We start from the raw sequence: 40,689 nt of genomic DNA on the forward strand, positions 1-40,689 counted from the left end.
AATGTTTTTTGGGTAGGATTGTTCGCTGGAGTTGGCGTATTATTAATAGGACTTTGTGCGGACGAAACCACGCCTGAATCTCGTGCTTGTATAGCTTCCGCATTATTTATTCTTTTTCTTATTTCTCTTAATTTAGTTGTTGGCATTCCCGTTAAAAGAAAATTTTCATTATCTCTAGCCGTTATTAATACATAAAACTTATTTCCCTTTTCAGTTTGAAAAACTTTTATAAAATCTTTTGTCGGCTGTCCTTCTTTATTGATTGTATATGGCTAAATCCATTTAAAAACTCATCTGTGCTTGTTTTATGGTTGGCTTTTTCTTGTTTGTTTATGTCATCCAGCACATCTTTAATAGATTGCTGAAATAGAGTCTAATTCCTGCGTTGTCTCTTTGGTACTTTTAGCGGATTGTGAGAAACTCAAGTCTCATAGATTCTGTGATTATAACAGCATTATCCCTGTGTTACAAAGCTTGGTTCTTGTGTTTGCATATTAAATGGATTAGCTTGTTGTGGCATAGGGGTGTTACCTATATTGCCTATGTTATCCATATTTGCACCCATGCTATTATTCATTATATTATTATTCATAGGGCTATTTCCCATTAAGTTTTCATTTTGAAAATTTGCATTTTGTTGTGGTATCGCGTTAAATGGATTATTCACACTATCTGCTTGCATTTCATTTACCATGTTAAACGGGTTAGCTTGTTGTGGCATGTTTGGAATCTGCTTATTTTGTGCTGTTTGCTGCAGCATTGATGCGAGTGGATTATTCTCATTTATTGCATTTGTATTCATCGCATTTGCGTTATTTGTCGCATTTGGTGTTGCTTCTTTTGCCGCAGATTCTGTGCCTTTGGATTCTGGTTTTACAGAAAGTTTATCTAGCTCTTCTTTATCAAGCTGTCTGCCTTTATCTGCTGCATCAAGCATTTTTTCATATTTTTTCATCTCTTTTGCTTTTGCGATTCGTTTTGCTTCTTCTGCTTCAGCTTGCAAGGTCTCTTCATCTTTGTTTGCCTCTATTTCAGCGGCAAGTTTTGCTTCTCTGTCATTAATGATTTTTTCATATTTTTGACTTAGAGATTCTGTGTTTAGATCATCTTCATACGCCTTTCTTGCTTTATTTGCATCTGCTTTGATAGATTCTATTGTTTTATGTGTCGCACTATCGCCTTTTGGATAAAACTCTAGGGCATTTTGCACAGGCACAATATTATCACCTAATCGCATAAGTGGTGTGCCTTTATCATAAATAATACTTTGGACCTCGCCCCTGCCTATACGCGTTTCATCATACTGCTTTGTTTCTGGGTTTAGATTATAGTGTGCTTTGACTTGATAGCTTCCGGGCTCTACAAGATTCCCTTTAGAATCTTTTCCGTCCCAATTAAAGTCAATATAGCCCTGCTGTCCGTCTTTATTGGCTAAAGAAATCGTGCGGACAACTTCATTGTTTGGATTTAGAATCTCAATCACCGGACTACCTTGAGACGCATTAATCTTATTGTCAAAATATAAGCTAAAATGATTCTCACCACCGCCTAAAACATTTAATCCCATAATGTCTGTTTCTGCGATTTTACCGATCATAGAAACTGCATTAAGCGTATTTGCCTTTGCACCTTGTGTTGTGGCATGAGTGTTTTCCTCCATACCCATATTAAGCATTTCAAGCGATTTTTTCATATCTTTTTGAAACTCTTGTAAAGCCTTATTCGTTTCTTGTGAAGCCTTCATGGCTTGAGCGACTTCTTTCATAGTCTTTTTATTTTCTTCTTGCATTTCCACTTGTGTAAGTTGTGCGGTTTGCGTGATGATTTTATCAGTTTCCATAGGAGAAGTTGGGTCTTGATTCTTTAATTGCTCCAAAAAGAGTTTCATAAACGCATCTTTGTCTAGTCCATTTGCAATTTGTGCGCTTTCTTTTTTCTTTTCTCTTGCGGCTGTTGAGCCTGTTACTTCACCTAAATCGATTGCCATATTCTATCCTTTGTTATGCAATATCCTTAAATACGCAATGATTCAGCAATTTTTATTCCACTATATATCAATCACTATGTAGCAAGTTGTTTTAATATTGTCTTGCAAGTTTTTCATATAGAATCTAAATTTAAGAGTTTGTTTTATCCCTTTTGTTTAATGCTTGTAAAAAGTCTTCATACGCTTTTCCTAGCTCTTTTTCCTTTGTGCTTAACTCTTCGCTTCTCTTGCGTAAAAAGTCCTTGCACTTTGTGTTATCATCTGGCATGTTTGTGAGAATATCTTCTAGAATCTTAATCCTGCATAGCATGTATTCAAACATGCTTTGGTCTATATCTGGCAGTTTTGTCCTTGTTGACTTCTCATTCTTCTCACTTTTTTCTTCCTTATTAATCACTCTAGCAGGAATGCCAACGGCAGTGCTTTTATCTGGCACATCTTTGATTACAACAGAGTTTGAGCCAATCTTTGCATGTTCGCCAATCACAATATCACCTAGCACTTTTGCTCCTGCTCCAATGATAGCATTATGCAAGATTGTAGGGTGTCGCTTCGTCCTTTCTAAACTTACACCGCCTAAACTCACGCCTTGATAGATCGTTACATCATTGCCAATCTGTGCGGTTTCGCCAATCACTACGCCAATGCCATGGTCAATAAACACTCTTCTGCCAATGTAGGCTGCAGGGTGAATGTCAATATTTGTTAGAAACTGCGTCCAGCCCATGATGAGACGGGCTATTAGCTTGAATCCTTTTTTATGGAATCTATGTGCGATTCTGTAATGCACGATTGCAATTAGTCCGGGGTAATTCAAAAAAAGCTCTAAAAAATGATTAAAGGCTGGGTCTTTTTTCTGCGGTGTGTGAAAGTCTTCTTTAATCTGCTCCCATAAGGGCGGAAACTCTTTATATATAATGTTGTTATTTGAATCAACTAAATTTTGTGTCGTGTTAGCCATTAAGTTTATCCTTATTATAAAGCCATTATTGTAGCATATATAAACATATTAGTATGAGTTTTGCTGCTGTTGCAAAAGCGTTTCTGCATAGCTTAGGGCGTGTTTATCTAGCTTTGAGCCACTTATCATGCGTGCTACTTCTTTTATACGCTCTTTTTTGTTTAAAAGCTTTATTGTGCTTGTGCTTTCACTCTCTTTACTCACAAGATAATGCCTATCACATAATAAAGGCATAAAGGGCTGATGGGAGATAGCAAAGACTTGATAATGCTTTGATAAAAATTGCAAGAGTTTTGCCACGCCCTCGCTTTCTTCCCCGCTTAGATTTGCATCAATCTCATCAAGGATTAATATCCCCTCGCTATATGTATTGTAGCTTGCCGCTACACAAAGCATAGCAAGTCGCATACGATTATATTCCCCTGATGATAGGACACTTTTTTGTTTTGAAGCTAGATAGATTTGCAGGGAATCTAGTCCATACTGATAGCATTCAATCCTATTTTGGTCTATGCTTACAGATTCTAATCGCAACTCTTTTGCATAGTAATTTAGCTTTTCTACAAATATAGGCAAACAATCTTTTCGCTTTTCATGCAGGGTATTTGCAAGATTCTCCAATCTTTTTGTAAGGCTTAAAAACTTTTCTTCAATCTTTGTTTTATCAAACTCAATGCTTTCATATTCTTGTAATTTTTGCTGCTGCATGGCAAGGTGTTTCAGCGCGTCTTCTTCACTGCCATATCTGCGGATAATATCTGCTAATAGGCTTATTCTCTCAAGCAAAGATTCTATATCTATATCAAGGCTATTAAACTCATCTAAGCCATTTTCTATATGCCCCCTTGCCTCCATTATATGAGAGAGAAAACTCGCATTATCAATATTTAGCAATTCAAAAGCTTTATATATAGAATCTAGGCTATCAAGCTCAACTAAAGCCTTATTGCAAGTCTCCATAACCTTTTCTTTTTTGCTTAATAGCTTTTTATCACTCATAAGCTTTTCATACTCGCCAATTTGGGGCTGTGCCTTTGTGATTTTATCAATCTCAAATTGCGCGAAATCTTTTAAGTTCTCAATATTTTTTTGCATTTCTTCTAATTCTTGCAATTTTATCTTGCATTGCTTATGCTCGATAAAGGTTTGATTATATTCTTGCAAAATCTCATTAAATGTAGAATCTTTTTGCATGGTGATAGAATCTAGTATATGTAGCATGTAGTCATTTTCTAACTCATTGCCGTCTTTAATGCTTATATACTTTATAAAATGGTGTGCTATCTCGCTTAATTTCTTTTTTGAAATCGCTTGATTATTGATAAAATATCTTGTATTTTGCTTTTTTAGGACGGAGATAACGAGATTATTGCTGGGGGTTTTTTGCTTGGTAGAATCTTTGTTTGCTTGTGTTGTTGAAGCTTGTTGCTTGTTAGAATCTATTTGCATGTGAATGTCTGTTTGTAGTATAGAATCTTGTTGTGTTGCGGATTCTTTGCTTATCTTAGAATTGTTGCTTATTTTAGAATCTTTTTGTTTGTTAGGGTTTTTATTTGTTTTAGATTCTGTTTGTATGGCAGAATCTGTTTGTATATCATTGTCTGCCTGTATTGCCGAAACTCTTTGCTGATTGGAATCTGCTTGTAATGATAAATCTTTATTTGCAGTAGCATCTCGTTGTGTTTTAGATTCTGTCTGTGCTACTAAGTCTTTCACATTAGAATCTATTTGCACATTAATATCTGTTTGCAATGCAGAGTCTTCATTTGTGCTAGAGACTTGTTGCATTTTAGAATCTTTATTTGTTTTAGATTCTATTTGCTTATTAGAGTCTGCCTGTATTACAGAATCTTTAACATTAGAATCTTTTATATCAAAATCATCTGTGTCAAGATCTCCTGCTATACCAAAGTCTTCTAAGCAAATGCCAAGCTCTTTCAATCGCAATGTAAGATTTATCTCAACCAATGCTGCATGAGATTCTTTCAACCCAAAGGCACTAAGCATTGCATGTAAAAATACAGACTTCCCGCTACCACTTACCCCGCTTATAACATTAAAGCCTTTATGCAAATCTAGCTGTATATGTGAAAATGCAGGTGATTTATCGATCAAAATACGCGTTATCATGTAGAATCCATTTTTATTTTTATTATAGCATGTCTATGAGAGTGTGTATATAATGCGTTCTATTTCCTTGTGTGATTTGGATATATAGCAACTAAAATTACACGCTCACATAAAGTATATGCAACGACTTAAATAATTTCAACATAAAAGGCGATGCAAGAGAATTATCATTTATGGAATATAATGTGGCTAGATCATTGCTTAAAGGTGGAGATGGATTTAGCAAAAAACAACACAAAAGGGAAAAAAGAAAGAATTAAAGCCATGAAAAGATTCTAAACGGCACAAAAGATATTTTTACAAGAGATGGCAAAAAGCAAAGCTATACCATACTTAAAACTACATCGTAATACTAACGAATCTAAAAGAAACCTATAAGATTTTGGCATGTAAGATCTAGCCCCTTGATATTGGCAACCTATTTTATTATGCAATAATACTCTGATGTCAGATCCTAAAATATAATATTATCCGCTTCTTTTAGACGCTCTTGTTGTTCTATTTGCTCATAATTAATGCGTGAAGTATCTGTATAGTAGATGATTTCATCGCCAATTCTTTGTTGATACACGCCACTTGGTGTTCTAAAACTTCTTTGCATACCCGGATTAATCTCTAAGGCTTTTTGCATAAAGTCAGCAAAAACTGGTGCAGAAATATTTCCCCCATACGCACCACCGCCAATTGGCATATTATCATCTCTACCATACCACACTATTGCTTGCAAATCGGGCGTATAGCCGCAAAACCATACATCTCTAGATTGATTTGAAGTTCCAGTTTTTCCTGCAATTTGTAAGCCATTCACTTTAGCACGATAACCTGTGCCTTTTTGCACGGTGTTTCGCAAAATCGATGTAATTAGAAATGCTTGCTGTGGTGTAGTAACACTCTGCTGGGTGGTTTGAAACAAAATCTCTTTTCCTTGCGGATCTATAATCTTTGCGACTACATAAGGCTTTACAATCGTGCCTCCATTTGAAAAAAGACTATATTGCATAGCAGCTTTCATGGGTGATAAAGAAAGGCTTCCAAGCACAACGGTTAAATCCTTTGGAAAGTTTTCAAAACCAAAAGATTCTAATCCTGCATATAACGCATTTTCGGTAATCTTTAACGCGGTATCAATAGCAGGGATATTTAATGACTTTTCAAGTGCAGTCTGCATAGTAACAGGTCCTAAAAATTTACGCGTGTCATTATTTGGTTGCCATAGCTTAGAGCCACCGCCAAACCTTTTTGGAGAATCGATGACAATCTCAGCAGGTGAATAACCTTTATCAAATGCAAGTTGATATACAAAAGGCTTCATGGTGCTACCAAACTGCCTATTTGTTTGGGTGGCACGATTGAATGAACTTTTATTATGATTTATGCCGCCAACCATTGCTAAAACTTCACCTGTGTGTGGGTTTGTAACAACAATTGCTCCATTTAGCGTTGTGGCACTTTGTTCCTTTAGCTCATCTATGTCAGAATCTGTTAGTTGTGGTTTTTTTTGCCAACTTCTTACATTCTGCTCTCGCTCTATGATTCTGTATTGAATGTTTTCATATCCTTTAAGCAGGGCTTCTCGTGCAGCCTCTTGATAGTCAAGATCGATGGTTAGATAGATCTTGTATCCACCCGATTTTAAATCCTTAATATCAGCTAATTCACGCAACGCTTCATCAACTACATAGGGGGCTTGATTCTGCGTTAGCGTTTGATTATATACCTTTGGGACTTCTTTTACTGCTTGATGAAATTCAGCTTGTGAGATCCAACCAAGCTCATATATACGCTTGAGTATGGCATTTGCACGATTGAGTGAGTTTTTTAAATGCTTTGTCGGATCATATTTTACTGGAGATTTTGGTAAGCCAACAAGCATCGCAATCTCTTTTAGCGTTAGCTCATTAAGACTCTTTTTAAAATAGCCAAGTGCCGCAGTCTTTATACCATAGTATCCATGCCCTAAAAAGATATAATTAAGATACCTTTCTAGTATCTCTTCCTTAGTTAATACCTGCTCAGCACGAATAGATAGCAAAAACTCTTTTAGCTTTCTATCCAGCGTTCTATCGCTTGTTAAAAGCATATTTTTCACAAGCTGCTGAGTGAGTGTGCTGCCCCCCTCCATGTAGCGCATATTTACCACATTTTTAAAAACAGCACGCATAATCGCATCAAAATTCACACCATCATGCTCAAAAAACATAGTATCTTCAACCGCTAGTAACGCTTCTATAACGCGACCGGGTATCTCATCATATTTCACATAGAATCTATACTCTTCATCAAAGAGATTAGCGACTAAACGACCTTTAGAATCAAATACTTGCGTAACTTCATTTGGATGATAGTCAATCATCGCATGTACTTGTGGCGATAACTCTTTGTAAAGCTGGTATCCATAATAGCCTACTACACACATTGTAACCGCAGATAATGCGAGAAAAACATAAAAAAATATGCTAAAAACTCTAAAAACACCCTTAGTTTTTTTCGGCGTTTCATATATGTCATCAAGCTGTGCTGCTGCCATTATCCCTAATCCCAAATATTTTTAGATTCTAAAATACCATTCCGACAGCAAAAAATATAATGAAAATATTTTTACATTACTTGCTATCATGTAAAAAATCCTAGCATATTCTTACACTCTAAGCATGCTATTTAGAATCATCGCCATAGCTAAAAAGGTCCAATATACACTAAAGACAATATGCTGTCTGTCTTTATCTTAGAATCTAAATAAACTTTCTCTACAAACTCCATTTATTGCCAAACAGAAGTCAAATTAAAAGCTAACTGCCTGGAATCTAAAGCAATATAAAGAGATTCTTAAACATACTCATAAACTCTTGTTGCATGTCTAAAAATTGCTTACAATGTAAAAACCTAACAATAGAAATTATTTACTCTTTTTCTTTAAAGTTCGCAATGTTGAAGCTGCAACTTTAATGCGGATAGAAGTGCCATCTTCAAGCTTCAAACGCATACTTCTAAGGTTTGGGAGACTTCTTTTTTTAGTCTTATTATTCGCATGGCTCACATTGCAACCAACCATAACGCCTTTTCCAGTAATATCACATCTTCGTGCCATAAAATATCCTTGTTATTAAAAATAAAGTTTTGATTGTATCTTATAAAGACTTATATACGGCTTAAATTATGCACTTTTCTTACTCTTTTTTAACTCTTTTTCAAATTTCTTTCGTTTTAGTAAAGGTAATTTATCTACAAATAAGATTCCATTTAAATGATCCATTTCATGCTGCAAGGCAACTGCCATGAAGTCATTAAATATATTCTCATGCGTAACGCCAAATCTATCTTGATATTTGACTTTTATTTGACTAAAACGACTGATTTCTTCATAGAATCCGGGCACAGATAAACAGCCCTCATTCCATAGAATCTCACCTTCAGCATGTAAAATAACAGGATTAATAATCTCAAGCAAATCCTCTTTATACTGCGTATTATCCTCTTCTCTTGGTATATTAATAATTAGCACCCGCAGGGGCTTTGCTACTTGTATCGCGGCTAATCCCACACCATTATGCTCCATCATAGTCTCATACATAGAATCTAAAAACTCATGCAATGCGTTATCAAAAACTTGAACTTCTTTTGAAATCGTGCGTAATATTTTATTTGGATAATGAATGACTTCTAAAACCATAAAAATACTCCAAATGCAAACTAAAAACAACATTTTATCCAAAAATAGCTTACAAGTAAACGTAAAAATAGATTCAATATGTAACTTTTGGTAGCTATAATATCGCTTTATTTTTACAACTGGAGTGATTATGATTGATACACATATTCATCTTGATTCTAAAGATTTTAGTAATGATTTAGCCCAAGTGCTAGAGAGAGCGAAGAGTAATAATGTAGAATCTTTTATAATACCTGCCGCTTCCTTTCATACGCTAAAGGACGCACAAAGCATTGCAAATACGCATGATAATATCTATTATGCAGTGGGAATCCACCCCTGCCATGCAGATGAAATGTATTTAGACACCACAAGCAAAACCTTAAATAATCATGTGCTAGAATCCCTGCAAGATTCCATCAATTCGCCAAAATGCAAAGCCATTGGGGAATGCGGACTCGACTTTTATCACATTGAAAAAAATGATACAAACGCGATAGATATGCAAATACAAGTTTTTCATACACAAATAGAATGGGCGATAAAATATAATTTGCCCTTAATCTTGCATGTAAGAGATTCTAAAGATAGTTATGAAGCAAGCAGGGAAGTCGCTAAGATTCTAACGCATTATATACAAAGGGGCGACAAGATTCGCGGTGTGTTTCATTGTTACAACGCATGTGAAGAGTTGCTTAATTTTAGAGAATCTTTTTACTATGGGATAGGGGGCATTATCACTTTTAAGAATGCACATGACCTGCTTTCTGTAACGCCAAAGATTCCATTATCAAAAATCCTGTTAGAAACTGATGCCCCATATCTTGCCCCCACACCACACAGAGGAAAAAGAAATGAGTCAAGCTTTCTCATACATATAGCAGAAAAGCTTAGTGAAATCCTAAATACCACCACCAATGAGATTATAAGACAAACTACAAGTAATGCGAAAATGCTGTTTGGAATCTAGCCATACAGAAAACACCTTTAATCTAGCATTAATCAAAAGCAAATTCCAGAATCCAAACTCAATGCTACACAGCATTTCATTCCACATATTTATCAAATTTATCTATCGTGTTTTCTAAGTATTGTATAAAATCTTTTTCTTTTGGCATGTCTTTATGGGCTTTTATTGTGGATAGCTTGATACATAAAGCAGCACTTGTATCTTTTGCTTGTGTTATTTTTGTTATAAGAACATTACTTTTTTCTAGGATTTCTTTCTGGGCTTGTGGTTGTAATCCTGTGAAAAGATTCAAAAAAGGTTGCACGAAGTTAGATAATGCCTGCATACTTGTCTGCGTGTGTGAATCTAGCGTTTCAATCATATTTAGTGTCATGCTATATGATCTCTCGCCTTTAGTAAAACACTCATTTGTAAGCCTTATGCAATCTTCAATTAACTTTTTAGTTTCATTATGCGTTACTTCTGCTTCTGCTAGCATTTTTTCTAAAACATTAGCATTTGGCTTATTTTTATCTAAAAAGCTATTTTGATAAGTATTGCTAGTGTTAATATTTATTGTCCTATTTTCCCGCCTTTTATACAGCTTTTTACGCTCTTCTCTATCATTATTAATACGCATTTCACCATTAAAAAAAGTAATGCCATGCTGCTTTAACAATGACAAAGCATGATTTGCTATGGGAATGTTATTTAAATGATTATAGTATGCGCTACGGATTACATCTTTTTCATAAAAGTTTATAGCAAGTGCATCGATTTTTGCGATATTTTGTTTAAATTGCTCATGCATTTCACGCCCTTTTTTATGGCTAAGTTTTAATCAAGCGGCTTTAGATAAGATTCTAAAAGCTCATTTAAATTTGCATACAATCTATCATAGCCTAATGTTTGCAACTTTTCTAAATCTTTTTGCAATAAATCGCCATGTTCTTTCAAGGCGTTTTTTGCCCCATTTAGCCCCATAAGATTCACATAGCTATTCTTATTGGTATCATTATTTGCGGTTTTGCCTGATATGCTTTCATCTTGTATAGAATCTATAATGTCATCTCGTATTTGAAAATAAAGTCCCAAAACTAGCCCAAAATCATAGAGAAATTTTTGCATATCAAGCGATAAATTCGCAATAATTGCCCCCATCTTTAGACTTGCAGCGATGAGTTTAGCAGTCTTATGTGTATGTATGAATTGCAATTTATCAAGCGGCAGGGTCGTATGCTCGAAATAACAATCAAGGGCTTGACCTAGCACCATACCGCCAATACCGCCATTTTCAGCCAAGCACGAGACAAGCTCTGCAACAACGCTTGGGGCAAAATGTGCGTTTGCAAGCAAATAAAAGCTATAAGTATTAAGCCCATCGCCTATAAGGATAGCACTCACCTCATCGTATTTGCAATGAAGCGTGGGATGATTTCGCCGTAACGCCGCATTATCCATAGCAGGCAGGTCATCATGTATGAGTGAGTAGGTATGCAAACACTCAATGCTAAGGCACACATCAAACGCATTTTTTGCTTGTTCTTTTGCCTCCGCGCACACAACACTAAGTAATAAATTAGGACGAAATCTTTTGCCTCCATTTAGGACCATCTCCCAAAATGCCTTTTCAAAATGCGGATGAAAGCCTGATATTTCTGGTTGATTATCATGCAGATAAGATTCAAACTCATTGCAAGTTTGTTTAAAAAATGACATATTAATACCTTTAATTTTTTTGTAATTTTAGCATGAAAGCGTGGGTTTTGGATATGGATTCTGTTAAGCCATGTGAATGAGGTGTTTGAATTATTTTTTGCATATTAGAAAATAAAACATGCAAACCCATATTAAATCCATTTTAGTATCGCCTAGATAAAAAACTTAGCTTCGAGTTTAAACCCTCTAGCCTAAAACGCGTGCGTTTCTTATCCCACTAGAATCTATGATTTCAATAATATCATTCTCTTGCAGTTCGCTTACTTGTATTAGTTTGTCGTCTTTTAAAATTTGTGCAAATCCATATTGTGCTTTTTTGCTAGGGTCTAGGGCGTGTAGTATGTCAGTTAGATTATTTAGCATAAGTCTTTTTTGTCGCAGGGCATTCTGCATAGAATCATCAAGGTTAAAGTTTAGCATTGCCCTTTTTCTTGTCATCATTTGAAGCATGGCATTTTTTAGCTCAAGCTCTATTTGCTTTGTTTGATTTATTTTCTGCTCTATAATATATGAAAACTCACTATCAAGTTTTTTAGCTAGAGATTCTACATTCGTTTTCATTGTAAGCAGTTTTTGCGTTGGCTTTGCAAGTTCTAGTTTCTCTTGCTGTTGTAATAAGGTATGCTTTTTTTGTGTGTAAAACCATTGTATAGAATCTTGCAGGTTTTGTGTGAGTGTTTGCAGTAGCAGTTTATGTTGTGCTATCTTTTGTAATGGATTTAGAATCTCAAGGCTTTGTGCTAAGTGATTTAATATTGATTTCTTTTGCGTGATATGTGTTTGCATTGTATGTGTAAGTATAGATTCCATATCGCATAACTGCGTGATGAGATTATTCTTATCACATAGAATCATCTCCATAGCAGCACTTGGTGTCGGGGCTCTCATATCAGCAACATAATCGCTTAAAAGATAGTCTATCTCATGCCCGATTGCAGATACCACTGGGGTTTTACACGCAAAGATTGCCTCTAGCACCTCCATTTCATTAAAGCTCCATAAATCTTCGATACTCCCGCCACCCCTTGCAAGCACTAAAATATCCGCACCAAGCCTATCAGCATAGGCAAGATTCTTAGTAATAGAGTGCTTTGCCTCACGCCCTTGCGTCAAAGTATCAATAAGGATAAATTCACATAGACAATAACGCTTGCTTGCTACTTTTATCATATCTTGCAGGGCGGCACTTGTTTGACTTGTAAGCAGGATTATTCTTTTGGGAAATCGTGGTAATGGTTTATTTTTACAAAAATAATTTCGCTCTTCTAATCTTTTCTTTAGGGCTTCATATTGTGCTTTTAAATCGCCTATACCACTATGCACACATTTTACAATGTTGAGATTATAAGTCCCACGCGGTGGGAATACGCTGATATTGCCTTTAGCGATAATTTTATCGCCATTTTGCAATTTAATGGGATTATTTCGTGCGTTATGGCGGAAAAAAGTGCAAGCGATTGTCGCATTTTCATCTTTTAGATTAAAATAGATATGTCCGCTATTATGATGTGTGAATCCACTCACCTCACCTTCAACCTCAACATAGCTAAAATCACTCTCAAGCAACGACTTTATTTGCATAGTTAGCTGACTGACTTGTAAAACTAGGGGAATGTGTGGTTGTGCCTGCATATTATATCCTTATAGAATCTATTTACCTAAATCTACTTTTGTTGATAATGCCAACACTAAGCCAATGCCAATACATAAGGCAAGCAAACTACTCCCCCCATAGCTTAGAAATGGCACTGCCATGCCCTTAATAGGTATAATACCTGTTTCACCAAACGCATTAATAAGAAAGCTAATGCCAATAAGGGCTGCTATACCAACACAAAAGAGTGAATAAAAGCTTTTTTGCAAACGAAATGCGATTTTAAAGATTCTAAAAACAATCATAAATACAAGTAAAACGCATACTAAAAGCCCAAATAGCCCAAGCTCTTCGCTAATCCCAGCTAGAATCATATCCGTATGCACTTCACCCAAAAAGCCAAGCTTTACAATACTCTCACCAATACCCACGCCAAAATGCCCACCATTATAAAAGGCATAAGTCGCATTCTGCACCTGCCCACCAGCATCAACACCATCGCTAAGTAGTGAAAAGTTTGGGGCATACGAGCGGATAAGCGTTTCGATATTTATCCACCATTCACGCACTCTTTTTATCCTATGCGGACTTGTTACAATAAGGATTGTCCCCATGACAGACACAACGCCAAGCGCTAGTGTAAAAAGTGAGAATCTCCCACCAGCACAAATCAGCATAACAATAAACACAAGGGATAATAAGATAATTTGCCCCAAATCATTTTGCAATGTAGAAATGAGAGCCGCAACACACATAAACAGGAATAAGTGAGGTATCAAGATCCCAAGTTGCTCCAAAAATGGCAACGATCTTGGATTATTAAACTTGCGACTAAAACTCCACGCAACAAATATAATATAGCCAATTTTGAAAAACTCTAAAGGTGCAAGTGAAATATTTGGCAAACGCAACCAACGCTTCGCCCCACCCGCACTTGTCGCATAGCTATCAGGTAAAAATGGTAATACAATAATGACTATAAACGATGAAATGAGTAGCACCAACCCAAAGCCAAGCAAATGTTTTTCTGCATTAAAATAGGATAAGACCCACATAAGCATAACGCCAAGACAACTTGCAAAAAGCTCACGATAAAGAAAATGAAACTGCCCATAGCCATAATATAGCACCGCATAAGATGAGAGAGAATAGCTCATACATATAGCTATCCCAAGCAATGCAGTAACAAGAAAAAAGAGACGAGTATCTGCCAAACCAAAAACCTTGCAAAAGTGATTCTAAAAAATAAAGTGGTTATTATATCAAAAACTAATAAATTTTTAAGTTTATGAGACAGGTTGCTATAAAATAAAAGTAACATGAAATAGAAGATTGAAAGTTTATCTGCCAAATTAAATGTGAAGTGAAAATATCTCTTTGAAATCATATCCCAAGTGTCCAACTTTGTTTAATTATGGGGATTATCATAAACCAAATTCTACTGACTTAGATATGCCTAACCATTTGAAATCTAACCTATCCATAATGAACCGACTAAAATTCTGCAACCAAACGAGAAAGTAAAATTCAATTATCAAACACAACAACAAACTTTGATAACTTAAAGCCTTGCTCGTCTCTTAGGAATACGCATGAAGTTACCAAATGGTGTAGTCTCTTTAAAGTTGCTGAAGCTAAAACGAAAAGTTGTAGCATTTTCAAACATAGCAATGAGTATCACAAAGGTAATAAAGCTACTTCCACCATAGCTAAATAGTGGCAGTGGTATCCCAACGACTGGGGCTAACTCAATAGTCATAGCAATATTTACAGAAGTATAGACAAAAAATAGCATAGCAAGACAGCTTGCAATAACCTTTAAAAAATAATCTTGTGAATCTAAAAAACAAAAAGAAAGTAAATGTAACACTATAAATAAATACAAAGCAATCAAGGCACATGATCCAAGAAAGCCAAAACGCTCTGCAAAATGTGCGAATATAAAATCACTTGTAGCAACGGGTAAAAATTTCAAATTTGCCTGTGTTGCATCTTCATAATTTCTTCCGGTTAAACCACCACTACCAACAGCAATAAGGCTTTGCTGCACTTGAGAGCTTGTATTACCACTTACAAGTTTCATGATTCTATCTACTTGATAGGGCTTTAATACAAACTTAAATGCGATAGGCGAGAAAAGCAAACCAGCAATAATGCAAGTAAGCCATACTTTCTTATGCACTCCAATAATAAAAAGCATACCATAGCCCATAACAAGCACAATGATAGCACTCCCTAAATCTGGCTCAATTAATATAAGAAAGAAAGGGATAAGGATAAATACGCTAATTTTTAAAAACTCAATCCAGCCATATCCATCTTGTGGTGGTGGGTTTTTCTGCACATAATGTGCTAAAAATAGCACAACAGCAATCTTTACAGGCTCACTTGGTTGCAGTGAGAATCCACCGATATTTATCCACCTTTGTGCTCCAAGCTTTGTAGTCCCTATGACTTCCACAGCAAGTAAAAGCAAGATACAAATAATATAAAATACCACGACACCTTTATAGAGATAGCGAAAAGGGATAAAAAAGATAAATAAAAATATAAAGATTCCCAAAAACGCATAGCTTGATTGTCGTATGAGAAGTGTTTGTGAAGTCTCACTTAAGAGATACAAACTTGTAAAAACAAGTGGCAAAATTAAAAGAATTAAGACATAATCAAAATGAGTTGTAATGCGTGAGCCAAATAGCAAGTTTTTTCCTTGAACTGAATCTTTTTCGTATTATAATAAAAAATATTTGAAATATATGCTAGAATTGCAAGTTATTTTCACAACCAAGATAAAGGCAAGTGTATTTATGGCTACCGCTAAAGCAAAGAAAACGACTACAAAAGAAAATACAAAAACAAGCAATAAAAAAGCAACTAGCAAAAAAGCAACTAGTAAAAAATCAAGTGGCACTAAAAATCTAATCATAGTAGAATCTCCCGCAAAAGCAAGAACAATTAAGACTTTCTTAGGTAAAGATTATGAAGTGATTGCTTCAAAAGGGCATATTAGAGATTTACCGCAACACCGCTTTGGAATCACAATTAAAGATAAACATTTTATACCAACTTATGATATTTCAAAGGATCATGCGTTGTTGGTAAAAGAAATGCAAGACCTACACAAGAATGCAGAAGTTACCTATATTGCAACCGATGAGGATAGAGAGGGTGAGGCTATTGGCTATCATATTGTAGAGGCATTAAATGGCGATATATCACAATTCCCACGCATTGTGTTTCACGAGATTACAAAATCAGCCATTACGCATTCTTTAGAGAATCCTCGACTAATCGATATGGATAGAGTGAATGCGCAACAGGCAAGAAGGCTTTTAGATAGGATTGTAGGTTTTAAGCTCAGTGGCTTATTATCACAAAAGATTGGCAGGGGTTTGAGTGCCGGGAGAGTGCAGTCTAGCGCATTGAAAATTCTAGTAGATAGGGAAAAAGAGATAAGAGCTTTTAATCCACAGGATTATTTTCTTATTGAAGCCTACTTTTTAGCAGATTCTAAAGCAAAAGAAGAAGAAAGGCTAGTCTTTGATTTAGTCCGCTTTAAAGATAAAAAGATTGAAAAGCTAGTATTGCAAGATAAAAAAGAAGTAGAAGAGATACTAGCAATACTGCAAAAAGAAAAATTTCGCGTAGAATCTATCCAGCAAAAAGAAAGAGTTACAAAAGCCCCACCACCTTTTATGACTTCAACCCTGCAGCAAACAAGCTCAAATCTACTTGGATTCTCACCGACAAAAACGATGAGTATCGCACAGAAATTATATGAGGGTGTAAAGACAAAAGATGGATTAGCAGGGGTTATAACCTATATGCGAACAGATAGCTTAAATATCGCAAAAGAAGCCCTAGATAATGCTAGAGAGTTTATTCTCACAAGCATAGGAAAAGAGTATCTACCAAGTAAGGCAAAAATCTATACCGCGACACAAAAAGGCGCACAAGAAGCACATGAAGCGATACGCCCTACAAATCTCTCTTTCACACCACAGATTGCAGCAGGCTATCTTAGCAATGATGAGTTAAAGCTTTACACACTTATTTTTAATCGCTTTATAGCCTCACAAATGAAAGATGCTATTTTTGAAAGCCTTAGTGTGAGTGTTATGGGAGAATTGAGCGAGTTTAAGATTACAGGCAGAAGATTAGTCTTTGATGGATTCTATAAAATCTTAGGCAATGCGGATAAAGATAAATTATTACCACAATTTAAAGAGGGTCAAGCAATAGATTTTAAAGACATTCAAAGCATACAAAAAACAACAGAGCCGCCACCGCACTATTCAGAAGCAGGGCTTATTAAAACGCTTGAGAGTTTGGGTATAGGTCGCCCAAGCACTTATGCTCCAACGATTAGAATCTTAATTGATAGAAAATATGTAGAGTTAGAGAAAAAGCAGCTTATAGTCCAAGATATTGCATTTAATGTAATTGCTATGCTTGAAGCAAATTTTGAAGAAATCGTTGATAGCGGTTTTAGTGCAGCTTTAGAATCTAGGCTTGATGATATTGCTGAAAATAAGCTAGAATGGGAAGAGGTTTTATGGGAATTTTATGAGCCTTTTATCGAAAAAATCACAAAAGGTAAAACAGACATAGAATCTCAAAAGGTTATGAAGCCAACAGGTGAGTTATGTCCAGAGTGTGGCAACGAGCTTGTTATACGCAATGGGCGATATGGCGAGTTTGTATCATGTTCTAACTATCCACAATGTAAATTCATAAAAAAAGAAAAGCAAGAAGTAGAAACAAGCGATGAGATATGTGAAAAATGCGGTCGTCCTATGATAGTAAAAATGAGTAAAAGGGGAAAATTTTTAGCATGTAGTGGCTATCCAGAGTGTAAAAACGCACAACCGCTTGAAAAGCCAAAAGAATTAAGTGTAGCCTGTCCTAAATGTGGCGGGAAACTACTAGAGAGAAAGTCTAAACGCGGAATCTTTTATGGCTGTGGGAACTATCCAAAGTGTAAATTTATCACAAACGCAGAACCAACAAATGAAAAATGCGATAAATGCGGTGGTATGCTATGCTGGCATAAGACAAAAGAGAATACAAAAGTATGTGTTGAATGTAAAAATGTGGTAACTTAAAATAAAATGTGTTACAATAGCAAGATTATTTACACAAAAGATTCTATATTATAAGCATAAACTTAGGGATAGAGATGGCAAAAGAGAAAAGAGAAGATAAGAATCTATTACAAGATAAGATAAAACCAGATAAAATTAAAAAAGGCTGCTATGTCGAAATGATGTATGCAAAGATTCATCGAGCAGTCGTTACTGATGCAAATCTTAATTATGTAGGTTCTATTAGCATAGATGAAAGTATTATGGAATCTAGCGGTATAATTGAAGGCATGAAAGTTGATATTGTAAATGTCAATAATGGAGAGAGATTTAGCACTTATGTGATAAAGGCAAAGGCAAAAAGTGGCACTATATGCCTTAATGGTGCAGCGGCACGCAAGGTGCAAAAAGGTGATATTGTGATAATTATCGCGTATGCTAGTATGAAAATGAAGCATGCAAAAGATTTTAAACCACAAGTTGTGCTAGTAGATTCTAAAAATCGTATTGTAGAGGAGCATTAATGTTTGACCCTAAAGATTTGCAAAATATGCTTGGCAGTGTGCAAGAGCAGTTAAAAGAAATGGATGCGAAAGCAAAAGAAAAGATTATAGAATCAAAAAGCGGTGGTGGGCTTATTAATGTGCAGTTTAATGGAGCTGGAGAACTCATTGACATTGAGATTGATGATGAATTATTGCAAGATAAGCAGTCATTGCAGATTCTACTCATTAGTGCTATTAATGAAGGTTATAAGCAAATGCAAGAGTCTAGACAAGATGATGTATTTGAGCAAATAAAAAATATGAATCCTTTTAAATTTTAAAGGAGTGCTTATGCAATCTTTTAGATTTTTACCCAATGCAAATAGTCTTCAGCGAGATTCTGTATCAAAAACAAAGCAAGGCTTTTTGATAAAATCACTTTTTGTTTCAAGCGTTTTTAGCCTTTGTGTTAGCACAAGTCTTTATGCAAATGTGCTTGAAAGCGAGTTTAATAGCCTAAGTAAGCCCAAAACCCCATCTCAAGTTAGCACACCAGATGAAAATATCGTAAATACTAAAGAAGTGCAGGTGCGAGAAAAGAATGGAATCTTAGAGAGCAATGAACTAGAAGTAATCGATCTGTATGGCAAAAGTAAAACTGAAGAAAAGATAGATTACGCCCATTGTGCCGCTTACTATAAACAAGCAAGTCTTAATCTAGGTAAAGGCTTATATGCCATAAAGCTTAAAAGTGGCGAGATTATCGGCTATAATCCAACTCGTCCGCAGTTAAAAAACCTTGTAAAATATGATCCTTTCACAGGCTTATTTCAAGTAAGTGGCAGAGTAGATTCTAAGTATGCTTATGAGTTATCTGCCATTGATGATTATGCTTTAAGCAGAGAGTTAGCAAGCACAGGTGTTAATGGAGCAAAGCCGGGCAGATTCCAGACACATCAAGCAGGATTTTTGAAATATGCCGAGTTTTCTGCTCCAACGCAAAAAAATGGCGTTATAAGCAATATATGCTATAAAATCTATGGCTTAAGCGTAGGTGGCAATGGCTTTATTGAAAAGTCTTATATTGATAGATTTCTTAATCAACAGCAGCCCTATCATGGCGATATTGGTGTGCGTTTTGATGTAGCAAGTGCGGAGAATGCAACTTTTGTAGTGCAGTTTTCAGATCCATTCTTCCCATCAAATCCTTTTAAAAGGGGTGATATTTTAATCTCAATTAATGATATTGCACCAAAAGATTGGGCTGAATTGGAGCTAATTATCTCAAACCTTATGCCCGATGAAGTCGCACAAATAAAGATTAAACGCGGTGAAAATGTAAAGAATATAAAAGTAAAAGCAAAGAAGAGATATGGGGGAATGCTACTTGCAGATAGCTTTTTAGAGAGATTTAATCTTGTTATTTCAAATGATTTAATCGTGCAAAAAGTCCCAAATAAAGGACCTTTTTCAAAGCTAAAAAAGGGGGATAGAATCCTTTTTATAAATGATATTGATATGCGACATTTTAAACCGCGTAATACCACAGAGAGAAATCATTTATTGCGGGAGCTTTTCACAAGGATACAGGATACTCAAGTGGATTTCTTAGAGCAAAAAATCGCCTATGATGCAGAGAAAGAAGCCACAAAAAGAAGAAATGCGGACATATTAGAGCAGTTTCAAAGCAAAGAAGTAAAAAAAGAGCGACATAATGACTTTTACTACAAAATGGCAGATAATATGCGTAACTTTGCAAGTAGTGATATAGCTATTGGCACAAACATCACAGGGGAGAGAACAAGTAAAAAGGGCGATTTACATTCATTTAGTGGCGATGGAATCTTGCGAGATTCTGACACACAAAGCATGAGAACAATATATGATATGTATAACTCTGGTGGTAAAAGCACAAATAAGCCTAAAAAAGAGAGAATAAAAGAGTATGAAGCCCTTGTGGAGTATGGTGGGCAGATGAATTTCCTTGTTGATAGGCAAGGATTTCAGTTTAGAGTGCCACTTGAATAGTCTTAAAACAAGGGGTTATATATGAAAAAAGTGCATAAAAAAAACAAACATAATGCGAAAAAAAAAGAAGCCTACAAGCAAGAACATCTCACAAAAAATAGCATTATGCTAGAAGATGTAGCCTATGATAATGCTGCGTTGCAAAGCACTTTGGGCTTAGGGGATACGCAGTCTTTGCTTAATCTCTTGCATGAGCTTATTTTGCAAAGCTATAAGATTGAGAAGGAATTTAAAGATTTTAAGGTATTAATAGAATCTGTTTTAGAGATGATTCCACAAGCAGTAATTGTCTTCAATGAAAATGGCAGTCTGTTTTATCAAAATAAAAAGGCGAGTAATCTTAAAGGCTTACTTGATATTGATCTTAATTTTAGCAGTGAGTTTGAAGTAAAGATTGATAATAATGTCTATCTTATGCAAAGCTCAAAAATCTCACATAAACAAATCATAACCGCCACAAATATCACAGAACAAAAAAGGCAAGAGCGACTTGCTAGTATGGGGCAAGTAAGCGCACATCTAGCACATGAAATCCGCAATCCAATCGGTTCACTCTCTCTACTTGCAGGGGTATTAAGCAAACGAGTAGATGAAAAAAGCATGGAAATTGTAGATGAGATGAAAAAATCCATTTGGCGAGTTGAGCGAATCATTAAAAGCACCTTGCTTTTTTCAAAAGGCGTGCAGGCAAATAAACAGCAGCACTTTTTTGCTGATTTTAAACAGAGTTTAGAGCAAGTCATAAGCGAATATGGCTATACAAAGGAAATTGAAGTTATATTTGAGATTGAGCATAATGATGCTTTTCATGTAGATTTCTCCCTTTATGAAATCGCTTTGCATAACATGCTTTGCAATGCCATTGATGCGATTGAAGAGGGCGAGTGTGAGAGTGGTAAAATCCGCATTTGCTTTTTTAAAGATGATGATATGATTCTATGCAGGATCTATGATAATGGAAAAGAGATTGAAGATATTACTTCACTCTTTGAAGCCTTTAAAACAACAAAGCTAAAAGGACATGGGCTAGGACTAGCCCTAAGCAGACAAATCGCTTTGGCACACGATGGCGAACTTTGTGCGAATAACACAGAGGGCAAATTCTTTGAAATACGAGTGCCACTTACCCCACTTTGTAGTGGTGAATGATATGCGGTAACATTTGGTAACATTTTAAGATTTTTTAGAATTTTCCAATGCAGCTTATATAAAAATCAAGTTGCCTTTCTTGTGTTTTTATTGTAAAATTACGACTATTTTTTGAGAATCTATGTAGATTTCTGCTAATTTATTAAAGGGGAGTTATGAAAAAGATTTGTTTATCATTGGTTTTTAGTATAGGAAGTGTATATGCAGCCCGTTGGGGTTATGATAAGCATAATGGACCAGATATGTGGGCGAGGCTTGATCCTAAATTTAAGCTTTGTAGCACAGGTTTAAAGCAATCATCAGTCAATATTGAGAGTAAAAAAACAACAGAATCTAAAAATGAGTTGCACCTGCTTTATGGCACAAACGCAAAGGATATTATAAATAATGGACACACTATCGCCCTGCATTTTAATGAGGCGGGAGGCTTAGTCTATCAAAATAGAAAATATAATCTAGTCCAGCTACACTTTCACACACCTTCAGAAACACAGATTGAGGGCAAATCTTACCCTATGGAAATGCACATGGTGCATAAAGATGAAAAGAATAATTATTTAGTTCTTGCCATGCTATTTAGAAAAGGACAAAACAATATAACGCTAAATAATGTCTTATCTTATGCTCCCATTGATATAGATAAAGCCCATCAAATGGATATGATATATATCTCACAGCTACTGCCTAAAAGTCAGGGCTATTATGCCTTTAGTGGTAGCCTTACGACACCGCCCTGCAATGAGGGAGTGCAATGGATAGTATTAAAAGAGAGTGTTGAAGCCTCACAAGCTCAGATTGATGCAATGCATGCAATCCTTAAAGATAATGCAAGGAATGTGCAGCCATTACATGATAGGGTGATTCTATCTGCGCCTTGATTTATGGCTATTCTATATGCCCTACTTCAAGCCACATAGATATTTTTATGCTTTTTATAGTTGTGCTATCAAGCATGGTTTTAAGGTTTTAGATTCTATTAGATTCAGTAATTTATAAGTGCATTTTTGCTATATTTTCAAGTATTTTTAAGTTTTTGACATGTGATTGTGTAGTTACAGAATCTAGAATTTCGCATTGAGGAGTAGTTGTGAAAGATGTTATTGAAAAACTAGAAATTATTCTCAATCAAGGCTTATATGGGCGAGATGAAGAAGTGAGACTAGCACTTTTATGCACCTTGAGTAATAAGCCACTTTTGCTTTATGGACATGATGATGCTAAAGATATACAAATGCGTTTTGAAGCGTTGTTTGGGGAAACACCCATTAAAGCAAAGATTACTGCAGGTTCAAATCTCTCAAAAAATAAGGATAAATTAAGCAAATATACCGCCTATTGTTGCTTAGGCAATCATAATAATACAGAGCATCTCTATGATTATCTTTTTGCACCAAAAAACACAAATGTAATAGAAAAGCTAAAGCAGTTAGCCCCAGAGGCAAATAAACTGAAAAAAATTTTCCAAGATTACAATTTTACGCAGTTTTGGGACGAGGAGAATAGAGCAAAAGCAATCAATTTTATAGAATCTCTTGCCTCTCATGCAAACCCCACAGGCGAACTTGTAGGTGATATCACAATGCTAGATGATGCAGAACAAAATCTAGTTAAACAACTCTCAAATATTTCTGACAAAAGATTCAAAGACTTTTTACACTTACTTGCAGTAAATCTTATTATTAACAATAGAAAAGAGATTACGCCCATTGACTTTGGTATGTTTTATTATTGTTTGCGAGATTGGTCTGATGGTGTGCGTTATCTTGAGACAACGATTTGTGCGAGTTTGTCAAATGATGAGTTGCCAACCTTTGTATTCCATGATGAAGAGTATGAAAAGACATGTAAAGAGACTTTCTTTAAAAGCTACGAGCAGTATGCGTTTTTGATACCAAATCTTGAATACATGGTGTATGTGCCTTACTCTTCATCGCCAAGTGTCCCAGCAAATGAGATATTTGTGCGATTAGATAGCTTTTATACGCAGTTTCAAAAACTTGTATGCGAAGAAACAAGCGATGATATAGCAAAGGATATGCAAGAAGTGGCATTGAAAGAAAATATTCTAAAAGATGCACAATTAAAGGAAATGGAGTTAAAAGAAACACAACTTGCACAAGTGCAGCTTAAAAGATCCGCATTTAAATCCGTAAAAGATGCCCTTGATGAGCGGCTAAAAATCGCAAATGCCAAAGAGAGCGAGTTTAGAGAGCAAAGAGAGATTTTGGAGAGTAAATATAAGGACGCAAAGACGACAGACAGAAGAGAGGGATTAGAATCTCAAATCGCTGAAGTGCAAGCAAAAGAAGATCAATTTAAAGAAATTAGACTAAACCTTGAAGCACAACTACAAGATGCAAAAAATACGCTTGAAGATAAACTTAAGCAGACAAAAGAGATTCTAGAAGAAAAGCTACAAGAAGTAAAAGCAAAAGAACTTGACTTAAAGGAAGCTCAAGATAGATTAAATCAAAAGCTTACAAACCGCAAGGGCAATATGGATGTAAGGATAAAAGAGGGGAGAGAGTATCTTACGCAGTTAAGGACACTACCTGTAAATCTCAACAAAGCCGTTGATGCGTGTAGAAAGCAAATTGATGCAGTATCAAAGCCAAATCCAATCTGGGCAAATCCACTAAAAATACATTTAGCTGCATTATATAAGATTCAAAAAAATCTACCCAATATGATAAAAGCCTTTGACTCTCAAGTAAAAAAATATGAAGAGCATACAAAGCAATCCACACAAACACGCTAGGAGAGAGATACATTGAAGTTAAATTTGGAATCTGGATTTTTGGATACATGGATTACAGGGTATAATTGAGGTTTGCTTCTTATTTGTATTTCAATACCCTGCAGTCCCCTAAAGATTATAGAAGAAAACTATTTATCATTCTAAACATTATAAAAGAACACGCACATGTTTAAAGAAAATTCAGCTTAGTGCTAGTATAAGCAATTCTTTTCCCACACTCACAAAAAAACAATCGAAGTTGGTTGTTACTATAAAAATATAACTACAAAAAAAACATATAATCTTCGTGTTCATATCTTATTTATTACAATTATATACTACAAGCTTTTTTGGGAGATCACACATCATGCAATAATATGTTATAATGCGTAGTTTCTGTAACAATGTTTAGCGGATATGTAAAACCAAGTATTCAAAAAAAAGCACAAGGAATAGTCATGCTTAATATTTATACTAAGACGAATAATGGGCTTGTCAAAAAGTTACAATTTAACATTGAAGATAATCTTCTCCCTAGTAATATTTTGTGGGTTGATTTACTTCACCCAACAAATGATGAGATGAACTACATTACAAAGCAATATAACCTTGATATTCCAACGCAAGAAGAGCGTGAAGAAATCGAGCTTAGCGCAAGATATTGGGAAGATAATCTCACAATTACTATTAACACGCATTTTCTCGTGCGTATGCAGACAGAAAACAAGGAATTTAGCCTGATTAATGAAACAATTACTTTTATGACGACTAAAAATATTTTATTTACGATTAGATTCAATGATTTTAAGATTTTTGAAGAGATGCAAACACGCATTCTTGCAAGTCCAAAAAACTTTGAAGATGGCTATGATGTGCTTGATAAAATGTTTGAAATTCGTGTAGAAAAAGATGCTGATATACTAGAGTGGATTGATAAAGAGGCAAGAAAGCTACGCATTAATGTCTTGGAAGAAAAGAATGAATACACTTACGACAAAATGCTAAAAGGCATTTCAAGTTTGCAAGAACTCAATATGCGTGTGCGAGATTCACTATTTGATAAACGGCGTACTATTACTTCACTCATTAAAAGTGATAAGATTGATAGCGATATTAAACGCAATCTTACCATTGTTTTAAAGGATTTAAACTCGCTTGTTGAATTTAATGTATCGCAACTCAATGTCCTTGATAATATCCAAACAATTCTAGCAAGTCAGATTAATATCGAGCAGAATAAAATCATTAAGCTATTTACCGTTGCCACTGTTGCTATGATGCCGCCAACTCTTATTGGGACGATTTATGGCATGAACTTTGAGATTATGCCAGAGCTTAAATGGGATTATGGCTATCCACTTGCAGTGCTTGTGATGATTATTTCCACCATACTACCACTTATTGCATTTAAGAAAAAAGGGTGGTTGTAAGATTTATTACATAGCGATTAATAGCTAAAGTCTTTTATCTAAAAACTTTGCTTAAAGTAAATAGCAAGGTGAATTTACATGAGAATCTTTTTTGTAGTTCTTGCTTCTATTTTTGATGCTTGTGGAAAAAAATAATATGTATTTCATTTTGGATGTTCTGTATTCGCTATTTTTTGTTTCTTAAGATCATATAATGTGAATTTGAGTTTATGCGAAAAGGTTGAAATATAGATATGCCAAACAACTCACTACACAAGGCAGATTTACAATATAAAAAATCCGAGAATTAATAAGACACTCGATACTAAATAAGATACGGAATAACAGAAAAATAAATACTTTGCCTATTTGAGATTCAATAGGCTCAAGCTAAAATCTATGGATTCCAAATTTTATCTGTACAGATATAACAGATTGGCGGAAAAGGCTTCAATGGTGAAATTTAAAGCTCTATAAATTGCTACAAAACCTTAATGGTATTAGATATAGCGTTTCTGTCTAAAAGTTTTTAATACTTTTACATAATATTCAGCTTGCTGTGGAGTTCCTAATGTAACTCGACAGAAGTTATCAAACTTAGCAAATTGTCGTCCAACAAGGATATTTTGATTTCTCATATTTTTTGCAAAATCATCATAGCTACCTGTGATTTCATGGAAAATAAAGTTAGCATGTGAAGGCGCATAGCGTAAGCCCAAAAAATCAAGGGTTTTTGTTACAATTTGTCTTGATCTCACATTTGAATTTACGCAATATTGTCTAAAGTTGAAATCAGCAAGTGCCGCAGTAGATGCAACTGCACCGCACACATTAATACCTGCAAGTTGCAAAAAGTCTTTAATCCTTCTTTGCAACTCTGGTGTTGTAACCGCATATCCTACACGCAATCCTGCAAGACCATATATCTTTGAAAATGTGCGTGTTACAATAATATTTTTTGCACCATCTTTTAGGATATCAATACCACTTTTAAATGCAGGATCAATCACATACTCTGCATACGCCTCATCGATAAGGAAAATCGTGCTTTGTTTTGCATTTCTTACCCAAGAATACAGATCGTTTGCAGATACAATGTTTCCTGTTGGATTATTTGGATTGCAAAGATAAACAAGAGAAATACCATCAAACTCTCGCTCACTCTTTTTCATAGCATCAATATTCATGTTAAACTTAGAGTCTAAATCAAAATTCACAACTTCAATACCTAGTGGTTTTGCATAAACAGCAGGGAATTCAAAAGTAGGATTAGGATTTATGATTCTAAATGGCATATTAAGCTCATTAGCCAAATTACTAACAGCATAAATTGCAGCTTGTAATGCAGCCGAAGAACCATTACTCACACATACATTGTCTTCTCTTACTTGATAAAATCTTGCAATACTAGAACGCAATTCCTCTTCAGCTTTGAAAGGATAGAGAGATAAATCTGCTGCCTTTTTGTCCAATGCTTTTTTAACAAGACTTGAAAAACCATACGCACTCTCATTGCTATTTAGCAATAATGGCTTATCTCTAGTAGGCAACTTAAAAGATGTACCGGCAGCCTGCAACGGCGATAAAAAACCACCTAAAGCCAACGCACTAGCAATCGTTCCAGCCTTCAGCACATCGCGTCTATTCATTGTTTGTTCAACACTTTTCATAAGATTAACTCCTTAAAATATGTTATATATGCAGTTTCCATGTCTGCAATAATACACTATTTTCACAGAAAATGCAATAAAAAAAGAAAAAATGTAGTATTTTAAATAAGCTTTTTTTTATGAATTTGAAAATATGAGAAACCTAGAAATGATTATAATGAAAAGCATATTGCACAAAATAACGACGCAAGAATAACAAAATCAAGAATAACAAAATAGATTCTAGGGCATGATAATTGATAATGAAGTATAACAAGCAAGGCTCTAAAGACACACAAAGCCTAAGCAAAAAAAATGTGCGTTTAGAGTAAGAACAACGTTATTGCAACTTCTGTAAAACAATATCAAGTTTGCTTTTTTCATCACATTGCAAAACAATGCTATTCTTTTTTATGGTGCTTTCAATATTATAGGTTTTTAGAATCTCTTGTAAATTTTGCAAGGATTTTGTATAGAGAGATTCTGTAGAATCTTTATTATTTTCTAGTATCTTTGCCTTTGATTTAAGGTTTTTTGCAAGATTTTCTGTTTCTCTTACATTGAGTTTTTGTCCTAATATGCTTTGCAATGCCATCTCTTCGTCATTTGGAGTTAAGCCAATAAGCATTTTTGCATGTCCTTGCGTTATTTTGCCATCTTGGAGTAATTCTCTTGTTTTACCGCTTAATTCAAGCAAACGCAGTGTATTTGTGATTTGTGTGCGAGACTTATGAATCTTTTGTGCGAGTTTTTCCTGTGTGAGATCATATTCTTTTAAAAGTGCTTGATAGCAAAGGGCTAAATCAATAGGGTTTAAATCCTCTCTTTGCACATTTTCTATCAATGCTAATTCACGCATTTTGTAATCTTCTGTGCTAATGACTATGGCTTGTATATGCTCTTTTTGCAGTAATTTTGTAGCACGAAGTCTTCTTTCCCCAGCAATAAGTATGTATCCACCATTTTCATTTTCACGCACGACTATGGGTTGTAAAAGTCCATGCTCTTCTATAGAATCCGCAAGTTCTCTCAAACTCTCACCATTAAAGATTTTACGCGGCTGCATGGGGTTTGGCACAATATCATCGCATTTAATCATCTGCATGTTAGTATCTGAATCTGCATAATTTTTCTCATACACAGCATTAATATCACCAAATAGATTATTAAGCCCACTACCTAACGCTCTTTTTGCCATGCTATTTCCTTTTTTACTTCTTTAATAAAGCTTTTGCAAGACGCATATAAGCTTCATTACCAGCTGACTTGCTATCATATAATGCAATGGGTTTTCCATAACTTGGGGCTTCTGCAAGTTTTACATTATGCGGTATGACCACATAACCTTCTTTGTCATCAAAGAATTTAGTTTTCACATGATTTAATAAATCATCTAAAACTTGCTTTGATAGATTTGTCCTTGAGTTATACATGGTAGGTAAAAAGCCTCTTATTGCTAGACTTGTATTAATGGACTGCTTTATTACCTTGACAGTATTCATAAGTTGGGCTAATCCATCAAGGGCTAAAAACTCGCATTGCACAGGCACAATGAGAGAATTTGCTGCTGTTAAAACATTAATTGTAAGCGGTCCTAATGCGGGTGGCGAATCTATAATAATAAAGTCATAATCCATGCGAATAGATTCTATATATTGCCTAAGAAGTGTTTCCCCTTGACTTTTCTTTTTTGCGTAAAACTCAGATTCTATACCGACTAGATTTTGGTCAGTAGGTGCGATAAATAAATGTTTTAGCGTTGTGCTTTGGATAATATCTTGTATGGAAGTTTGCCCAGACATTACATGATACATTGTAGATTCTATACTATTGCGTTTTATCCCATAGCTTAGCGTAGCATTTGCCTGTGGATCAAAGTCAATAAGCAAAACTTTTTTATTACATAATGCCAAAGATGCGGAAAGATTCACAGCAGTAGTTGTCTTTCCAACGCCACCTTTTTGATTTGCAATGCCAATGACTTCGCCCATGCAATCTCCTTCTTCTTGTAATATTTAACGCAAACTATATAGAATCTTATCATGCAACACTATGCTGCCATCATTTTGTAATAACGCATCTTGCAATGATACTTTATGTGTAATTCCATCTTCATTGATATGTGTATAAAAACGATGATTTTTAGAAAAACTTTGTTTATATCGATTAAAGACTTCATACCATGTCATGTTATTTTGTAAAAAAGCATTGCAAGTAATGCCATGCAATGTTGTATCTATATTTTTTTGTAAAGCAAATTCTACAATGTTAAAGCTTAAAAAATGCAATATTTTTTTGATTATTTGAGATAAAATCTCTGTGCTTATGGATTCTATAGAATCTTTTTGAGATAAATTATTTTGCATTTTGCCTGTTAATAAAGAAGATTTCTCTTCGCTAAAGATATTTAGCCCAACGCCAAATATAACAAAGCCTTTTATATACTGCGTGATTAAACCCCCGACTTTATCATCTTGTAAATAAAAATCATTAGGCCATTTTAACCATAAATCATTATGAAATTCTCTAAATAACTCAAGCAAAATTTGTCCAAAATAAATCGAGCTAGACTGCCTTGGCAAATCTTGTGGCAATAAAGCAATAGGCATAGCACATGATAGATATAATCCACATGATACTTTATCCCATGTGTTTGCACGACTGCCGATACCATTTGTTTGGTTTTTTGTTGCTACTATGCAAATAGATTCCAAATCATTCTTACGGATATAATCAGCCAGCCATACTTGCGTGGAGGGCAATTCCTGTGTCCAAATAAAACGCATATTTACTCTTTAAATGTTTTAAATGTTTTAAATGTTTGCTTTAAAAATACATTAAGTTTCTCTAAGACACCACGCCATTCATATAAATCTTCTTGTATAAATAATTTTGCATTGTCATACCAAATAGTAGAATCATGTTTGCAAAACCTCCCCCATCGCCAGTCGTGTCGTTTATACAATAATACAGCCGTAGGAATGCCTAAAGTCGCACTCAAATGTGCTAATGCGGAATCTATGCTAATCACAAAATCCATATTTAATAAAATCCTAGCACTATCATAAAAGTCTTGAATCTCTTTTGACATATCAATGACACCAAATTCTTTCGCAAGACCAGAATCAATGCCTTCATACTGCAAACTATAATATGTGAAGTTTTTGTGCGGCAGAGATTCTAAAAGCTTTTGTGCGTATATGGACTTTTCTCTTGCGTTTTGAAAATTTGGATTTGAGCTAAAGTTTAGGGCGATCTTTATTTGCTTTTTTGTCTCTATTGTATTATGTGTATTTGTTATAAAGTGATTTTTCGCCTGTGCTTTTGTGCTTAGGAATACATCATCTTTTAGCTCTTCTTTTTGTGCGTAATGCTGATAAGATTCTAAAACTTTTTTTATAGATATTTGAGATTCTGTCATATTTGTGTGTATAAAAGTATCACTTAGTATAGAATCTTTTAAGCCATTAGAATCTTTTATTTGAGATTTTATAAGAAAGGATAATAAGGTATTTCTAAAAGATTCTAAACCTATTTTTACACTCTTTTCATTGGCAAATAAAAAGGCAAGGCTTGGCATGGGGAGTGCTATATCATAATCATCATGCACTTTTTCACTACAAGGCGCATTAAAGCATCTAAAGATTTTACAAAGCTCTTTTGGTGCAAAAATTATCTTTTCTTTACATGAAAGAAGCGGGATAAACCTTGCAAACATAATGCTATCTCCAAAGCCTTGCTCGTGGTAAAGTGCTACTCTCTTATCTTGCAAGAAATCTAATATACTTTTAGAATCCTGAAAAGAAAAATCAAGAAAATGCCTATCCATAGTCTTTGGCAGCATAACTCTTCTATGCTCATAGAGTGCAAAGCCTGTTTGAAACTCATTTAAGCTTAAATATAAATGTGCGAGATTTATTACATATCTTACATCTGGATTTAGGCTAATCGCCCTGCTATATGCCTCTTTTGCTAACTCTATCTCATCATTATAGCGAAGTGCATTTGCGTAGTTAAAATAGAAATTAGAATCTTGTGTGTAGTGTGGCTCTAACTCTCTATAAAGTGTGATAGCAGAATTTAGATCATCTAAATTTGTATAGATTTGTGCTAGATTTATACCCGCATCACCCATACCGCTTTCATAGGCGAGTGAATAATATTTTAATGCGAGTTTAAAGCTACCTATGGCGGCTTGCTGATTAGCTAGATTAAAGATAGCATGTATATCTTTTGGATTAATCTTAATGGCTATCATGTAATGTTGTATAGATCTCTCATAATCTTGTAAATCACCATAGCATTTTGCGAGATTAAAATGTAGGTTTTCATCATCTTTTGGCAGAAGATTCTGTAAAAGTGCTATGGCTTGTAATGTCATATTATTTCTTCTATAAAATTCCGCAAGGTTTAGTGAGAGTGTAAAGACATGCTCTTTATGATGCTTTTTTGCTATCTTTAGTGCGTCTTCAAGGCATTTAATCGCTTCTTGCAGCTGCCCTATATTGTTATAACAAAACGCACATAAACTCCATGCTTCAATATTTGTGCGTTGCTGCATAATAAGCCTTAAACACGCTTCAATGCAGGTTTGCCACTGCTTATTATTAAATAACTGACGAATAGTCTCTATATTCATATAAAACCCTAAAATAATCTAAATAATCGCAAACAATCAAATTTAATACCAAAATAATCAATCTTTTGTTATTCTACATCAATAACGCGATGATATGAAAAACGACTCATGTTTGATAAAACTAAACACAATATTAAGCTTTTGTATTGTAGCTTTGCGATACTTTTGTTTGATGTTAAACCAAGTTATCAAGTATATATCTACCACGCTTCATCAATGCCGATTAAAATGCAACTTGTAAGATAAGGTGCAGCACAATAGGAAAATACCTTACCACCTTTGCCGATTTCATGTAATGCAGAATAGTATCTTTGAGCGAATTTAAAATATCTTACTTTTGCTTTTTTATCGCCAAACTCATCAGCTAAGATCCCACCCACACTCACACCATCTAAGTCATTATGCTGACTTATCCACTCTATATAAAACATAGATAGAATCACATAAGTGCGATAGCCGTGCATTTGCCCTAAATTCATCTTACTAAAAGCAGTGTGTGAGATAATCTTTTTACCATTAAAGCGGACAAAATTTCTCTCATTTGATTGCTTATCGACTTGTTTATAATAGGCTTCTAGCTTTTTTGTATTTTTTTCTAACACTTCACTTGTATCTATGTTTTTCCAAGTTTTGTTTTGATTATATTTTCTTTGTGTATTTTCATTTGCATACAACACAAAAATACTGAAGAAAAGTAACAACAATATGCGGTGCATACAAAGCCTTTTTAAATTTTTGTTATTGTAGCTTAAAAACATTATGATACAATCCCTATTTATCATTTTAACCCAAGGCTTTTGTATGGATAAACACTGGAATGAGGAATGTGCTGTTGTTGGCGCATTTAACTGCGATGAAGCAGCCTTCATGGCATATTACGCCCTTTTTGCAATGCAGCACAGAGGGCAGGAGGCAAGCGGTATAGCAATAAGCAATGGCAAAAATATCACTACTCAAAAAGGGCAAGGACTTGTAACAAAGGTTTTTAGCAAATCAATCTTAGAAAAGCTAAAAGGCTCTAATGCGGTAGGACATAATCGCTATGCAACTGCTGGGGCAGATTCTAATGGCGATTGTCAGCCTATTTTTGCACGTTATGGCTTAGGTGAGATTGCCCTCGTGCATAATGGTAACCTTACAAATGCAAAAAACATTCGCCAATCACTCACGCAGCAAGGTGCGATATTCCAAAGTAATTTAGATACAGAAGTCATTATCCATTTAATCGCAAGAAGCACAAAAAAGCATTTAACCCCGCGTATTATGGAATCTTTACATGAGATTGAGGGGGCATTCTCACTCGTGATTTTAAGTCGCTCTAAAATGTTTGCAGTAAGAGATAGATTTGGTCTTCGTCCATTAAGCTTAGGGGAGATAACAAACAAAGATGGCACAAAGGGCTATATTGTAGCAAGTGAGACTTGCTCTTTTGATCTTGTTGGGGCGAGTTTTGTGCGAGATATTGAGCCGGGGGAGTTAGTCGTATTTGAAAAAAATCGCAATAATGAAACAAAGATTATAAGCATAAAAGTCTTTGAAGAGATTCTAAAACCTTGCGTTTTTGAGTATATCTATTTTGCGCGTCCTGATAGTGTCGTCTTTGGTAAAAGTGTGTATATGGTAAGGAAGAATTTAGGCAAACAATTAGCTTTAGAGCATAAGATTGATGCAGATATTGTTATGCCTGTGCCAGATAGTGGTCTTGCTGTTGCTATTGGATATAGTGAGCAAAGTAAAATCGCATTTGAGTTGGGATTAATTAGAAATCATTATGTAGGTAGAACCTTTATTGAACCAACACAAGAGCTGCGAGAGCTAAAAGTGCGATTAAAGCTTAATCCTATTAGAGAGGTTATTGAAAATAAACGCGTTATAGTCATCGATGATTCGCTTGTGAGAGGCACGACAAGTAAGGCTATCGTGCGATTATTAAAACAAGCCGGTGCAAAGGAAGTGTATCTACTCATTTCTGCACCACCGACTATTTCGCCATGCTATTATGGTGTGGATACACCGAGTAAAAGTGAGCTTATATCCGCAAATAAAAGCAATGATGAGGTAAAAAAATTTATTGGTGCTGACTATCTTGGGTATCTCTCTTTAGAGGGCTTGAAAACTGCGGTAGAACCACATAATTATAGCTATTGTCAAGCATGTTTTGATGGTAACTACTTGCATAATGTAGAATCAAAGTAAAGGGGCATAGGTGAAAATAATGCTAACAGTTGGGCGATATTTTAAACAGCGATTTGGTGAGAAAGTAAGAAAGATTCCAATATCTTTAAGCGGCTTTACTTGTCCTAATATTGATGGCAAGGTCGCAAAAGGTGGCTGCATTTATTGTAAAAATGAGACTTTTTCACCATCGCTTGTAATGAAAAAAAAGCAGAATTCCAATATAGATTCTAACAATACAGAATCTACACAAGAACAAAACATAAAAGATATTACTAAATTAAAAATGAATTTTTCATTGACACAAAATCCACTCTTGCCTACACAATTAAGGGAGATTGAGACACAATTTCACTATCACGCAAACTTTCATAAAAATAAATATGGTATAAAAAAATATATGGTATATTTTCAAAGCTTTACAAACACTTACGCACCATTTGACACACTCAAAGCCCTTTATACAAAGGCATTGAAGCTGCCTGATGTTGTGGGCATGAGTATAGGCACAAGAGTTGATTGCGTAGATTCTAAGCTACTTGATTTTTTAGGAGAGTTTGTAAAAGAGGGTAAAGAAATATGGCTTGAGTATGGAATCCAATCTATCTATGAAGAGACACTCAAGCTTACAAACAGGGGACATACTATGGAGGGTGTAGAATCTCTCTTTAAAGAAACAAGAAAAAGAGGGATAAAGGTGTGCGCGCATTTAATCTATGGCTTACCTAATGAAAGCATAGATATGATGATACACTCATTACAAACCATTCTAAGTTATGGTGTAGATTCTCTAAAAATCCACCCACTCTATGTTGTAGAAGGCACAGCCCTAGCACGCATGTATAAAAAGGGCGAATATACACCAATTACACTGGAAGATTATGGCGAGGCAATAGCAAAGTCGCTTAAACTTATCCCGCCAAATATTGTAATACAGCGAGTTAGTGCTGGAGCGCATGATGAGAGTTTAATCGCACCAAAATGGTGCTTTGATAAAAATATCCAAATGCGTTATTTACGCGATAGACTAAAAAAAGAGGGGATAGATTATTAAGTTTTTGTTGCTTTGTATTTATGATTTATGCGATGTTTATTGAGTCTATTGTGTCTATTGTGTCAAAGTTTTTATATATCTATACTTTCTAATTTTGTATCTATTTGTAAATTTTTAAACTTTGATGACATAATATTTTATAAGATAACGCTAAGCACTAGAACAAAATTTTGTTGTGTCCATAAAAAATACGCCTTATACTTATATTCGTTTATTAACCCAATTGCTAAAAATAGGTTTTATGGGATACTAAAATATATTATGCATTAAAAGCCAAATTACAATTTCTTATCATACCTGCAAGTGTAGGCAAGAGTTTTGTTTGTGTCAGCCACAAGCAAAATATCTTTTATGGAATTCATGTGAGATTATTGCTTTGCTTAATAGGCTATTGCTTGAGTTCTGCACAAAACATTGCTGCATTAAATTTACTTCGTAATGCAAAAAATATTACTCATCTCTCACAAGTAGCAGCCATTGCAGCACTAAAAGATAAAGAATATATGGAATCTTATGTAAAAGAGATTGCATTATTCTTAAACGCATTAGATTTTATTTATTTAACTTTATAAAATAAAGGTAGAATTACCCATTTATTTAAAAGCTATTAAAAAGGAAAAGTATGCTTCGTTTCGCCCCATCGCCAACAGGCGATATGCATATTGGTAATTTGCGTGCTGCTATTTTTAACTATATCATGGCAAAAAAGCTAAAACAACCCTTTATTATTAGGATTGAAGACACAGATTTAGAAAGAAATATAAAGGGAAAAGACAAAGAGATTCTAAACCTTTTACAAACATTTGGATTAGAGTTTTCATCTGTGATTTATCAAAGTGATAATTTTCCACTACATAGGGATTTAGCCCTGCAATTGATAAAGGAAGAAAAAGCATTTTATTGCTATTGCTCTAAAGAATTTTTAGATGAGAAAAGAGAAGAGGCAAAGGCACAAAAGATTGCATTTAGATACAAAGATGAATGGGCGGAGCTTGAAAAAGGGGCAAAAAGCACAAGCCCTATTATACGACTAAGGGCAAATGAGGCGGTTAGCTTTGTAGATTCTATAAAAGGTGAGATTTCATTTAGTGCGAATGAGATTGATAGCTTTGTGATTATGAGAAATGACATTCCTACCTACAACTTTGCGTGTAGCATTGATGATAAAGAGATGAGCTACATTATAAGGGGAGAAGATCATATCAGCAATACACCAAAGCAAATACTCATTAAAAGGGCGTTAGGATTTAGTGAAAATGTAAGATACGCACATTTACCTATCATTCTTAATGAAGAGCATAAAAAAATGTCAAAAAGAGATAAGGCATCAAGTGTAGAATGGCTTCTATTTCAAGGGCTAGAAGCGAGAGCTATTGCAAACTATCTTATTTTGCTAGGCAATACAAAGCTAGAGAATAAACTTGGTGAATTGTTTAGTTTAGAATCTTGTATAGAGCATTTCTGCCTTGAAAATGTTGCGAGTAACCCCGCGCAATTTGATTATAAAAAAATGGCACAAATTAGCAGAGATATTATGCGAGAAAGAGAGATTTCTAGCTTCTATCCACTTTTCACACATTTAGAATCTATTCGCCTACATTCTCCACAAAATTTTGATGATTTAATTACTCTTTATTTGAATGAAGTAGGCACACAAATGGCATTAAAAGAACATATAGATTCTATATTTTTAGAGATAGAGAAAAAGCGGGAGAATCTCGCAGAGTTTCACAATGAATTTGATGGTATCCTTAAGGCATTAAGAGAGAATCTTGATAAGATTCAAGGCTATGACTACAATGAATTTAAAGACTTTATTATAGCCCAAAGTGGATATAAAGGAAAATCTCTTTTTAAACCTTTGAGAATGATTCTAAGCGGACAGGAACACGGCATAGAGCTTGATAAACTCTATCATGCTTTAAAGCCATTTATAAGCGATATTGTAAGGAAATAATATGGGATTAGTATTAAATGCGATTGGAAATATACTTTCATGGGTGATTACATTGTATTGCTGGGTGATTTTTATCAGTGCGATATTACACCTTGCGCGCGCTGATCCATATAGCCAACTCATGGATATTTTAAATAGACTGACATATCCAGCATATTCATTTGTAAAGCGATTTGTAAAAACGGAATTTAATGGCTTAGAACTTGCACCTTTAATAATCATTCTTGTATTGCAGTTTATTAACCTAACGCTTGTTCGATTCTTACTTGCTTTTCATTAATTATTTCATAAAAATAAAGGGGTTTTATGCGATATTTCTCTCTACTTTTTTTTATATTTTCTATAAGTTATGCAGATAGCATTATAGACTTTGGCAAACAGGAAACAAAGACATATAAACCATATGAAGCAAATAAAACAGATTATAATAAAGTAAATCACACAATAGAATCTAGTGTGCAAACACCTACTAAAGTCGCACAAGTAGCAACTGCAAATACGACACATAAAACACAGGCAATAGCCCATTCAAACACACCAACACACAAGGGCAATCATCTCAAAGGACAAGAGTTTTTTAACTATTACATTAAAGGCAAACCAAAGGGTATTGTGCGAGATTTCTACATTTGGCAATATCTCAATGAAAACAAACTCACTGCAGCACAGATTAATGAAGCCTATCAACTCTTAAACGCAAAAAATCCATATTTGCGTAAAACGCTAAAAAATCTTGGCAAAACAGAGAAAATGCCACGCGATATTACATGTCAAAATATGCCAATACAGACTGCATTAAAAGAAGATAACGCATGTCTTGCAATCTCTGTGCGTAATAGAATGGCGGCTTTCAAGACCTTGGGGGCTAAAGAGAGAGAAGCGGTAATTAGTCGTCTTGCTAAAACAAACCCAGATACTACAAGGGCTATTAAGATTCTAGCTACACAAGATCGCACAAGCAATCTTTTTAATGACAATGCAATCGTGTTTAGCATGGTATATCATGCGTTGAGTGCTGATGAAAAATCTAGGATAAAAAGTAAAGATCCAAACAAAGATTTAAACAGATTAAGTGCCTATAATACACAAGGATTCTATTATATTTTAAATTCTATTGCCCTAGATTCTAATGTTAGTAATCTTAAAAGAATGCTTTTATCAAGTGATATACTAGAAGCCCCGCATAATACGCTTTTTCTACTTGGTATTAATGAATTGCGATTTGGTTTAAAAGATAAGGCAATGAACTACTTTAAAAGAGCAAAGCAGAAATCTAATATCGCATTTTTCATTGATAGAGCAGTATTTTGGCAGTATCTTGTGAGTAAAGATAAAAAGTATTTAGAAGAGTTACTACAAAGCAAACATGTAAATATCTTTAGCATTTATGCCGCACAAAAGCTAAATAAAGAACCAAAATATACCATTATTACAAAACTTCCTTCCCTTGCGTTTGATAATCCGCCATTTGATATTAAAGATCCTTATGTATGGCAGAATATCACAAACACCATGCTACACACAAGCGATCCCATAAAACTTGCAAAAGTGATCCCATATTTTTCATACAAAGATACTATGCCACAACTTGCCTATCTCATGCAAAAGATTGACAAACATGCGACAAATTACTACATTACACCTTATGAAGGCTTAGTTAAATGGAACTCAAAAGAAGAACAAAGCTTGGTATTTTCAATCGCAAGGCAAGAAAGCTACTTTATCCCAACGCTTATTTCACGATCTTTTGCACTAGGCATTATGCAGATTATGCCGGCTAATGTGAAGCCATTTGCAAAGGAAATGGGACGCACTGATATAGAATATAATGATCTCTTTGACCCAAAGACTTCATTAGAGATGGGCAGACATTTTATAAAGCAATTGCAAAGAGAGTATAAACACCCGCTTTTTGTTGCCTATGCGTATAATGGCGGACCGGGCTTTTTACGCAGGACTTTAAAGAAAAATGAGCTATTTTTAAAGAATAGAGAGTATGAGCCATGGCTTAGTATGGAGCTTATCCCACTAGAAGAGACAAGGTATTATGGTATGAGAGTATTAGCGAATTTTATTATCTATGAAAAGCTTTTTGGCAAGGAATTAAATCTTGAAAAAATATTAGCTGAAACCTTGCTTTATGAAAATCCAAGTATTAAGAGATAAAACTTTATTGTATTAAAACCTAGAATCTATGGAATCCATATATTCTAGACTATAATGTAGAATCCATTTATCACAAAGGTTATTTTATGAAAAAAATATCTGCATTTTTCTGTTTATGTTTTTTAATGCTACAAGCACAAGGCAATCGCGTTGTAAGTATTGAAGGGTTTAGCACACCACAAGCTATCGCTATGACAAACCTCAGCGTATTTGTAAGTAATCTAGGCGATAATCCCAATCTCACGAAAAGCGGTAGTGGTTTCATCAGTAAGCTTGATAAGACTGGGAAAATCATTGACTTGCAGTTTATAGCAAACCTAAATGTCCCAAAAAGCATGACAATACTTGATAATATTCTCTATGTCGTAGATATGAATATGCTAAAAGGATTTAATCTTACGACAAAAAGACAAGTATTAAATCTCCCTATTAGCGGTGCTAATATGCTGAATGATATTGCAATTAGAGATTCTAATTCATTACTTGTGGCTGATGGTGAGACGGGGTTAGTCCTGCTTGTAGATCTCAAAAAGAAAAGTTATTATACCTTTGTTGCGATTGATAATGCACTTGGTTCGTTGCAAAACATAGCATTAGATAAAAAAGCTCTTTATGCAAGCACTTTTGATAAAGATCAGAAAAAAGGACGCCTTTTACGCATAGACATTGAAACAAAGGAAGTAAGTATAGTCCATGAGTTTGCTGAAAAAATATGTGGCATCGCACTCACTAATCATGGCGGCATCATAGTGGCTACAGAAGGACATAAAAACGCAACAAAGCTATATAAAATCTCTACTAACGCCAAAGTCTATGCGATTGATATCGATGAGGATTTACAATCCCCAGCAAAATTTTTGCTTGATAAACAAGCCTTATGGATACCAAATACACTGAATAATCAAGTCCAAAAGATTATGCCAGAGTGAGAGTTTGTTTTGCTGTGATGTTTCGTGCAATGTTTTTTATGCTTTCTTGATACTATGTGTGTTATGATAGAAATTCTTTTTATTTGGAGTATATATGGGTTTAAGAGAATCTAAAAGAATAAGGTTTATAAAAGAGAATGGCATAGCTACTTTTTTATGGCACACAACATGCAATAGCTGTGTTGTTGGTTATCTATTGCTAATCTATCCAAAACTTGCTTTAAACAAATCTCAATATA

Annotated in this window: 33 protein-coding genes; 16 read left to right on the forward strand and 17 right to left on the reverse strand. The window is 34.8% G+C overall.

From position 1 onward, the window contains the following. Positions 1-454 precede the first annotated feature (454 nt). The 6 genes from flgD to def all read right to left on the reverse strand — a co-directional run bounded on the left by flgD (position 455) and on the right by def (position 8,748). The gene (gene flgD / locus C6H08_RS12400) at positions 455-1,987 is read right to left on the reverse strand and encodes a flagellar hook assembly protein FlgD (RefSeq protein WP_034580151.1); all 1,533 of its coding nucleotides are present in this window, start codon (positions 1,985-1,987) and stop codon (positions 455-457) included. Between the two features lie 130 nt (positions 1,988-2,117). After that, positions 2,118-2,948: a serine O-acetyltransferase gene (cysE, locus tag C6H08_RS02150; RefSeq protein ID WP_034565768.1), complete on the reverse strand. Its 831-nt coding sequence runs from the start codon at positions 2,946-2,948 to the stop codon at positions 2,118-2,120. A 48-nt stretch (positions 2,949-2,996) separates the two neighbouring features. Then, positions 2,997-5,078 (reverse strand): hypothetical protein, encoded by a 2,082-nt coding sequence (locus C6H08_RS02155; RefSeq protein ID WP_052093033.1) that lies wholly within the window; start codon positions 5,076-5,078, stop codon positions 2,997-2,999. Positions 5,079-5,532: 454 nt separating this feature from the next. Further along, positions 5,533-7,494 (reverse strand): penicillin-binding protein 1A, encoded by a 1,962-nt coding sequence (locus C6H08_RS02160; protein ID WP_411698099.1) that lies wholly within the window; start codon positions 7,492-7,494, stop codon positions 5,533-5,535. Between the two features lie 480 nt (positions 7,495-7,974). Then, positions 7,975-8,166, reverse strand: a complete 192-nt coding sequence (rpmB, locus tag C6H08_RS02165) for a 50S ribosomal protein L28 (protein ID WP_004087777.1) — start codon at positions 8,164-8,166, stop codon at positions 7,975-7,977. A gap of 66 nt (positions 8,167-8,232) precedes the next feature. Further along, positions 8,233-8,748, reverse strand: coding sequence for a peptide deformylase (def, locus tag C6H08_RS02170; protein ID WP_034565770.1), 516 nt, complete (start codon positions 8,746-8,748; stop codon positions 8,233-8,235). 130 nt (positions 8,749-8,878) lie between these two features. On the opposite strand from def, the gene C6H08_RS02175 reads away from it, so the two are divergent. Then, entirely contained in the window at positions 8,879-9,697 is an 819-nt protein-coding gene (locus C6H08_RS02175; protein ID WP_034565771.1) for a TatD family hydrolase, read from the forward strand. 76 nt (positions 9,698-9,773) lie between these two features. On the opposite strand, the gene C6H08_RS02180 is transcribed toward C6H08_RS02175, so the two are convergent. The 5 genes from C6H08_RS02180 to C6H08_RS02200 all read right to left on the reverse strand — a co-directional run bounded on the left by C6H08_RS02180 (position 9,774) and on the right by C6H08_RS02200 (position 15,690). Then, a complete protein-coding gene (locus C6H08_RS02180; RefSeq protein WP_034565772.1) occupies positions 9,774-10,487 on the reverse strand; it encodes a hypothetical protein in 714 nt (237 codons plus the stop codon). A gap of 26 nt (positions 10,488-10,513) precedes the next feature. Further along, positions 10,514-11,410, reverse strand: a complete 897-nt coding sequence (locus tag C6H08_RS02185; protein WP_233708445.1) for a polyprenyl synthetase family protein — start codon at positions 11,408-11,410, stop codon at positions 10,514-10,516. A 171-nt stretch (positions 11,411-11,581) separates the two neighbouring features. Then, positions 11,582-13,027 (reverse strand): exodeoxyribonuclease VII large subunit, encoded by a 1,446-nt coding sequence (xseA, locus tag C6H08_RS02190; RefSeq protein ID WP_034580148.1) that lies wholly within the window; start codon positions 13,025-13,027, stop codon positions 11,582-11,584. An 18-nt stretch (positions 13,028-13,045) separates the two neighbouring features. After that, on the reverse strand, positions 13,046-14,203 hold the full coding sequence (locus C6H08_RS02195) for an FtsW/RodA/SpoVE family cell cycle protein (RefSeq protein ID WP_034565776.1): 1,158 nt from the start codon (positions 14,201-14,203) through the stop codon (positions 13,046-13,048). A 347-nt stretch (positions 14,204-14,550) separates the two neighbouring features. Further along, a complete protein-coding gene (locus C6H08_RS02200) occupies positions 14,551-15,690 on the reverse strand; it encodes an FtsW/RodA/SpoVE family cell cycle protein (protein WP_034565778.1) in 1,140 nt (379 codons plus the stop codon). Between the two features lie 106 nt (positions 15,691-15,796). On the opposite strand from C6H08_RS02200, the gene topA reads away from it, so the two are divergent. From topA to corA, 8 genes are all read left to right on the forward strand, one after another. Then, positions 15,797-18,094: a type I DNA topoisomerase gene (gene topA / locus C6H08_RS02205; RefSeq protein ID WP_233708443.1), complete on the forward strand. Its 2,298-nt coding sequence runs from the start codon at positions 15,797-15,799 to the stop codon at positions 18,092-18,094. A gap of 158 nt (positions 18,095-18,252) precedes the next feature. Then, entirely contained in the window at positions 18,253-18,597 is a 345-nt protein-coding gene (gene panD, locus C6H08_RS02210) for an aspartate 1-decarboxylase (protein ID WP_034566023.1), read from the forward strand. Beyond that, a complete protein-coding gene (locus tag C6H08_RS02215) occupies positions 18,597-18,899 on the forward strand; it encodes a YbaB/EbfC family nucleoid-associated protein (RefSeq protein WP_004086704.1) in 303 nt (100 codons plus the stop codon). The genes panD and C6H08_RS02215 overlap by 1 nt, the downstream gene beginning before the upstream one ends. A gap of 10 nt (positions 18,900-18,909) precedes the next feature. After that, positions 18,910-20,586: a DUF7488 domain-containing protein gene (locus tag C6H08_RS02220; RefSeq protein ID WP_052093034.1), complete on the forward strand. Its 1,677-nt coding sequence runs from the start codon at positions 18,910-18,912 to the stop codon at positions 20,584-20,586. Between the two features lie 21 nt (positions 20,587-20,607). Then, positions 20,608-21,735, forward strand: coding sequence for a sensor histidine kinase (locus C6H08_RS02225; RefSeq protein WP_034565779.1), 1,128 nt, complete (start codon positions 20,608-20,610; stop codon positions 21,733-21,735). 155 nt (positions 21,736-21,890) lie between these two features. Next, complete coding sequence (locus C6H08_RS02230) at positions 21,891-22,613, forward strand: carbonic anhydrase (protein ID WP_034580147.1); 723 nt, start codon at positions 21,891-21,893, stop codon at positions 22,611-22,613. A gap of 209 nt (positions 22,614-22,822) precedes the next feature. After that, the gene (locus C6H08_RS02235; protein WP_034580146.1) at positions 22,823-24,493 is read left to right on the forward strand and encodes a hypothetical protein; all 1,671 of its coding nucleotides are present in this window, start codon (positions 22,823-22,825) and stop codon (positions 24,491-24,493) included. A 437-nt stretch (positions 24,494-24,930) separates the two neighbouring features. Next, entirely contained in the window at positions 24,931-25,902 is a 972-nt protein-coding gene (gene corA, locus C6H08_RS02240) for a magnesium/cobalt transporter CorA (protein WP_034565783.1), read from the forward strand. A gap of 479 nt (positions 25,903-26,381) precedes the next feature. Here corA and C6H08_RS02245 read toward each other — a convergent pair whose 3' ends face one another. The 6 genes from C6H08_RS02245 to C6H08_RS02270 form a co-directional block, all read right to left on the reverse strand. Beyond that, on the reverse strand, positions 26,382-27,551 hold the full coding sequence (locus tag C6H08_RS02245) for a pyridoxal phosphate-dependent aminotransferase (protein WP_052100031.1): 1,170 nt from the start codon (positions 27,549-27,551) through the stop codon (positions 26,382-26,384). A gap of 319 nt (positions 27,552-27,870) precedes the next feature. After that, positions 27,871-28,728, reverse strand: coding sequence for a ParB/RepB/Spo0J family partition protein (locus tag C6H08_RS02250; RefSeq protein WP_034580145.1), 858 nt, complete (start codon positions 28,726-28,728; stop codon positions 27,871-27,873). A 13-nt stretch (positions 28,729-28,741) separates the two neighbouring features. Then, positions 28,742-29,521, reverse strand: a complete 780-nt coding sequence (locus tag C6H08_RS02255) for a ParA family protein (protein ID WP_034565786.1) — start codon at positions 29,519-29,521, stop codon at positions 28,742-28,744. Between the two features lie 24 nt (positions 29,522-29,545). Continuing rightward, the gene (locus C6H08_RS02260; protein ID WP_034565787.1) at positions 29,546-30,316 is read right to left on the reverse strand and encodes a biotin--[acetyl-CoA-carboxylase] ligase; all 771 of its coding nucleotides are present in this window, start codon (positions 30,314-30,316) and stop codon (positions 29,546-29,548) included. 2 nt (positions 30,317-30,318) lie between these two features. Further along, positions 30,319-32,169 carry a tetratricopeptide repeat-containing glycosyltransferase family protein gene (locus C6H08_RS02265; RefSeq protein WP_034565788.1) on the reverse strand — a complete coding sequence of 617 codons (1,851 nt, stop codon included), beginning with the start codon at positions 32,167-32,169 and terminating at the stop codon, positions 30,319-30,321. Between the two features lie 200 nt (positions 32,170-32,369). After that, complete coding sequence (locus C6H08_RS02270) at positions 32,370-32,885, reverse strand: hypothetical protein (RefSeq protein ID WP_233708444.1); 516 nt, start codon at positions 32,883-32,885, stop codon at positions 32,370-32,372. A gap of 85 nt (positions 32,886-32,970) precedes the next feature. Between C6H08_RS02270 and purF the strand changes: the two genes are divergently transcribed. The 7 genes from purF to C6H08_RS02305 all read left to right on the forward strand — a co-directional run bounded on the left by purF (position 32,971) and on the right by C6H08_RS02305 (position 40,450). Beyond that, the gene (gene purF / locus C6H08_RS02275; RefSeq protein WP_034580144.1) at positions 32,971-34,365 is read left to right on the forward strand and encodes an amidophosphoribosyltransferase; all 1,395 of its coding nucleotides are present in this window, start codon (positions 32,971-32,973) and stop codon (positions 34,363-34,365) included. Between the two features lie 19 nt (positions 34,366-34,384). Then, the gene (locus C6H08_RS02280) at positions 34,385-35,398 is read left to right on the forward strand and encodes a TIGR01212 family radical SAM protein (protein ID WP_194145875.1); all 1,014 of its coding nucleotides are present in this window, start codon (positions 34,385-34,387) and stop codon (positions 35,396-35,398) included. A 362-nt stretch (positions 35,399-35,760) separates the two neighbouring features. Beyond that, a complete protein-coding gene (locus C6H08_RS02285; protein ID WP_080732138.1) occupies positions 35,761-35,970 on the forward strand; it encodes a hypothetical protein in 210 nt (69 codons plus the stop codon). A gap of 50 nt (positions 35,971-36,020) precedes the next feature. Continuing rightward, positions 36,021-37,355: a glutamate--tRNA ligase gene (gene gltX / locus C6H08_RS02290; protein WP_034562510.1), complete on the forward strand. Its 1,335-nt coding sequence runs from the start codon at positions 36,021-36,023 to the stop codon at positions 37,353-37,355. 1 nt (position 37,356) lies between these two features. Next, a complete protein-coding gene (locus C6H08_RS02295; protein ID WP_005218428.1) occupies positions 37,357-37,635 on the forward strand; it encodes a YggT family protein in 279 nt (92 codons plus the stop codon). Positions 37,636-37,661: 26 nt separating this feature from the next. Further along, positions 37,662-39,521, forward strand: coding sequence for a lytic transglycosylase domain-containing protein (locus C6H08_RS02300; RefSeq protein ID WP_034562512.1), 1,860 nt, complete (start codon positions 37,662-37,664; stop codon positions 39,519-39,521). Positions 39,522-39,607: 86 nt separating this feature from the next. Continuing rightward, positions 39,608-40,450 (forward strand): SMP-30/gluconolactonase/LRE family protein, encoded by an 843-nt coding sequence (locus C6H08_RS02305; RefSeq protein ID WP_034562514.1) that lies wholly within the window; start codon positions 39,608-39,610, stop codon positions 40,448-40,450. The last annotated feature ends 239 nt before the right edge of the window (positions 40,451-40,689 follow it).

It is taken from the genome of Helicobacter bilis (assembly GCF_900198365.1).
Lineage (GTDB): Bacteria > Campylobacterota > Campylobacteria > Campylobacterales > Helicobacteraceae > Helicobacter_A > Helicobacter_A bilis_B.

Excerpts from the sequence above, each read along its gene's own strand:
- C6H08_RS02260 (WP_034565787.1), bottom strand. The coding sequence starts at position 30,316 with ATGCGTTTTATTTGGACACAGGAATTGCCCTCCACGCAAGTATGGCTG.
- def (WP_034565770.1), bottom strand. The coding sequence starts at position 8,748 with ATGGTTTTAGAAGTCATTCATTATCCAAATAAAATATTACGCACGATT.
- gltX (WP_034562510.1), top strand. The coding sequence starts at position 36,021 with ATGCTTCGTTTCGCCCCATCGCCAACAGGCGATATGCATATTGGTAAT.
- C6H08_RS02255 (WP_034565786.1), bottom strand. The coding sequence starts at position 29,521 with ATGGGCGAAGTCATTGGCATTGCAAATCAAAAAGGTGGCGTTGGAAAG.
- C6H08_RS02245 (WP_052100031.1), bottom strand. The coding sequence starts at position 27,551 with ATGAAAAGTGTTGAACAAACAATGAATAGACGCGATGTGCTGAAGGCT.
- purF (WP_034580144.1), top strand. The coding sequence starts at position 32,971 with ATGGATAAACACTGGAATGAGGAATGTGCTGTTGTTGGCGCATTTAAC.
- corA (WP_034565783.1), top strand. The coding sequence starts at position 24,931 with ATGCTTAATATTTATACTAAGACGAATAATGGGCTTGTCAAAAAGTTA.
- C6H08_RS02300 (WP_034562512.1), top strand. The coding sequence starts at position 37,662 with ATGCGATATTTCTCTCTACTTTTTTTTATATTTTCTATAAGTTATGCA.
- C6H08_RS02250 (WP_034580145.1), bottom strand. The coding sequence starts at position 28,728 with ATGGCAAAAAGAGCGTTAGGTAGTGGGCTTAATAATCTATTTGGTGAT.
- C6H08_RS02180 (WP_034565772.1), bottom strand. The coding sequence starts at position 10,487 with ATGCATGAGCAATTTAAACAAAATATCGCAAAAATCGATGCACTTGCT.
- topA (WP_233708443.1), top strand. The coding sequence starts at position 15,797 with ATGGCTACCGCTAAAGCAAAGAAAACGACTACAAAAGAAAATACAAAA.
- C6H08_RS02230 (WP_034580147.1), top strand. The coding sequence starts at position 21,891 with ATGAAAAAGATTTGTTTATCATTGGTTTTTAGTATAGGAAGTGTATAT.
- flgD (WP_034580151.1), bottom strand. The coding sequence starts at position 1,987 with ATGGCAATCGATTTAGGTGAAGTAACAGGCTCAACAGCCGCAAGAGAA.
- C6H08_RS02215 (WP_004086704.1), top strand. The coding sequence starts at position 18,597 with ATGTTTGACCCTAAAGATTTGCAAAATATGCTTGGCAGTGTGCAAGAG.
- panD (WP_034566023.1), top strand. The coding sequence starts at position 18,253 with ATGATGTATGCAAAGATTCATCGAGCAGTCGTTACTGATGCAAATCTT.
- cysE (WP_034565768.1), bottom strand. The coding sequence starts at position 2,948 with ATGGCTAACACGACACAAAATTTAGTTGATTCAAATAACAACATTATA.
- C6H08_RS02225 (WP_034565779.1), top strand. The coding sequence starts at position 20,608 with ATGAAAAAAGTGCATAAAAAAAACAAACATAATGCGAAAAAAAAAGAA.
- C6H08_RS02295 (WP_005218428.1), top strand. The coding sequence starts at position 37,357 with ATGGGATTAGTATTAAATGCGATTGGAAATATACTTTCATGGGTGATT.
- C6H08_RS02280 (WP_194145875.1), top strand. The coding sequence starts at position 34,385 with ATGCTAACAGTTGGGCGATATTTTAAACAGCGATTTGGTGAGAAAGTA.
- C6H08_RS02160 (WP_411698099.1), bottom strand. The coding sequence starts at position 7,494 with ATGTGTGTAGTAGGCTATTATGGATACCAGCTTTACAAAGAGTTATCG.
- C6H08_RS02265 (WP_034565788.1), bottom strand. The coding sequence starts at position 32,169 with ATGAATATAGAGACTATTCGTCAGTTATTTAATAATAAGCAGTGGCAA.
- C6H08_RS02220 (WP_052093034.1), top strand. The coding sequence starts at position 18,910 with ATGCAATCTTTTAGATTTTTACCCAATGCAAATAGTCTTCAGCGAGAT.
- C6H08_RS02155 (WP_052093033.1), bottom strand. The coding sequence starts at position 5,078 with ATGATAACGCGTATTTTGATCGATAAATCACCTGCATTTTCACATATA.
- C6H08_RS02270 (WP_233708444.1), bottom strand. The coding sequence starts at position 32,885 with ATGCACCGCATATTGTTGTTACTTTTCTTCAGTATTTTTGTGTTGTAT.
- xseA (WP_034580148.1), bottom strand. The coding sequence starts at position 13,027 with ATGCAGGCACAACCACACATTCCCCTAGTTTTACAAGTCAGTCAGCTA.
- C6H08_RS02305 (WP_034562514.1), top strand. The coding sequence starts at position 39,608 with ATGAAAAAAATATCTGCATTTTTCTGTTTATGTTTTTTAATGCTACAA.
- C6H08_RS02175 (WP_034565771.1), top strand. The coding sequence starts at position 8,879 with ATGATTGATACACATATTCATCTTGATTCTAAAGATTTTAGTAATGAT.
- rpmB (WP_004087777.1), bottom strand. The coding sequence starts at position 8,166 with ATGGCACGAAGATGTGATATTACTGGAAAAGGCGTTATGGTTGGTTGC.